Annotated in this window: 64 protein-coding genes, 4 tRNA genes, 1 rRNA gene and 1 other annotated feature (1 of these 70 running past the window's edge); of the genes, 68 read left to right on the top strand and 1 reads right to left on the bottom strand. The window is 33.1% G+C overall.

Annotated elements, in window-relative coordinates; all coding sequences use genetic code 11:
• The first annotated feature begins 7 nt into the window (after positions 1 to 7).
• The 12 genes from rrf to disA all read left to right on the top strand — a co-directional run bounded on the left by rrf (position 8) and on the right by disA (position 11,143).
• Positions 8 to 124, top strand: a 5S ribosomal RNA gene (rrf, locus tag ACJDU8_RS11610).
• A 7-nt stretch (positions 125 to 131) separates the two neighbouring features.
• A tRNA-Ile gene (locus tag ACJDU8_RS11605) sits at positions 132 to 208 on the top strand.
• A 3-nt stretch (positions 209 to 211) separates the two neighbouring features.
• A tRNA-Ala gene (locus tag ACJDU8_RS11600) sits at positions 212 to 287 on the top strand.
• Positions 288 to 578: 291 nt separating this feature from the next.
• The gene (gene fusA / locus ACJDU8_RS11595) at positions 579 to 2,669 is read left to right on the top strand and encodes an elongation factor G (RefSeq protein WP_406792314.1); all 2,091 of its coding nucleotides are present in this window, start codon (positions 579 to 581) and stop codon (positions 2,667 to 2,669) included.
• A 128-nt stretch (positions 2,670 to 2,797) separates the two neighbouring features.
• Positions 2,798 to 3,037, top strand: a complete 240-nt coding sequence (locus ACJDU8_RS11590) for a hypothetical protein (RefSeq protein WP_406792313.1) — start codon at positions 2,798 to 2,800, stop codon at positions 3,035 to 3,037.
• A 99-nt stretch (positions 3,038 to 3,136) separates the two neighbouring features.
• The gene (locus tag ACJDU8_RS11585) at positions 3,137 to 3,772 is read left to right on the top strand and encodes a histidine phosphatase family protein (RefSeq protein ID WP_406792312.1); all 636 of its coding nucleotides are present in this window, start codon (positions 3,137 to 3,139) and stop codon (positions 3,770 to 3,772) included.
• Between the two features lie 159 nt (positions 3,773 to 3,931).
• On the top strand, positions 3,932 to 4,423 hold the full coding sequence (locus tag ACJDU8_RS11580) for a CtsR family transcriptional regulator (RefSeq protein WP_406792311.1): 492 nt from the start codon (positions 3,932 to 3,934) through the stop codon (positions 4,421 to 4,423).
• Positions 4,424 to 4,479: 56 nt separating this feature from the next.
• A complete protein-coding gene (locus ACJDU8_RS11575) occupies positions 4,480 to 5,028 on the top strand; it encodes a UvrB/UvrC motif-containing protein (RefSeq protein WP_406792310.1) in 549 nt (182 codons plus the stop codon).
• Between the two features lie 2 nt (positions 5,029 to 5,030).
• Positions 5,031 to 6,068, top strand: a complete 1,038-nt coding sequence (locus ACJDU8_RS11570) for a protein arginine kinase (RefSeq protein WP_406792309.1) — start codon at positions 5,031 to 5,033, stop codon at positions 6,066 to 6,068.
• A 22-nt stretch (positions 6,069 to 6,090) separates the two neighbouring features.
• On the top strand, positions 6,091 to 8,544 hold the full coding sequence (locus tag ACJDU8_RS11565) for an ATP-dependent Clp protease ATP-binding subunit (RefSeq protein WP_406792308.1): 2,454 nt from the start codon (positions 6,091 to 6,093) through the stop codon (positions 8,542 to 8,544).
• Between the two features lie 164 nt (positions 8,545 to 8,708).
• Positions 8,709 to 10,064: a DNA repair protein RadA gene (radA, locus tag ACJDU8_RS11560; protein WP_406792307.1), complete on the top strand. Its 1,356-nt coding sequence runs from the start codon at positions 8,709 to 8,711 to the stop codon at positions 10,062 to 10,064.
• 14 nt (positions 10,065 to 10,078) lie between these two features.
• Positions 10,079 to 11,143 (top strand): DNA integrity scanning diadenylate cyclase DisA, encoded by a 1,065-nt coding sequence (disA, locus tag ACJDU8_RS11555; RefSeq protein WP_406792306.1) that lies wholly within the window; start codon positions 10,079 to 10,081, stop codon positions 11,141 to 11,143.
• Between the two features lie 36 nt (positions 11,144 to 11,179).
• On the opposite strand, the gene ACJDU8_RS11550 is transcribed toward disA, so the two are convergent.
• Positions 11,180 to 11,581 carry a DUF1573 domain-containing protein gene (locus ACJDU8_RS11550; protein ID WP_406792305.1) on the bottom strand — a complete coding sequence of 134 codons (402 nt, stop codon included), beginning with the start codon at positions 11,579 to 11,581 and terminating at the stop codon, positions 11,180 to 11,182.
• Positions 11,582 to 12,188: 607 nt separating this feature from the next.
• On the opposite strand from ACJDU8_RS11550, the gene ACJDU8_RS11545 reads away from it, so the two are divergent.
• The 56 genes from ACJDU8_RS11545 to ACJDU8_RS11270 form a co-directional block, all read left to right on the top strand.
• Positions 12,189 to 13,301 (top strand): PIN/TRAM domain-containing protein, encoded by a 1,113-nt coding sequence (locus ACJDU8_RS11545; RefSeq protein ID WP_406792304.1) that lies wholly within the window; start codon positions 12,189 to 12,191, stop codon positions 13,299 to 13,301.
• A gap of 3 nt (positions 13,302 to 13,304) precedes the next feature.
• Entirely contained in the window at positions 13,305 to 14,000 is a 696-nt protein-coding gene (gene ispD / locus ACJDU8_RS11540; protein WP_406792303.1) for a 2-C-methyl-D-erythritol 4-phosphate cytidylyltransferase, read from the top strand.
• Positions 14,001 to 14,204: 204 nt separating this feature from the next.
• On the top strand, positions 14,205 to 15,602 hold the full coding sequence (gene cysS / locus ACJDU8_RS11535; protein WP_406792302.1) for a cysteine--tRNA ligase: 1,398 nt from the start codon (positions 14,205 to 14,207) through the stop codon (positions 15,600 to 15,602).
• Between the two features lie 29 nt (positions 15,603 to 15,631).
• The gene (locus tag ACJDU8_RS11530) at positions 15,632 to 16,066 is read left to right on the top strand and encodes a Mini-ribonuclease 3 (protein ID WP_406792301.1); all 435 of its coding nucleotides are present in this window, start codon (positions 15,632 to 15,634) and stop codon (positions 16,064 to 16,066) included.
• A 194-nt stretch (positions 16,067 to 16,260) separates the two neighbouring features.
• The gene (gene rlmB / locus ACJDU8_RS11525; protein WP_406792318.1) at positions 16,261 to 17,040 is read left to right on the top strand and encodes a 23S rRNA (guanosine(2251)-2'-O)-methyltransferase RlmB; all 780 of its coding nucleotides are present in this window, start codon (positions 16,261 to 16,263) and stop codon (positions 17,038 to 17,040) included.
• Entirely contained in the window at positions 17,037 to 17,549 is a 513-nt protein-coding gene (locus tag ACJDU8_RS11520; protein ID WP_406792300.1) for an NYN domain-containing protein, read from the top strand. The genes rlmB and ACJDU8_RS11520 overlap by 4 nt, the downstream gene beginning before the upstream one ends.
• Positions 17,550 to 17,633: 84 nt before the next feature.
• Entirely contained in the window at positions 17,634 to 18,266 is a 633-nt protein-coding gene (sigH, locus tag ACJDU8_RS11515; RefSeq protein ID WP_406792317.1) for an RNA polymerase sporulation sigma factor SigH, read from the top strand.
• Between the two features lie 87 nt (positions 18,267 to 18,353).
• Positions 18,354 to 18,428: transfer RNA gene (locus ACJDU8_RS11510), tRNA-Gly, on the top strand.
• Positions 18,429 to 18,437: 9 nt separating this feature from the next.
• Positions 18,438 to 18,513: transfer RNA gene (locus ACJDU8_RS11505), tRNA-Thr, on the top strand.
• 87 nt (positions 18,514 to 18,600) lie between these two features.
• Positions 18,601 to 19,794 carry an elongation factor Tu gene (tuf, locus tag ACJDU8_RS11500; RefSeq protein ID WP_406792286.1) on the top strand — a complete coding sequence of 398 codons (1,194 nt, stop codon included), beginning with the start codon at positions 18,601 to 18,603 and terminating at the stop codon, positions 19,792 to 19,794.
• Between the two features lie 191 nt (positions 19,795 to 19,985).
• Positions 19,986 to 20,135: a 50S ribosomal protein L33 gene (rpmG, locus tag ACJDU8_RS11495; protein WP_406792299.1), complete on the top strand. Its 150-nt coding sequence runs from the start codon at positions 19,986 to 19,988 to the stop codon at positions 20,133 to 20,135.
• Between the two features lie 45 nt (positions 20,136 to 20,180).
• Positions 20,181 to 20,411, top strand: a complete 231-nt coding sequence (gene secE / locus ACJDU8_RS11490) for a preprotein translocase subunit SecE (RefSeq protein ID WP_406792298.1) — start codon at positions 20,181 to 20,183, stop codon at positions 20,409 to 20,411.
• A 44-nt stretch (positions 20,412 to 20,455) separates the two neighbouring features.
• Positions 20,456 to 20,977: a transcription termination/antitermination protein NusG gene (gene nusG, locus ACJDU8_RS11485; RefSeq protein ID WP_406792297.1), complete on the top strand. Its 522-nt coding sequence runs from the start codon at positions 20,456 to 20,458 to the stop codon at positions 20,975 to 20,977.
• A 75-nt stretch (positions 20,978 to 21,052) separates the two neighbouring features.
• Entirely contained in the window at positions 21,053 to 21,478 is a 426-nt protein-coding gene (gene rplK / locus ACJDU8_RS11480) for a 50S ribosomal protein L11 (protein WP_406792296.1), read from the top strand.
• A gap of 54 nt (positions 21,479 to 21,532) precedes the next feature.
• Positions 21,533 to 22,222 (top strand): 50S ribosomal protein L1, encoded by a 690-nt coding sequence (gene rplA / locus ACJDU8_RS11475; protein WP_406792295.1) that lies wholly within the window; start codon positions 21,533 to 21,535, stop codon positions 22,220 to 22,222.
• A 38-nt stretch (positions 22,223 to 22,260) separates the two neighbouring features.
• Positions 22,261 to 22,389: a sequence feature (ribosomal protein L10 leader region), on the top strand.
• A gap of 50 nt (positions 22,390 to 22,439) precedes the next feature.
• On the top strand, positions 22,440 to 22,940 hold the full coding sequence (gene rplJ / locus ACJDU8_RS11470) for a 50S ribosomal protein L10 (RefSeq protein WP_406792294.1): 501 nt from the start codon (positions 22,440 to 22,442) through the stop codon (positions 22,938 to 22,940).
• A 29-nt stretch (positions 22,941 to 22,969) separates the two neighbouring features.
• A complete protein-coding gene (rplL, locus tag ACJDU8_RS11465) occupies positions 22,970 to 23,341 on the top strand; it encodes a 50S ribosomal protein L7/L12 (protein WP_406792293.1) in 372 nt (123 codons plus the stop codon).
• 292 nt (positions 23,342 to 23,633) lie between these two features.
• Entirely contained in the window at positions 23,634 to 27,338 is a 3,705-nt protein-coding gene (gene rpoB / locus ACJDU8_RS11460) for a DNA-directed RNA polymerase subunit beta (RefSeq protein ID WP_406792292.1), read from the top strand.
• A 17-nt stretch (positions 27,339 to 27,355) separates the two neighbouring features.
• On the top strand, positions 27,356 to 30,892 hold the full coding sequence (rpoC, locus tag ACJDU8_RS11455; RefSeq protein WP_406792291.1) for a DNA-directed RNA polymerase subunit beta': 3,537 nt from the start codon (positions 27,356 to 27,358) through the stop codon (positions 30,890 to 30,892).
• Between the two features lie 115 nt (positions 30,893 to 31,007).
• The gene (locus tag ACJDU8_RS11450; protein WP_406792290.1) at positions 31,008 to 31,247 is read left to right on the top strand and encodes a ribosomal L7Ae/L30e/S12e/Gadd45 family protein; all 240 of its coding nucleotides are present in this window, start codon (positions 31,008 to 31,010) and stop codon (positions 31,245 to 31,247) included.
• 88 nt (positions 31,248 to 31,335) lie between these two features.
• Positions 31,336 to 31,713, top strand: a complete 378-nt coding sequence (gene rpsL / locus ACJDU8_RS11445) for a 30S ribosomal protein S12 (protein ID WP_406792289.1) — start codon at positions 31,336 to 31,338, stop codon at positions 31,711 to 31,713.
• Between the two features lie 143 nt (positions 31,714 to 31,856).
• Entirely contained in the window at positions 31,857 to 32,327 is a 471-nt protein-coding gene (rpsG, locus tag ACJDU8_RS11440) for a 30S ribosomal protein S7 (RefSeq protein WP_406792288.1), read from the top strand.
• Positions 32,328 to 32,405: 78 nt separating this feature from the next.
• Positions 32,406 to 34,475 (top strand): elongation factor G, encoded by a 2,070-nt coding sequence (gene fusA, locus ACJDU8_RS11435; protein ID WP_406792287.1) that lies wholly within the window; start codon positions 32,406 to 32,408, stop codon positions 34,473 to 34,475.
• A gap of 38 nt (positions 34,476 to 34,513) precedes the next feature.
• Positions 34,514 to 35,707 (top strand): elongation factor Tu, encoded by a 1,194-nt coding sequence (gene tuf / locus ACJDU8_RS11430; RefSeq protein ID WP_406792286.1) that lies wholly within the window; start codon positions 34,514 to 34,516, stop codon positions 35,705 to 35,707.
• 455 nt (positions 35,708 to 36,162) lie between these two features.
• The gene (gene rpsJ, locus ACJDU8_RS11425; RefSeq protein WP_406792285.1) at positions 36,163 to 36,471 is read left to right on the top strand and encodes a 30S ribosomal protein S10; all 309 of its coding nucleotides are present in this window, start codon (positions 36,163 to 36,165) and stop codon (positions 36,469 to 36,471) included.
• A gap of 79 nt (positions 36,472 to 36,550) precedes the next feature.
• A complete protein-coding gene (gene rplC / locus ACJDU8_RS11420) occupies positions 36,551 to 37,180 on the top strand; it encodes a 50S ribosomal protein L3 (protein ID WP_406792284.1) in 630 nt (209 codons plus the stop codon).
• A gap of 24 nt (positions 37,181 to 37,204) precedes the next feature.
• Complete coding sequence (rplD, locus tag ACJDU8_RS11415; RefSeq protein ID WP_406792283.1) at positions 37,205 to 37,825, top strand: 50S ribosomal protein L4; 621 nt, start codon at positions 37,205 to 37,207, stop codon at positions 37,823 to 37,825.
• Positions 37,825 to 38,121 (top strand): 50S ribosomal protein L23, encoded by a 297-nt coding sequence (gene rplW, locus ACJDU8_RS11410; protein WP_011988805.1) that lies wholly within the window; start codon positions 37,825 to 37,827, stop codon positions 38,119 to 38,121. Before rplD ends, rplW begins: the two co-directional genes overlap by 1 nt.
• Positions 38,122 to 38,179: 58 nt before the next feature.
• The gene (gene rplB, locus ACJDU8_RS11405; RefSeq protein ID WP_406792282.1) at positions 38,180 to 39,013 is read left to right on the top strand and encodes a 50S ribosomal protein L2; all 834 of its coding nucleotides are present in this window, start codon (positions 38,180 to 38,182) and stop codon (positions 39,011 to 39,013) included.
• A gap of 127 nt (positions 39,014 to 39,140) precedes the next feature.
• Positions 39,141 to 39,428: a 30S ribosomal protein S19 gene (gene rpsS, locus ACJDU8_RS11400; RefSeq protein ID WP_406792281.1), complete on the top strand. Its 288-nt coding sequence runs from the start codon at positions 39,141 to 39,143 to the stop codon at positions 39,426 to 39,428.
• A gap of 23 nt (positions 39,429 to 39,451) precedes the next feature.
• Positions 39,452 to 39,787 carry a 50S ribosomal protein L22 gene (gene rplV, locus ACJDU8_RS11395; RefSeq protein ID WP_406792280.1) on the top strand — a complete coding sequence of 112 codons (336 nt, stop codon included), beginning with the start codon at positions 39,452 to 39,454 and terminating at the stop codon, positions 39,785 to 39,787.
• A 15-nt stretch (positions 39,788 to 39,802) separates the two neighbouring features.
• Positions 39,803 to 40,474 carry a 30S ribosomal protein S3 gene (rpsC, locus tag ACJDU8_RS11390; RefSeq protein WP_406792279.1) on the top strand — a complete coding sequence of 224 codons (672 nt, stop codon included), beginning with the start codon at positions 39,803 to 39,805 and terminating at the stop codon, positions 40,472 to 40,474.
• 17 nt (positions 40,475 to 40,491) lie between these two features.
• Positions 40,492 to 40,935 (top strand): 50S ribosomal protein L16, encoded by a 444-nt coding sequence (gene rplP / locus ACJDU8_RS11385; protein ID WP_406792278.1) that lies wholly within the window; start codon positions 40,492 to 40,494, stop codon positions 40,933 to 40,935.
• Positions 40,925 to 41,140, top strand: a complete 216-nt coding sequence (gene rpmC, locus ACJDU8_RS11380) for a 50S ribosomal protein L29 (RefSeq protein ID WP_406792277.1) — start codon at positions 40,925 to 40,927, stop codon at positions 41,138 to 41,140. Before rplP ends, rpmC begins: the two co-directional genes overlap by 11 nt.
• Before the next feature lie 19 nt (positions 41,141 to 41,159).
• Positions 41,160 to 41,414: a 30S ribosomal protein S17 gene (rpsQ, locus tag ACJDU8_RS11375; protein WP_406792276.1), complete on the top strand. Its 255-nt coding sequence runs from the start codon at positions 41,160 to 41,162 to the stop codon at positions 41,412 to 41,414.
• Between the two features lie 25 nt (positions 41,415 to 41,439).
• Positions 41,440 to 41,808, top strand: coding sequence for a 50S ribosomal protein L14 (gene rplN, locus ACJDU8_RS11370; protein ID WP_406792275.1), 369 nt, complete (start codon positions 41,440 to 41,442; stop codon positions 41,806 to 41,808).
• Between the two features lie 18 nt (positions 41,809 to 41,826).
• Complete coding sequence (gene rplX / locus ACJDU8_RS11365) at positions 41,827 to 42,144, top strand: 50S ribosomal protein L24 (RefSeq protein WP_406792274.1); 318 nt, start codon at positions 41,827 to 41,829, stop codon at positions 42,142 to 42,144.
• Positions 42,145 to 42,167: 23 nt separating this feature from the next.
• Entirely contained in the window at positions 42,168 to 42,713 is a 546-nt protein-coding gene (gene rplE / locus ACJDU8_RS11360) for a 50S ribosomal protein L5 (RefSeq protein ID WP_406792273.1), read from the top strand.
• 12 nt (positions 42,714 to 42,725) lie between these two features.
• Positions 42,726 to 42,911: a type Z 30S ribosomal protein S14 gene (locus ACJDU8_RS11355; RefSeq protein ID WP_406792272.1), complete on the top strand. Its 186-nt coding sequence runs from the start codon at positions 42,726 to 42,728 to the stop codon at positions 42,909 to 42,911.
• Between the two features lie 30 nt (positions 42,912 to 42,941).
• Positions 42,942 to 43,340, top strand: a complete 399-nt coding sequence (rpsH, locus tag ACJDU8_RS11350; RefSeq protein WP_406792271.1) for a 30S ribosomal protein S8 — start codon at positions 42,942 to 42,944, stop codon at positions 43,338 to 43,340.
• A gap of 76 nt (positions 43,341 to 43,416) precedes the next feature.
• On the top strand, positions 43,417 to 43,959 hold the full coding sequence (gene rplF / locus ACJDU8_RS11345) for a 50S ribosomal protein L6 (protein ID WP_406792270.1): 543 nt from the start codon (positions 43,417 to 43,419) through the stop codon (positions 43,957 to 43,959).
• 18 nt (positions 43,960 to 43,977) lie between these two features.
• Positions 43,978 to 44,337, top strand: a complete 360-nt coding sequence (gene rplR / locus ACJDU8_RS11340; protein WP_406792269.1) for a 50S ribosomal protein L18 — start codon at positions 43,978 to 43,980, stop codon at positions 44,335 to 44,337.
• 16 nt (positions 44,338 to 44,353) lie between these two features.
• Complete coding sequence (gene rpsE, locus ACJDU8_RS11335) at positions 44,354 to 44,851, top strand: 30S ribosomal protein S5 (RefSeq protein ID WP_406792268.1); 498 nt, start codon at positions 44,354 to 44,356, stop codon at positions 44,849 to 44,851.
• A 12-nt stretch (positions 44,852 to 44,863) separates the two neighbouring features.
• Positions 44,864 to 45,043 carry a 50S ribosomal protein L30 gene (rpmD, locus tag ACJDU8_RS11330; RefSeq protein WP_406792267.1) on the top strand — a complete coding sequence of 60 codons (180 nt, stop codon included), beginning with the start codon at positions 44,864 to 44,866 and terminating at the stop codon, positions 45,041 to 45,043.
• Positions 45,044 to 45,059: 16 nt separating this feature from the next.
• A complete protein-coding gene (gene rplO, locus ACJDU8_RS11325) occupies positions 45,060 to 45,500 on the top strand; it encodes a 50S ribosomal protein L15 (RefSeq protein WP_406792266.1) in 441 nt (146 codons plus the stop codon).
• 1 nt (position 45,501) lies between these two features.
• Positions 45,502 to 46,782 carry a preprotein translocase subunit SecY gene (secY, locus tag ACJDU8_RS11320; protein WP_406792265.1) on the top strand — a complete coding sequence of 427 codons (1,281 nt, stop codon included), beginning with the start codon at positions 45,502 to 45,504 and terminating at the stop codon, positions 46,780 to 46,782.
• 25 nt (positions 46,783 to 46,807) lie between these two features.
• On the top strand, positions 46,808 to 47,461 hold the full coding sequence (locus ACJDU8_RS11315; RefSeq protein WP_406792264.1) for an adenylate kinase: 654 nt from the start codon (positions 46,808 to 46,810) through the stop codon (positions 47,459 to 47,461).
• Positions 47,458 to 48,207 (top strand): type I methionyl aminopeptidase, encoded by a 750-nt coding sequence (map, locus tag ACJDU8_RS11310; RefSeq protein WP_406792263.1) that lies wholly within the window; start codon positions 47,458 to 47,460, stop codon positions 48,205 to 48,207. Before ACJDU8_RS11315 ends, map begins: the two co-directional genes overlap by 4 nt.
• Before the next feature lie 102 nt (positions 48,208 to 48,309).
• Positions 48,310 to 48,528 (top strand): translation initiation factor IF-1, encoded by a 219-nt coding sequence (gene infA / locus ACJDU8_RS11305; protein ID WP_406792262.1) that lies wholly within the window; start codon positions 48,310 to 48,312, stop codon positions 48,526 to 48,528.
• Positions 48,529 to 48,545: 17 nt separating this feature from the next.
• Positions 48,546 to 48,659, top strand: a complete 114-nt coding sequence (gene rpmJ, locus ACJDU8_RS11300; RefSeq protein ID WP_025434559.1) for a 50S ribosomal protein L36 — start codon at positions 48,546 to 48,548, stop codon at positions 48,657 to 48,659.
• A gap of 211 nt (positions 48,660 to 48,870) precedes the next feature.
• Positions 48,871 to 49,242 carry a 30S ribosomal protein S13 gene (gene rpsM / locus ACJDU8_RS11295; protein WP_406792261.1) on the top strand — a complete coding sequence of 124 codons (372 nt, stop codon included), beginning with the start codon at positions 48,871 to 48,873 and terminating at the stop codon, positions 49,240 to 49,242.
• Between the two features lie 18 nt (positions 49,243 to 49,260).
• Positions 49,261 to 49,659: a 30S ribosomal protein S11 gene (gene rpsK / locus ACJDU8_RS11290; protein WP_406792260.1), complete on the top strand. Its 399-nt coding sequence runs from the start codon at positions 49,261 to 49,263 to the stop codon at positions 49,657 to 49,659.
• 22 nt (positions 49,660 to 49,681) lie between these two features.
• Entirely contained in the window at positions 49,682 to 50,302 is a 621-nt protein-coding gene (gene rpsD / locus ACJDU8_RS11285) for a 30S ribosomal protein S4 (protein ID WP_406792259.1), read from the top strand.
• A gap of 69 nt (positions 50,303 to 50,371) precedes the next feature.
• Positions 50,372 to 51,319, top strand: a complete 948-nt coding sequence (locus ACJDU8_RS11280; RefSeq protein WP_406792258.1) for a DNA-directed RNA polymerase subunit alpha — start codon at positions 50,372 to 50,374, stop codon at positions 51,317 to 51,319.
• A gap of 47 nt (positions 51,320 to 51,366) precedes the next feature.
• Entirely contained in the window at positions 51,367 to 51,708 is a 342-nt protein-coding gene (gene rplQ, locus ACJDU8_RS11275; protein WP_406792257.1) for a 50S ribosomal protein L17, read from the top strand.
• 308 nt (positions 51,709 to 52,016) lie between these two features.
• A protein-coding gene (locus tag ACJDU8_RS11270) for an energy-coupling factor transporter ATPase (RefSeq protein WP_406792256.1) crosses the window boundary here: on the top strand, positions 52,017 to 52,507 show its 5' portion. Its footprint extends 355 nt past the window's final position; only the first 491 of its 846 coding nucleotides appear in the window; it begins with the start codon at positions 52,017 to 52,019; its stop codon lies off the right edge, out of view.

Here is a 52,507-nt window from a genome sequence, read left to right as displayed (position 1 = left end):
ACGAAAATCTGGTGGCTATGACGTGGAGGAAACACCCCTTACCATTTCGAACAGGAAGGTTAAGCTCCACAGTGCTGATGGTACTGCAGGGGAGGCTCTGTGGGAGAGTAAGTCGTCGCCAGGTAAGATAAGGATCTTTAGCTCAGTTGGTTAGAGCAACCGGCTCATAACCGGTTGGTCCGGGGTTCGAGTCCCTGAAGGTCCACCATATGGGGGTATAGCTCAGCTGGGAGAGCATCTGCCTTGCACGCAGAGGGTCAAGAGTTCGAATCTCTTTATCTCCACCAAAAAAACGAGTAACAATTTTGTTACTCGTTTTTTAGTATTTAGATTTGCTATAATATGGTCATGTATCTTTATTTATATATTAAAAGTATAATATACAAATTTTGAATAGATTTTATCATTGAATAAAATTGAATATATGTTTAAAATAGAATCATAATAAAAATTATTGTGAAAATTTATTTAATTTTTAAAAGGGATTTTTAATTATTAGGTAGAATATGATATAAGTAGAATATAATTAATGAAGTAAAATATATAAATTAAATGTAAAGTAGAAGGAGGAATTGCCTATGAAAACATATTTAACAAAAAATTTGAGGAACATAGGAATTATTGGACATAGTGGTTCTGGAAAAACCACATTGACAGAAGCGATACTTTACCATACAAAAACTATAGACAGATTAGGAAAAATTGAAGATGGAAATACAATTAGTGATTATGATACTGAAGAAAAGAAAAGAAAAATATCTGTATCTACCTCAATAGCTTCGTGTAAATGGAAGGATGTAAAGATAAATTTAGTTGATATGCCAGGATATTTTGATTTTGTGGGAGAAATTTTTCAAGGATTAAGAGCAATTGATTTAGCTATGATTATGGTATCTGGTGTATCAGGAGCTCAAGTAGGAACTGAGAAATCTTGGGATTATGTAAATAAAGGAGAGCTTCCAAGAGCATTCTATATAAATAAGTTAGATAGAGAAAATTCGGATTTTGATAAAGTGTTAGCAGATTTAAAAGAAAAATTTGGCTTATCTGTAGTGCCAATTCAATATCCTATAGGTAAAGAAAATGATTTTAAGGGTATTGTAAACGTTATTTCAAGAAAAGCTAAAATGTTCGATGAAAAGAGTAAAACAATGAAGGAAGTAGACATTCCTGAGGATATTTTAGAAAAAATTGATGAATGCAAAAATATGATAATGGAAGCTGTGGCAGAAACGGATGAAAAGCTCTTAGATAAATATTTTAATGATGGAATTTTAAGTGATGAAGATATTTATACAGGACTAATAAATGGTTGTTCTAAAGGAGATGTTGTTCCTGTAATGTGTGGTTCTGCTCTTAATGTAATAGGGGTAGAAACTTTATTAGAAAATATAGTACAGTGCTTTCCATCTCCTGAAGATATGGGGGCTATTTCTGGCAAAGATTTAAAAGATAATTCTGAAGTCATGATTAAAATAGATGAGACAGCTCCTTTTTCAGCATTTGTATTTAAAACTATAGCGGATCCTTTTGTAGGAAAATTATCTTTATTTAGAGTTATGACTGGAAAGTTAAAATCTGATATGACTGTTTATAATACTAAAAAAGATAAAAATGAAAAAATAGGTTCTATGTATTTTTTAAGAGGAAAGCAGCAAACTGCTGTTTCTGAAATAATAGCAGGGGATTTAGGAGCTGTGGCTAAATTGCAATTTACAAGTACAGGAGATACTCTATGTGAACCTTCCTCTCCTATTATGTTTGAAGATATTAAATTTCCTCCAGAAGTAATATCAAAAGCAGTTTTGCCAAAATCAAAAAATGATGAAGATAAAATATTAAGTGGATTGAATAAATTATTGGAAGAAGATCCGACCTTTAAAATAACTAGGGATGTAGAAAATGCAGAAGTAGTAATTTTCGGCATGGGAGAAACACATACGGATATAGTATCTTGTAAATTAAAATCTAAATTTGGTGTAGAAGTTATTTTGCAAGATCCAAAGATACCTTATAGGGAAACTATAAAGAAAGCTTCTGATGTCCAGGGTAAACATAAGAAACAGTCAGGGGGTCATGGGCAATATGGAGATGTGAAAATTAAATTTGAGCCTAGGGTTGATGGAGAAGATGACTTGGAATTTGTAGATAAGGTAGTGGGAGGAGTAGTACCAAGACAATATATACCTGCTGTTGAAAAAGGGCTAAGAGAGTGCATAAGTCAAGGAGTTTTAGCTGGCTATCCGGTAATAAGATTAAGAGCTACCCTTCATGACGGATCTTTCCACCCTGTAGATTCTTCGGAAATGGCATTTAAAACAGCCGCTTCTCTAGCCTATAAAAAAGGACTTCTAGAAGCTGAACCTGTTTTGTTGGAGCCAATTGTACACCTGGAGGTGTCTGTTCCTGAGTATTATATGGGGGATATAATAGGCGATATAAACAAAAAAAGGGGAAGAGTTCTTGGAATGAATGCTTCTGGAGATCGTCAGATAATAATAGCAGAAGTACCTCAGGCAGAAATGTTTAGATATGCTACAGATTTAAGATCTATGACTCAAGCTAGAGGAGACTTTACCATGAGATTTGAAAGATACGAAGAAGTTCCACCTTCTCAAGCTAATAAAATAATAGAAGGCAGCAAAAAGGTAAAGGTTAAAGACGAATAAATTTAAGCCCTGGTAGAATAAAATTCTACTGGGGCTTTTAAAATTAAATAATACGAATATTTTAATTGCCTAAATTAAATAATAACTTTATTAGTTATTTTAATGTATTTAAGTTAAGGAGAGATTTTATGTCCCAATACAAGATGAATATAGTAGGCAAAATTAACTTGGCTGATTATAGCAGCATACAAGATTATATGTCAATAGTAAATAAAAATGATAATTTAACTATAATTATGGATAAAAATGATGATGAGAATGTAAAAATTATATGTAACATGTTAGAAAATAAAAATTTTGTAATTAATTCAAGTGAGCTTCATAATGGAGATAAATACTATATAAAAGCATTTAAAAATGTGGATTAAAATATAATTTTTTAGTACATTATATGATATAATAAAAAATTATAAGAGTTTATATAAAAAATTAATATATATTTACTAAATTAAAAGGAGATAAGTAGTATGGTTAAATTATATTTAGTAAGACATGGGGAAACTATATGGAATATAGAGAGAAAAATGCAGGGCGGCATGAAAGATTCACCTCTTACTGAGAAAGGCATTGAACAAGCTAATTTATTAAAAAATAGAGTGCAGGATATAAATTTTGATATAATATATTCAAGCCCATTGGAAAGGGCAGTAAAAACTTCTAGAATAGTAGCGGCACAGAGAAATATACCTATAATAAAAGATGACAGACTCATGGAAATAGATATAGGAGAGTGGGGAGGATTAACTAAAGAACAAGCTCGAGAAAAAAACCCGGAGCAGCTTGATAATTTTTGGACAAACCCTAAGATATATGTTCCTGATACAGGAGAAAGTTTTGCACAGGTAAAAACTAGAGTTGTATCTCTAATCAAGGAAATTATTAGTAGATATGAAGGTAAAAGTATCCTGATTGTAACTCATACTGTAGTATTAAGAATTATGATGGCATATTTTGAGAATAGGCCTTTAGATGAATTGTGGGAAGGTTCTTATATTCATCAGGCAAGTTTAAGTGAGGTTGAAATAGAGAGTGGATGCTATAATATTTTGTTATATGGAGATACATCACATCTAGGAGAGATAAAAAGTGTAAATACAATATGAAATTTATAGTATATCTTAGAAATATGAAGAAAAATATATTTAAATTTAGTATTTCATTTAAAAATACTAAATTTAAATATATATAAAGGTTGATTTAATGTATAGATAATAATACTATTAAATAAAGTCAAAGAAAGTCAAAGTCAAGAAGGTGATAGATTGGCAAGATTATCAGATATTATAGAAGAGTTTATAAAAGATATGTTCAATAATAATAATAATAATAATAATGCCCAGCTTCAAATTGGGAGAAATGAATTGGCAAATTATTTTAGCTGTGCTCCATCACAGATAAATTATGTACTAACTACTAGATTTACTATAGATAAAGGTTACTATATAGAGAGTAAGAGGGGAGGCGGGGGATATATAATTATAAAAAAGGTAGAAGTTAATTGTAATAAAAATTTACTTGAAATTATAATTGAAAAGATAGGGTATAGCATAACTTATAATGCTGCTATGCAAATTATAGATGGGCTTTTCGAAGAAGAAATTATAACGGAAAGAGAGGCTATAATATTAAAGGTAATTATAAATGATAGAACGCTAAATACTTTAATGGAAAATAAAAATAAATTGAGAGCTGATATATTAAAATCCTTGATGCTTGTTATATTTAATGCACCTGAATTTGTTATTAATAGGTAAATATGTGATATAATAATTATTGTAAATATTATATTTGCATGTATGGGAGTGATAATATGCTTTGTGATATATGTAAGAAAAATGATGCTACAGTTCATGTAACAAAGATAATAAATGGATATAAACAAGATATTAATTTGTGTGAAAAATGTGCAAAAGAAAAAGGGGAATTAAATTTTGTACCACAAATAGAGTTTGTTTCTTCATTTGGATTTCAGAACATATTAAGTGGAATTATGGATTACATGAGTAACGCTAATAATGAACAATATAAGAGTTTTGATATATGTTGTAAAAATTGTAACACTTCCTATAGTGAATTTAAAAAAATAGGACTTGTAGGATGTAGTGAATGTTATAAAAATTTTAGTAATATTTTAGAACCAATAATTAAGAGAGTTCAGGCAAATTCAGATCATACAGGTAAAGTTCCTAAGAAGACTGGAAAAAATATTATAGAGAGAAAAAATCTTTTAAAATTAAAGGAAGAGCTTCAAAAAGCAATATCTTTAGAAGAATATGAAAAAGCTGCAACTATAAGGGATAGAATAAAACAGCTTAAGAAACAAATTTACCTAAATGAAGATAGCAAAAAGGAGGAGTAGTTATGAATAATTGGATGACTACTTGTGATGATGATAATTGTGGTTTAGTCATAAGTAGTAGAATAAGATTAGCCAGAAATTTAGCTAAGATTCCTTTTTCACATAAACTAACTGTACAAAAAAGCAAAGAGGTAATTGAACTTGTAGAAAATGCTTTTTATACATCTTCAGATACTAAAGAAAAATTTACAACTAATTATCTATGGGAAAAAAGTGACAATGACAAAAATATTTATTTAGAAAAACATCTCATAAGTAAAAACTTGATAGATAACTCATCTAAGTCAGCTTTTATATTAGATGATCAGGAAACTATAAGTATTATGATAAATGAAGAGGATCATGTTAGAATTCAGTGTATAACAGGAGGATTAAATTTAGAAGAAGTATATGATTTAAGTGAGAAAATAGATGATTTATTAGAAGAAAATTTGCAGTATGCATTTGATGAAAAGCTAGGATATCTAACGGCGTGTCCTACAAATGTAGGAACAGGACTTAGAGCTTCTGTCATGCTTCATTTGCCGGCACTTTCTTTAAATAACCAGTTGAATGGACTGTTAAATGCATTAGCTCAAGTTGGCATGACTATTAGGGGGTTATATGGTGAGGGGTCAAAAGCTATAGGAAATATATATCAGATTTCCAATCAAGTAACTTTAGGACGCAATGAAGAAGAGATATTAAGTAATTTAAAGGCTTTAGTTCTTCAAATAATAAGTCAAGAGAGAATTTCTAGAGAAAATTTTATGAAAAAATATAAATACGAACTAGAAGATAAAATTTATAGGGCACTAGGTGTGTTAAAATCAGCAGTACTTTTAAATTCAACTGAATGTTTAAAACTTTTATCAGATGTAAGATTAGGAGTAGAGATGGGGATAATTAAAAATGTAGATAAAATAACTTTAAATAAACTTTTAGTAGAAGTACAGCCAGCTACAATACAGAAAGAATATAAGGAATGTTTATCAAACAAGGATAGAGATTTTAATAGAGCTAAATTTGTTAGAGAAAAATTAGCTGTAAATACAGCTTAATAAAAGGAGAGTGAAATACACTATGATGTTTGGAAGATTTACTGAAAGGGCACAAAAGGTATTAATTTATGCTCAAGAAGAAGCACAAGCACTTCAACATGGTTATGTGGGTACAGAGCACATACTTCTGGGAATATTAAAAGAAGATGGAATAGCTAAGAATTTTTTAAATAATATGAATATTACTATTGAAACAGTGAGAAGTTTTATAGAAGAATATGAGGGTAGAGGAGAGATTGATCTATATAATAAGGAAATACCTCTTACGCCAAGAACAAAGAGGCTTTTAGAGTTAAGTTTATTCGAAGCTAGAAATTTGAATCATAATTATATTAGTCCAGAGCATATTCTACTTGCGTTGATTAGAGAAGCAGAGGGTGTGGCATTTACTATTTTGAATAATTTGGGAGCTGATTTTAATAAATTAAGAAAACAGCTTGTAGATTCTCTTTCTGGAGAGCAATCAATCAATTCAAATAATTCTAAAAAAGAAAATGGAGAGCCTACTCCAACTCTAGATCAGTTTGGAAGAGATTTGACTGATATGGCAAGGGAAGGAAAATTAGATCCAGTTATAGGCAGAGATAAAGAAACTCAGAGGGTTTTAGAAATATTAAGTAGAAGAACTAAGAATAATCCTTGCCTCATAGGAGATCCGGGAGTTGGTAAAACTGCTATAGCAGAAGGCTTGGCAGAGAAAATAGTAGTGGCTAATATACCTGAACTTTTAAAGGGAAAAAGAGTAGTTACGTTAGATCTTTCTTCAATGATAGCAGGATCAAAATATAGAGGAGAGTTCGAAGAAAGACTTAAAAAAGTTATGGAGGAAATAAGAAAATCGGGGAACGTAATATTGTTTATAGATGAAATCCATACAATAATAGGAGCTGGAGCTGCAGAAGGAGCTATAGATGCATCTAATATATTAAAGCCAGCTTTGGCTAGAGGTGAAATACAATGTATAGGAGCTACTACGGTAGATGAATATAGAAAATATATTGAAAAGGATGCTGCACTTGAAAGAAGATTTCAGCCTATATTAGTAGGGGAACCTACAAAAGAGGAAGCAGTTTTAATATTAAAAGGATTAAGGGATAAATATGAAGCTCACCATAGAGTAAAGATAACAGATGAAGCTATTGATGCTGCAGTAAATTTATCCGATAGATATATTACAGATAGATATTTACCAGATAAAGCTATTGATCTTATTGATGAGGCAGCTGCTAAAGTAAGGATACAAAATTTAATTGCTCCACCAGATTTGAAAAATTTAGAAGGGGAATTAGAGAAGGCAACTAAAGAAAAAGAGGATTCTATTAGAGTACAAGATTTTGAAAAAGCAGCTAAATTGAGAGATATAGAGAAGGAATTAAAAGATAAATTACAAGGATTAAAGACTAATTGGAGAACTAAAAAAGAGGTGTCCACATTAATAGTAGGAGAAGAAAGAATTGCATCAGTAGTGTCACAGTGGACTAATATACCAGTAGAAAAATTAACTGAAAAAGAGTTACAAAGGTTATTAAAATTAGAAGATATTCTCCATAGGAGGGTAATAGGTCAGGATGAAGCAGTTAAATCTATAGCAAGGGCAGTGAGAAGGGCTAGGGTTGGACTTAAAGATCCTAAGAGACCTATAGGTTCCTTTATATTTTTAGGGCCTACTGGTGTTGGAAAGACTGAATTATCTAAAGCTCTGGCTGAAGCTATGTTCGGTGATGAAAATAATATTATAAGAATTGATATGTCTGAATATATGGAAAAACACACTGTATCTAAACTTATAGGTTCCCCACCAGGATATGTAGGATATGATGAGGGAGGACAGCTCACTGAGAAGGTAAGAAGAACTCCTTACTCAGTAGTACTATTTGATGAAATAGAGAAGGCGCATCCTGAAGTATTTAATATATTATTACAAATACTTGAGGATGGAAGGCTAACAGATGGAAAAGGAAAAACTATAAATTTTAAAAATACTATAATTATAATGACATCTAATGTAGGAGCATCTACCATTAAAAAACAAAAATCTATGGGATTTACCATTGTGAATGATAGTGAAAAACAAGATGAATATGAGAAAATGAAGGATAATATAATGGAAGAACTGAAGACTTCTTTTAGGCCTGAATTTTTAAATAGGATTGACGATATTATAGTGTTCCACCAATTACAGGAAGATGATTTGAAACAAATAGTAAAACTTATGCTGAATGATGTTTCTATGAGGCTTAAAGAGCAAGAAATAGAGATTAATTTTGATAAAAAGGCACAAGAGTTATTAGCTAAAGAAGGTTTCGATGTAACTTATGGTGCAAGGCCGCTTAGGAGAGCCATTACTAAGACAGTGGAGGACAGACTTTCTGAAGAAATGTTAAAAGGCAATGTTAAAAAAGGAGATAAAGTAGAAGTAATTGTTCAAGGAAAAGAATTGGCTTTTAATAAAGTAAATCAAAAGTTAATTCAATAATAGAAAATTTTTTGAATATAAATAAGCTTTATACTCTATAATATAGAGAGCATAAAGCTTATTTTTTATTAAAAGTTAAATAGTTCCTAAAAAATTATATAATTCTTAACAAAATTATATAATTATATTGTATAATAATATCTTATACAGGAGGAAACAATTACATGGTGAAAAAGAAAACTATTTTTACATGTCAACAATGTGGATATGAATCTCCAAAATGGCTAGGGAAATGTCCTAGTTGTAATAGTTGGAATAGTATGGTAGAAGAGGTTAAATCAACTCATGGATCGTACTTTTCAAATGTAGAATTTGAAAGTGTACCCAAAAGTATTAATGATATAAAGTCTGGTGAATATAAAAGATTGGATACTGGTATAATGGAATTAAATAGAGTTCTTGGAGGAGGAATTGTTAAAGGCTCTATTACACTTATATCAGGAGCTCCTGGCATTGGAAAATCCACACTACTTTTACAAACTGCCAGTAATATTGCAGGCAAGTACGGAAAAGTATTGTATGTTTCAGGAGAAGAGTCAGAGGAGCAAATAAAAATGAGAGGTGATAGACTTAATTCTTTATCTGATAATCTCTATGTGGTTTCAGAAACTAATTTAGACAAAATAGAGAGTTATATAGAAAAGAATAATCCCATATTTGTAGTTATAGATTCTATACAAACGTTATTCAGGGAATTTATCAGTTCTGCACCAGGTAGTGTGTCTCAAGTTAGAGAAACATCTAATCATATTATGCGTATAGGAAAGTCAAATAATATATCTTTTTTTATAGTGGCGCATATTACAAAACAAGGAGAATTAGCTGGGCCTAGGGTTTTAGAACATATAGTTGATACAGTATTATCTTTTGAAGGAGAGAGAACGGAGGAGTTCAGAATACTTAGAACTGTAAAAAATCGATTTGGTACTACCAGTGAAATTGGTGTGTTTGAGATGATAGAAAATGGGCTTAGAGAAATATCAAATCCCTCTGCAGCATTTTTAGAAGATAGAGAATTTCAAAAAGAAGGCTCTATAGTTATTGGGATAATGGAGGGTAAGAGACCTATATTAGTTGAAATACAGGCTTTAGTTAGTGAAACTAGAGCAGTTATTCCAAGGAGAACAGCAGTAGGTGTGGATATAGCTAGATTAAATTTAATCTTAGCAGTGCTGGAAAAAAAGCTTAAGATTCCATTTTATAATTGTGATGTTTATGCTAATGTAGTAGGAGGACTTAAAATAGAGGGCACATTCGGAGATTTAGGACTAGGACTTGCTCTTATATCAAGTGCTAAATCTAAAGGAATAAAACTAGAGAATCTATTGGTAGTAGGTGAAATTGGTCTTACAGGAGAGATTAGAGCGGTATCTTTTTGTGATAGAATTGTAAATGAAGCGGAAAAGATGGGATTTAGAAATATATTAATACCAGGTAGAAATAAGGAAAAGATAAATGATAGGGAAATAAATATTATAGGGGTATCCTCTTTGAAGGAAGCATTAAACAAAGTTTTTTAATTAGGGTGATAATTTTGAGATTAGAAAAGGAAAAAGAACTTAAAGGTATATTAAAACTTTTGGCACCAGGAACTCAACTTAGAGAGGGGCTTAGAAACATATTAAGAGCTAAAACTGGTGGGCTTATAGTACTAGGAGACAGTGAACAAATACTAAAGGTGGTAGATGGAGGATTTACTATTAACGCAGAGTATAGTCCCTCTTATATATATGAGCTTGCAAAGATGGACGGTGCTATAATACTCAGTAGTGATTTGAAAAAAATACTATATGCCAATACCCAGCTTATTCCGGATTCCAGTATACCAACTTTCGAAACAGGAACAAGACACAGGACAGCAGATAGGGTAGCTAAACAGACAGGAGTTATAGTTATTGCAATTTCTCAGAGAAGAAATGTTATAACTGTATATAGAGGACATATTAAATATGTTTTGAGAGATAGTAGTGTTATGCTGGGGAGGGCTAATCAGGCACTTCAGACTTTGGAGAAATACGTAGCTGTATTAGATAGGGTTGTTAGTAATCTTAATATTCTTGAGTTTCAGGATATAGTTACATTGTTTGATGTAATGACTGCTATTCAAAGGACTGAAATGGTAATGAGAATAGTATCTGAAATTGAAATATACATATGTGAACTAGGAAACGAAGGAAGACTAATTTCCATGCAGCTAAATGAACTTATTAAAAGTGTTGAACGGGATGGTATACTGATGATAAGAGATTATTGTCAAATTGATATGGATTATGATGAAATATATAAACAAATTCAGGAAATAGCTTCTGATGAGCTATTAAATCTTGATTTTATTTCTAGAGCCATGGGATATACAGCAGTTCCATTAGTTGATACCCTTATATCTCCAAGGGGATATAGAATGTTGAGCAAGATTCCTAGAATACCGACTAATGTAATAGATAATCTAGTTAAAAATTTTAAGGAACTTAAAGGCATTATGGAAGCTTCTTATGAAGAACTGGATAGAGTTGAGGGAATAGGAGAAGCTAGGGCTAGAGCTATAAAGAATGGGTTAAGAAGGCTTAGAGAGCAAATTATGATAGATAATAAATTTTAGCACAAAATAATATTCAACATTATTTTGTGCTAAAATTTATCTAAAGGAGTATTTTCCCAGAGTGTTTATCTTATCATATTCCTTTAGGAGTATATCATATAAATTTAAGTCAAGTATATTACATAAGGAAGTAAGGTAAAATATATTGTTACCTATTTCATTTTGTATGACATCTCTACAGTTATCACATAAAGAGCCCTTTGTATGTGTGTTTAAACAAGTTTTTAAGAATTCAATATTTAAAGCATTATCTCCGGATACATGCTGTTTTTTAGCACAAACTTCTATACATCCGCAGTTGGTAATGGATTTTGCAATAGCTCTATTTATTCGGGCGTTTGATTCTTGAAGTTTAGTAATTATATCTAAAATACTCTTATGTCTTAATAGTGATTCATTTACGGCATTTTGGAAATCATCAAATATTATGTCTTTCATCCAGTTCAACTCCTTATATAGATTTAGCATATTACCTACAATTTTATTAATTGTAATGTTAGATGATTTTTTTAGTAAAATAGATCTATTTCTAAATTCTATAATACCATATTTTTCTAACGATGGATACGCATTTCAATCATATATTTTCTTTTATAATTTATATAACATTAATTTACACAAAAATATATTCATGAACCTACAAGAATGGTTACTTTATCCAAGCGGTACCATTGCTAATATTCCCATCTTTTTCAAAGTGGGGGATAAACACTGGGGCTGCATGGATAAGTGATTTTAAGGTTTAGATGTAGAAAAGCATTTCTCGTAAGCAAACTCCACCTGAATCTTAGAATCATTTGATATATATAATAAACTAATAATAATATTATTAATAGGGGGATTGCCATGTAAAATAATGGGGATAATTTACTTATAATTTGTATTTTTGGTATAATTATATAAAGGTGTTGATTAAATAATTTATTTAAGTAAATAATTTATTAAATAAGCTTAGTTTTATTGAAAAAATTATTTACTTAATATATTATATATTAAAGCAAATAAAATGAAAAAAATGTAATTAACGTACAAGGAGGTGTATTTATTGTTAAAAAAAATACTTAGAGGACTTTTTACAATAATAGGCTTGATATTAGGATATTTAGCGGGGGATGTTGTAATAAATTCTGATTATTTTACTAAAATATTTTATGTGAGTGATAGCCCTGTAAAAAAGATCTTATTTTTAATTTTGTTAACTTTGTTTTTTGGAATTATATTATTTTTAATATCACCTTGGATTAATTCGATTATTATGAAGATTATGGATTATGTTGAAAAAAGTGTTCAGAAACTTCCGGCAACGGAAATATTATTAGGAGTTGTAGGAGCATTAATTGGGCTGCTCATATCTGCAGTGTTTCTTAATTTGTTGGCGAAAGTACCAGTTGTAGGGGCTATGTTGGCTGTAATAATAGCTATACTTATGGCTGCATTAGGTGCTAACATAGCTATACGAAAGAGAGAGGAATTGATGTCCTTGCTGTCTAATGTAGGATATCGAAAGTCTCAAGGAACTGGTAAAGAAAAAAAGGTTAAGGATGAATGTGAACAAAAAGTATACCCTAAGGTTTTAGATACTTCGGTAATAATAGATGGAAGAATATTTGATATATGTCAAACAGGATTTGTGGAGGGGCCATTGGTAATTCCGGATTTTGTATTAGCAGAACTGAGGCATATAGCAGATTCTTCAGATGGACTAAAAAGAACCCGTGGAAGAAGAGGGTTAGATGTGTTGAATAAAATACAAAAGGAATTAAGTATTGATGTACAAATATATGAGAAAGATTTCCCCAATATGACTGAGGTGGATAGTAAGCTTTTGAAGCTTTCACAGATTTTAAGCGGTAAGGTAGTAACAAATGACTATAATCTGAATAAAGTCGCAGAATTTCAGGGGGTACCAGTACTTAATATAAATGAACTTGCTAATGCGGTAAAGCCAGTGGTACTTCCAGGAGAAGAAATGAATGTGCAGATAATTAAAGATGGAAAAGAATCAGGACAGGGTATAGCCTATTTAGATGATGGTACTATGATAGTTATAGAGGGAGGAAAAAAATTTATCGGGGAAACAAAAGATGTAGTGGTAACTTCTGTGCTACAAACTGCAGCAGGGAGAATGATATTCGCAAAGCAAAAAGAGGAGTTATAATTTATGGGAAACAACTATGCTATTATTGTAGCAGCTGGTAAGGGAAAAAGAATGAAAAGGCCAATCAATAAGCAGTTTATACTTGTTCAAGGTAAGCCAATTTTGTATTATTCTATTCATATATTTTCCCAAAACTCTCTAATAGATGGGATTGTAGTGGTATGTGCTAAAGATGAAATTGAATATTGCAGAGAGGAAATAGTTGAAAAGTATAGTTTTGATAAGGTTATTGGGATAGTTAGTGGAGGAAAAGAACGACAAGATTCAGTATTTAATGGCTTAAAGGTCTTGAAAAACTGTGACGTGGTTTTAATTCATGATGGGGCAAGGCCTTTTGTTACGAATAAAATCATTGAAGATGGAATAATGTATTCTAACATGTATGGGGCATGTGCCTGTGGAATTACACCTAAAGATACTATAAAGGTTAAAAATAAAGAAGGATTTTCTCATACTACATTAGAAAGAGAGAACTTGTTTGTGGTTCAAACTCCTCAATGTTTCAAATATGATTTAATTTATGACTGTCATAAAAAATTCATGGATGAGAATTCTCAGGCTACTGATGATACTACAGTAGTGGAGCATTATGGTAATAAAGTTTATTTATATGAAGGAAGTTATGACAACATAAAAATAACTACACCTGAGGATTTAGCTATAGCGGAAAATATAGTGAAAATACATAAAGTGCAATAAAACCTGCAGTTGTAATAAACGTCATAGGATAAACTGCGGGTTTATGTTTATGTTGAAGAATAATGGACAGCATATGAATAGGGCTTAAATAAGTTGCAATAATGTGATAAAATATTTAAGGAATTAAAATTAAGTATTTTAGTATATTGATTATAGGATTTATATGGATAGCATAAAGATAAGATTAGGGAGGTATAGAATTCAGTGAGAATTTTCAATACAATGACCAGAAAAAAAGAAGAATTTATTCCTCTGACCCCAGGGGAAGTAAAAATGTACGTATGTGGTCCTACAGTATATAATTTTTTCCATATAGGTAATGCTAGAACTTTTGTGGTGTTTGATACTGTAAGGCGATATTTCGAATATAGAGGTTATAATGTAAAATTTGTACAAAATTTTACTGATATTGATGATAAAATGATAAAAAGAGCAAATGATGAGGATATAACTGTACAGCAGCTTGGAGATAAATTTATAAATGAATATTATAAAGATGCAGATGCTTTAAATATAAGAAGAGCTACAGTAAATCCTAGAGCCACATTCTATATAACAAAGATAATTGAATTTATACAGGATTTAATAGATAAGGGTTATGCGTACGAAGCAGATGGAAGTGTGTATTTTAGTACAAAACAATTCAACAAGTATGGAAAACTCTCAGGACAAAATATTGAACAACTTCAAACGGGAGTTAGAATAGATGTAGATGAAAAAAAGAAGAACCCTATGGATTTTGCAGTTTGGAAGCATGAAAAGCCAGGAGAACCTTCATGGCAAAGTCCTTGGGGAATGGGAAGACCGGGATGGCATATAGAGTGTTCTTGTATGGCTTATAATATATTAGGTGAAACTATAGATATACATGCAGGTGGTTCTGATTTAAAATTTCCCCATCATGAAAATGAAATAGCTCAAAGTGAAGGTAGAACTGGAAAAATATTTTCTAAATATTGGATGCATTCTGCTTTTGTAAATGTAAATAATCAGAAGATGTCCAAATCTTTAAATAATTTTTTTACTACAAGAGAAATTTTAGATAAATATGAATCGGATGTTGTAAGATTATTTATGTTATCCGGTCATTATAGAACTCCTATAAACTTTAGTATTGAACTTTTAGATTCTACCCAATCAGCACTAGATAGAATTTACAATTCAATTACAAATTTAGAAGAACTTTTGGATAAAGCTAAGGATGATAGCATGTTACGGGATGAAGAAGAATATAAAAATCAATTAGATAAATATAAACAACGATATATAGAAAAAATGGATGATGATTTTAATACTGCAGATGCTATATCAGTAATTTTTGATTTGATAAGAGACATAAATACTAATATACATGAAAATTCATCCAGAACAATAATTAATTATTCACTTGATTTAATAAGAGAGTTAGGTTCTCCACTTGGAATACTCCAAAAATCTAAAAAAGGAAGTATAGAAACAGAAATTCAGCTTTTAATAGAAAAAAGGCAAAAAGCTAGGCGTGAGAAAAATTGGGCATTAGCTGATAAAATAAGAGATGATTTAAAAGACAACGGAATAATTTTGGAAGATACTCCAGGAGGGGTAAGGTGGAAAAGAATATAGTTTTTATATATCTTAATAGGAGAAACTAAATGGAAAATGATTTGAATGATTTGCTGGAGATAAAATTTGATAAGGTGAGTGTTAGACAATTAAATCCCCTTACTCTTGCTTTTGTAGGAGATGCCGTATATGAATTATTTGTAAGAACTTATTTAGTAAATGAACATGAAGATATGTCAGTGCACAATCTCCATGTGAGAGCTATAAAATTTGTAAAAGCACATTCTCAAAGTGAAATTATAAAAAGGTTAGAGAAACAACTATCTGATGAGGAATTGTACTTTTTTAAAAGAGGAAGAAATGCTAAATCTGGAACAGTGCCTAAAAATGCAGATATGCAAGAATATAGGTTTGCAACAGGATTTGAAACTTTAGTGGGATTCTTATATTTAACTGGTGAAATGGATAGACTAAAATATTTGTTTAAGTTTATAATTACCTTGAAGAATAAAGGGGAATTTTAGATTAAAAGTTGAAAAGGTTAGTACTAGAGTTTTCCTTTACAAATAGTTTGTGATTATAAGGGAAAATTATACTTATGGGAAAATAAAAACTATAAAAATACATTAAAATAAAAAATAACAATTAAATTTAAAATACAAAGGGTAGAAGTATGAAAAATAAACATGATGGTTTAAATTATAAAGATAGTAATAAGATGGAAAGCGTTAAAAACCAACCTAAAGTTAGAGAAGACTTAATTGAGGGAAGAAATGCAGTTATTGAAGCTTTAAAATCTAATAATGTAACTATAGAGCAAATTTTTATAACAGATGGGAATATATCAGGTTCTATAAACAAAATACTTGCAATTGCTAAAGAAAAAGGTGTGGTTATAAAGAAAATAGATAAAAGGAAGCTGGATAAAATTTCTGAAACAGGAGCACATCAGGGAGTAATTGCACAGGTGACTCCTTATAGATACTGCCAAGTAGAGGATATATTAGATTATGCTCTAAAGAGAGGAGAAAATCCTTTTATAATTATATTAGATGAAATAGAAGATCCTCATAATTTTGGAGCCATAATAAGAACTGCTGAGGTATGCGGAGCACATGGAATTATAATACCGAAAAGAAGAAATGTGGGTATTACGCCTTCAGTATATAAATCCTCTGCAGGAGCAGTAGAATATATAAGAATATGTAAAGTTACAAATTTGAATACTGTAATAGAAAAATTAAAAAAAGAAAATATATGGGTATATGGGGCCGACGTTAGCGGAGAAAGCTATTGCTTTGACGTTGATTTTAATAGTTCTATAGCTTTAATTATAGGAAGTGAGGGGAGAGGAATATCAAAATTAACCAGAGAAAAGTGTGATGGATTAGTAAAAATACCCATGATAGGGAATATATCCTCTTTAAATGCTTCCGTGGCAGCAGGTATTTTAATGTACGAAATACTGAAACAAAAAATGAAATGTGATAAAAATTGAGAATTATTTTTGTAGATGGATATAATGTAATAAATAGTTGGCCTGAATTGAATGATATAAAGAATTATAGTTTTGAAGCTGCAAGACAACAACTTATAGAAAGTTTAAGCAATTATGCAGCTTATAAAGGATATAATGTTTGTATAGTATTTGATGCTCATATGGTAGCAGGAAGCCTAGAAAAAAAAGAAAAAGTAAGTGAAAATGTCATGACAGTATTCACTAAGGAAAATGAAACTGCAGACTCCTTTATAGAAAAAACAGTTAATAAAATAGGACGTAGAAGTGAAGTGTTTGTAGTGACTTCTGATTCATTAGAACAGCAGATAACATTTCAGAGGGGTGCTGCAAGAATGTCATCTATTGAGTTTTACCATGAAGTTAAAAATGTAGAATTAAAAATAAAAAGTAAAATTCAAAAAAAATATTCTGAAAAAAAGCATACATTAGAAGACAGAATAGCAAAGGATATGCTGGAAAAACTTGAAAAAATTCGCAAAAGTCGCTAAAATCTATTGACTGTAAATTTAATTTTAATGTATAATTAAAATATGTTTTTTTATATTTATTTTGGAGGGGATATCTTGGTGGATATGGGTTATAATAGTAAGAAAATTTCCTCCTTTGAAGAAAAATTGGATGAGGAAGTAGTTATTCAAGCAAAAATGGGAGATGTAAGGGCCCAAGAATATTTGATAAATAAATATGAGAATTTTGTTAAATCTAAAGCAAAATCATATTTTTTGATCGGAGCAGATAAAGAAGATATTTATCAAGAAGGGATGATAGGACTTTATAAGGCAATAAGAGATTTTAAGACAGATAAATTGTCGTCTTTTAAAGCTTTTGCTGAACTTTGTGTAACGCGTCAAATAATAACAGCCATAAAGACTGCTACTAGACAAAAGCACATTCCATTAAATACATATGTTTCTTTAAACAAACCTATATATGATGAAGAATCAGATAGAACCTTATTGGATGTTTTATCAGAGGCTAAAGTGGCAGATCCAGAAGAACTAATAATTAGCAGGGAAGAACTAAATCATATACATACTGAAATAGGTGAAGTATTGTCCAGTTTGGAAATGGAAGTTCTTATGTCTTATTTGGATGGAAAATCCTATCAAGAAATTGCTTGTGATCTGGATAGGCATGCAAAGTCTATAGACAATGCATTGCAAAGAGTCAAGAGAAAGTTAGAAAAATGCTTAATTAATAAATAGAAAATACATATTGACAAAAAAATATACTTGTATTAAAATTGATAATCGGTATGTAGTTTTATTGGTGTTAAAAGCAGAGATTCACAGGCGGGAGTAGTTCAGTGGTAGAACACCAGCTTCCCAAGCTGGCTGTCGCGGGTTCGAGTCCCGTCTTCCGCTCCAGTTGAAATTGCCCATGTAGCTCAGTAGGCAGAGCGTCACCTTGGTAAGGTGGAGGTCACCAGTTCAATCCTGGTCATGGGCTCCAATATAGATAATAATTTATGAAATTCTTACAACACACCAGGATGAGTTTACTTAAATAAAATGTGTAACAAACAAGGAGGAAGAAGTAATGTCAAAAGAAAAGTTTGAGAGAACAAAACCGCATGTAAACATAGGAACAATAGGACACGTAGACCACGGTAAAACCACATTGACAGCGGCAATAACAATGGTGCTGGCAAAGGAAGGTAAAGCATCAGCTACAAAATACGATGAAATAGATAAGGCACCGGAAGAAAAAGAAAGAGGTATAACAATAAATACAGCACATGTAGAATACCAGACAGATAACAGACACTATGCACATGTGGACTGTCCAGGACATGCTGACTATGTAAAGAACATGATAACAGGTGCGGCACAGATGGATGGTGCGATACTAGTAGTAAGTGCAGCAGATGGTCCAATGCCACAGACAAGAGAGCATATACTACTGGCAAGCAGGGTAGGAGTACAGTATATAGTAGTATTTTTAAATAAGTCAGATCAGGTAGATGACCCTGAATTAATAGAGTTGGTAGAAATGGAAGTAAGGGAATTATTAAGCGAATATGGATTCCCAGGAGACGATGTTCCAATAATAGTAGGAAGTGCGTTAAAGGTAATTGAAAATCCAGATGATGCTGAGGCAACTAAATGTATACATGAATTGATGGAAGCAGTAGACAGCTATATACCAACACCAGAGAGACCAATAGATAAATCATTCTTAATGCCAATAGAAGATGTATTTACAATTACAGGAAGAGGTACAGTAGCTACAGGAAGAGTAGAAAGTGGAGTACTTAAAATAGGGGACGAATTAGAAATAGTAGGGTTAAAGGAAGAGAAGAAGAAGACAGTATGTACAGGTGTAGAAATGTTTAGAAAGCTTCTAGATCAGGCTATGGCAGGAGATAATATAGGAGCATTATTAAGAGGCGTACAGAGAGATGAAGTAGAAAGAGGTCAGGTACTTGCAAAGCCAGGTTCAGTGAAGCCACATAAAAAATTTGTAGGCCAAGTGTATGTATTAAAGAAAGAAGAAGGCGGAAGACATACACCATTTTTCAATGGATATAGACCACAATTTTATTTTAGAACAACAGATGTAACAGGTTCAATATCATTACCAGAAGGAGTAGAGATGGTAATGCCTGGGGATCATATAGATATGAATGTAGAATTAATAACACCAGTAGCTATGCATGAAGGATTAAGGTTTGCAATAAGAGAAGGCGGAAGAACAGTTGGTTCAGGTGTTGTTACCACTATATCTGAGTAATTATGTTAAGGACTGGGTTTCTAGACCTAGTCCTTTTAGGAATATAGAGTCTTATTTTTCATAAATTTAATAGCATTGACATAAAAACTAAGTTGTGATAAATTGTTTAGGTGATGTATTAATTTAAAAATAAGTTCTTAATTGAGTATAGAGTATATATTACCTTTATATACTTGGGAGGTGTTAAAGCAATGAGAGTAAAAGTGATATTAGCATGCACAGAGTGTAAACATAGAAATTACAATACAATGAAAAACAAAAAAAATGATCCTAATAGATTAGAAATAAGGAAATATTGTCCGTTTTGCAATAAGCATACAGTTCATAAACAAACTAAATAGTGCAATTTAGTCTCATACACTAAAAAAATTGAGGATGTGAATGAAATGTCTGCACGTGATAATGCCAAAAAAATTGATAGGCAAGTTACGCCTGAAGGGGGATTCTTTAATTTCTTTAAGGGCTTAGTAGTAGAATTTAAAAGGATAACTTGGGCCTCTAAAGAAAATGTAAAGAAAGCAACAACAGCGGTTATTGCATTTTGTGCTATTTATGTGGTGATTGTTGCGATAATAGATTTTGGATTAAATTCTTTAGTTAAAACTATTTTAAAATAAGAATAAGGAGGTAAGGGCTGAGAGAAAATCTTGTCCCTAAAGTTATGGCAGATAAAGCTAAGTGGTATGTAGTTCATACATATTCTGGTTATGAAAATAAAGTTAAGATGAATCTTGAAAAAACTATAGAAAATAGAGAATTACATGACTCCATAGACGATGTTCAAGTACCTATGGAAGAACAAGTTGAAATCAAAGATGGAAAGAAAAAAGTAACATTGAAGAAGATATTTCCAGGGTATGTTTTAGTACACATGGTAATGACTGATGATTCTTGGTATGTAGTTAGAAATACTAGGGGAGTTACAGGTTTTGTTGGGCCTGGCTCTAAGCCTGTTCCTCTTACCGATGAAGAAGTAAAAGATATGGGCATTAATGAAAAGCCTATAAATGTAGATATATTGGTAGGAGAAAATGTGAAGGTAAGGTCTGGACCACTAGAAAACTTCTTGGCTGTTATTCAAGAGATAAATGCTGAAAAAAGAAAAATTAAGGCTTTAGTTAATATGTTTGGCAGGGAAACTCCTGTTGAACTTGATTTTAATCAAATAGAAAAAATAGAATAACTTATAAAGACAAAGTCTTTAAAATAGGTGGGAGGACATGTTGTTGTATGACCACATTATAGGAGGTGTATATTTATGGCTAAAAAGGTAGTAGGAATGATAAAACTTCAACTTCCAGCAGGAAAAGCAACTCCAGCGCCACCAGTTGGTCCTGCACTTGGGCAACATGGTGTAAATATCATGGGTTTCTGTAAGGAATTTAATGCTAAAACTGTTAAACAAGAAGGATTAATAATTCCAGTAGTAATTACTGTGTATCAGGATAGATCATTTAGTTTTGTACTAAAAACTCCACCGGCAGCAGTATTGCTTAAAAAGGCAGCGGGAATAGAAAGTGGTTCTGGTGTGCCAAATAAAACTAAGGTTGCTAAAGTAACTAATGAACAAGTTAGACAAATTGCTGAAACTAAAATGGTAGATTTGAATGCTTCATCTGTTGAAACTGCTATGAAGATGATAGCAGGAACTGCTAGAAGTATGGGAATAACAGTAGAGGGTTAGTTGAAATATAGTGGAAGGTAAAATACCGTTATTACCACAAAGGAGGAATTTAAGTTGGGAAAAAAATATGAAGAAAGTGCTAAGCTTGTTGACAGAAAAATACTTTATACACCATTGGAAGCTATGGAACTTGTATTAAAGACCGCGAAAGCTAATTTTGATGAAACTATAGAATTATCAGTAAAACTTGGAGTAGATCCAAGGCATGCAGACCAACAGGTTAGAGGAGCTGTAGTTCTTCCACACGGAACTGGTAAAAAAGTTAGAGTTTTGGTATTAGCTAAAGGAGATAAGATTAAAGAGGCAGAAAATGCTGGAGCTGATTATGTGGGTGCAGAAGAATATGTAGAAAAAATTCAGAAGGAAAATTGGTTTGATTTTGATGTAGTGGTAGCAACTCCAGATATGATGGGGGTTGTTGGAAGGTTAGGTAGAATATTGGGACCTAAGGGATTAATGCCAAATCCAAAATCAGGTACAGTTACTTTTGATGTTGCAAAGGCAATTCAAGAAATTAAAGCTGGTAAAGTTGAATATAGAGTTGATAAGACATCTATAGTTCATGTGCCAATAGGAAGAAAGTCTTTTGATGTACAAAAACTTTTAGATAATTTTCGTGTACTAATGGAAGCTGTAGTAAAGGCAAAACCATCAGCAGCCAAAGGACAATATTTAAAATCAGTGGCAATATCAAGTACTATGGGTCCTGGCATAAAGATAAATTCAGTTAAAGTTCTTGAATAATATTGACATAAATAGTTAGTTTATGTATAATGTTAAAAGTTAAATAAGTATATTTTCCTTAGACAATAGGTGCAGAATGCATAACGGTAAATCCAACCTATCCAGGATTCCAATAAATAGTAAACGTGGTCTCTCTGTGTCTATGGGGAGGCTTTTAGTTTTTATATGTATTTTTTCAAGCTTATTGTAGTTTAGACTGTTAGGAGGTGGAGATACAGTGGGAAAAAACTTAGAGTTAAAACAAGCTAAAGTTAACGAAATTAAAGAAAAGATGGAAAAAGCCCAGAGTATAATATTTGCTAAATATCAAGGATTAACTGTGGAAGAAGATACTAATCTTAGAAAAGAACTAAGGGAATCAGGTGTAGAATATAAAGTTTATAAAAATACATTATCTATAAGAGCTGCAAAAGAACTAGGATTTGATAATTTGGAAGATGTTTTTGCAGGACCAATCTCAATGGCTTTTGGATATGATGAACCGACTGCACCGGCAAGGATTCTTAATGATTTTGCAAAAAATCATAAGATGTTAGAATTAAAAGGCGGGGTTGTGCAAGGAGAAATATTTGACGTAGATAAGGTTAAGCAACTTGCAACCATACCATCAAAAGAGATTCTTATTGCGAAATTGCTTGGAAGTTTCAAAGCTCCGTTATCGAATTTTGTATACTTATTAAGTGCAATTGAAGAGAAACAAAAATCACAAGAAGCTTAATTTTAGAAAAATTTTGGAGGTGTTTATTAATGAGTAAAGAGGAAATCATTCAGGCTATAAAAGGAATGAGTGTTTTAGAATTAAATGAATTAGTAAAAGCATGTGAGGAAGAATTTGGTGTAAGTGCCGCAGCTCCAGTAGCAGTAGCTGGCGCAGCAGTAGCTGGTGGCGCAGATGCAGCAGAAGAAAAGACAGAATTTGATGTAGTGCTTAAAACTGCAGGTTCAGAAAAAATAAAGGTTATAAAAGCAGTTAGAGAAGTAACAGGATTAGGATTAAAGGAAGCTAAGGCTTTAGTTGATGGAGCGCCTAAGCCATTAAAAGAAGCTGTAAGTAAAGAAGATGCAGAAGCTATAAAGGCTAAATTTGAAGAAATTGGTGCTGAGATAGAATTAAAGTAAAAATTAATAAAATATTATAAAAGAGGTGCTTTAATTTAAAGTACCTCTTTAATAGTTGTAATAAATTTGAAAATTTTATTATTGACAATACTTTCATACTATGATAAAATAATAAATCGCATTGATTAGTTATAAATTTAATTTGCAATGCTTTAAAATTTAACAATATTTGAATTAATTGCAATAAATAGGTTATAATACTTTGATGGCAGTAATAAATCCATAAACATACATATATAACAATGTTGAATGTTTTTGGTTATTTTTAGTTTATGCGAGGGGTGAAAAATCAATGGTACATCCTGTCCGGGTTGGTAAAAGAACACGAATGAGTTTTTCCAGGCTTAAAGAAATAGGTCATATGCCTAATTTGATTGAAGTTCAGTTGGATTCCTATAATTGGTTTTTAAAAGAAGGGCTTCAAGAGGTATTTGAGGACATTAATCCTATTCAAGATTATACAGCAAATCTTAATTTAGAGTTTGTGGGATATAAGCTAGATGTGGATAATATTAAGTATTCTGTAGAAGAATGTAAAGAAAGAGATGCTACTTATGCGGCACCTTTAAAAGTAAAGGTAAGGTTACTTAACAAAGAAACTGGTGAAGTTAAAGAGCAAGAAGTTTTTATGGGGGATTTCCCTCTTATGACGGAGCAAGGAACTTTTATAATCAATGGGGCTGAAAGAGTTATAGTTAGCCAGCTTGTGAGATCACCAGGTGTATATTACGATGTGTCAGTTGATAAAACTGGTAAGAATCTTTTTTCTTCAACTGTAATACCTAATAGAGGAGCCTGGCTAGAGTATGAAACAGACTCTAATAATATAATATATGTAAGAATAGATAAGACAAGGAAATTGCCTATAACTATTCTTGTCAGGGCTATGGGTTATGGTACAGATGCAGAAATCACTAATTTTTTTGGAGAGGATGAAAGGCTAAAGGCTACAATTGAAAAAGATAATACAAAGACTCACGAAGAAGCCTTACTTGAAATATACAAAAGATTGAGACCCGGGGAGCCGCCCACAGTAGATAGTGCACGTTCACTTATTGAATCCTTATTTTTTGACCCTAAAAGATATGATCTTTCTAGGGTAGGAAGATATAAGTTTAATAAAAAGCTATCTTTGCATCTTAGGATTGTAAATCAAATATCAGCTCAAGATATAGTAAACCCGGAGACGGGGGAAATACTTATCCAAAAAGGTGAAAGGATAGATAGGGAAAAAGCCGTACAAATTCAGCAGTGTGGGGTGAATTCAGTAGATATTGAAATTGAAGATAGCACACTGAGGGTTATAGGTAATAATTTTGTGAACATAAATAATTTTGTTAATTTTAATATAGATGACTTAAATATAAAGGAAAGTGTATATTACCCCGCTTTAAAACAAATTTTAGATAATTACAGCAGTGAAGAAAGCATTAAAGAGCAGATAAAGAAGAATATTTACAATTTAATTCCAAAACATATAATTAGGGATGATATATATGCTACTGTTAGTTATGAGTTGGGGCTAGCTTATGGAGTTGGGCATACTGACGATATAGATCATCTTGGAAATAGAAGGCTTAGATCCGTAGGAGAGTTATTGCAAAATCAGTTTAGAATAGGCCTCTCTAGAATGGAAAGGGTAGTTAAAGAAAGAATGACTATACAAGATCAAGAAGTAATAACACCTCAGGCTTTAATAAATATAAGGCCAGTGGCTGCATCTATAAAGGAATTTTTTGGGAGTTCCCAGCTTTCTCAATTTATGGATCAGACTAATCCTTTATCAGAACTTACTCATAAGAGGAGATTATCGGCGCTGGGACCAGGTGGACTTTCCAGGGAAAGAGCCGGGTTTGAAGTTAGAGATGTTCATCATTCACATTACGGAAGAATGTGTCCTATAGAAACACCAGAAGGGCCTAATATTGGTTTGATTAATTCTTTGGCAACTTATGCTAAAGTCAATGAGTATGGCTTTATAGAAACACCATATAGAAAAGTAAATAAAAAAGATAAAATAGTTACTAATGATATTGTATATATGACAGCAGATGAGGAAGATGAGTACTTAATAGGCAGAGCAAATGAACCTATTGATGAAGATGGCAGATTTGTAGATAGTAAAATTACAGTTAGAGATAAAGAAGATGTTATTGTAGTACCTGCAGAAGATGTTGATTACATGGATTTATCTCCAAGGCAGTTAGTTTCAGTTGCTACAGCTATGATACCATTTCTTGAAAATGATGATGCCAGTCGTGCCCTTATGGGATCGAATATGCAGAGGCAGGCAGTTCCGCTTTTAAAACCACAGGCTCCTATTGTAGGAACAGGTATTGAATATAAAGCGGCAGTAGATTCAGGAGTGCTTCCAAAAGCCAGAAACGAAGGAATAGTATCTTATGTATGTGCTAATGAAATAAGAGTTAAAAGGGATTCTGATGGAGGAACTGATATTTATAGACTCCTCAAATTTCAGAGATCTAACCAAGGAACATGTATAAATCAAAGGCCTATAGTCAAAAAAGGAGAAATAGTTAAAAAAGGAACAGTTCTTGCAGATGGACCGTCTACTGATCTGGGAGAAATAGCACTTGGCAAAAATATCAGAATGGGTTTTACAACCTGGGAAGGATATAATTATGAGGATGCCATGCTTATATCGGAGGAGCTTGTAAAAAAAGATGTGTTTACATCAATTCACATAGAAGAATATGAATCAGAAGCTAGGGATACAAAACTAGGTCCGGAAGAAATTACAAGAGATATACCTAATGTGGGAGAAGATGCTTTAAAGGATATAGATGAAAGTGGAATTATAAAGATAGGAGCTGAGGTTCGGGCAGGTGACATATTAGTAGGTAAAGTAACACCTAAAGGGGAAACTGAACTTACGGCGGAAGAGAGGTTGCTAAGGGCTATATTTGGGGAAAAAGCTAGAGAGGTTAGAGATACTTCTCTTAGAGTACCTCATGGAGAGGCAGGTATAATTGTAGACGTAAAAGTATTTACAAGAAAGAATGGAGATGAGCTTTCTCCAGGAGTTAATAAACTTGTTAGATGTTATATAGCTCAAAAGAGAAAAATATCTGTAGGTGATAAAATGGCAGGAAGACATGGTAATAAAGGTGTTATATCCAGAGTATTACCAGAAGAAGATATGCCTTTTTTGCCAGATGGTAGGCCTCTTGAAATATGCCTAAATCCACTTGGAGTACCTTCTCGTATGAATATAGGTCAAGTGCTTGAAGTCCATTTAGGCTGGGCTGCCAGTAAATTAGGTTGGCATATAGCAACTCCTGTATTTGATGGAGCTACAGAAGAAGATATTACAGAATGCCTGAAAAAAGCAGGATATAGAGAAGATGGAAAAACTATATTGTATGATGGTAGAACGGGGGAGCCCTTTAATAGACCAGTAACGGTAGGCTATATGTATATCTTAAAATTGGCTCATCTAGTTGATGATAAAATTCATGCACGATCTACAGGGCCATATTCACTAGTAACCCAACAACCATTGGGTGGTAAAGCGCAATTTGGAGGCCAAAGATTCGGTGAAATGGAAGTTTGGGCATTGGAAGCATATGGGGCTGCTCATACCCTCCAGGAGATATTGACAGTAAAATCGGATGATGTGGTTGGAAGAGTTAAAACTTATGAGGCAATTGTTAAAGGCGAAAATATACCTGAACCAGGTGTACCAGAGTCATTTAAAGTACTTATAAAAGAACTTCAAGCTTTATGTTTAGATGTGAAGGTATTAAACGATAATAACCAGGAAATTAAGTTGAAAGAATCTGTAGATGAAGAAATAGAAAATTTAGATGTTAACATAGAAGGAAATGAAGATTTCATTTTGCCATCACAAGATAATGATTATGAGGAAGCAGAAGATAGTGAAGAGGATGATGAATTGGATCTGGATTATGATGATTTAACTTTAGATGATTTGAAAGATGATTTGAAAATAGATGATTTTAATGATGAACATTAGGAAGGGAGGATGTACCCTTGTTTGAATTAAATAACTTTGATGCACTTCAAATAGGCTTAGCTTCACCAGAAAAAATAAGAGAGTGGTCGAGAGGTGAGGTGAAAAAACCTGAAACAATAAACTATAGAACATTAAAGCCAGAAAGAGATGGGTTGTTCTGTGAAAGGATTTTTGGACCTCAAAAAGATTGGGAATGTCATTGTGGTAAGTATAAAAGAATTAGATACAAAGGTATAGTTTGTGATAGGTGTGGTGTAGAAGTAACTAAAGCAAAAGTAAGGCGTGAGAGAATGGGGCATATTGAATTAGCAGCTCCGGTATCTCACATATGGTACTTTAAGGGAATACCATCCCGTATGGGACTTATCTTAGATATGTCTCCAAGGGCCTTGGAAAAGGTGCTGTATTTTGCATCCTATGTTGTTTTAGATCCAAAAGAAACTCAACTACTAAAGAAACAGTTATTAACTGAGAAAGAGTATAGGGAAGCTGTAGATAAATATGGTGAAGAAAACTTTGTAGCTAGTATGGGGGCAGAATCCGTTAAAAAGCTTTTAGAGGAAATAGATCTTCAACAGCTATCTTTAGTGTTAAAAGAAGACTTAAAAAACAGTACAGGACAAAAGAAAGTAAGAATAATAAGAAGATTAGAAGTTGTTGAGTCCTTTAGAAAATCTGGAAATAGACCTGAATGGATGGTTATAGATGTAATTCCTGTTATACCACCGGACTTAAGACCTATGGTTCAATTAGACGGAGGAAGATTTGCCACTTCCGATTTAAATGACTTATACAGAAGGGTTATAAATAGAAATAACAGACTTAAAAAATTACTGGATTTAGGAGCACCGGATATAATAGTAAGAAATGAGAAGAGGATGCTCCAGGAAGCAGTAGATGCCCTTATAGATAATGGAAGAAGAGGAAGACCGGTGACGGGCCCTGGAAATAGGCCATTAAAATCTCTATCAGATATGCTAAAAGGTAAGCAGGGTAGGTTTAGGCAAAATTTACTTGGAAAACGTGTTGATTATTCAGGCCGTTCTGTTATAGTAGTTGGACCTGAACTTAAAATGTATCAATGTGGTTTGCCTAAGGAGATGGCGCTTGAACTTTTTAAACCATTTGTAATGAAGAAATTGGTTGAAAGAGGATTAGCTCATAATATTAAAAGTGCCAAAAGAATGGTAGAGCGAGTTCAGGCTCAGGTTTGGGATGTATTAGAAGAAGTAATATCTGATCATCCAGTACTTTTAAATCGAGCACCTACACTTCATAGATTGGGGATACAGGCATTTCAACCGATACTTGTAGAAGGAAGAGCCATAAAACTGCATCCTTTATCCTGTACAGCTTATAATGCTGATTTTGACGGAGATCAGATGGCGGTTCATGTTCCTTTATCTGTCGAAGCTCAATCAGAAGCCAGGTTTTTAATGCTGGCTGCTCATAATATATTAAAGCCTTCAGATGGCAAACCGGTAGTTGTACCTACACAGGATATGGTATTAGGTTCATATTACCTAACTGTAGAAAGAGAAGGGGCTAAAGGAGAAGGAAGATTTTTTTCCTCATCAGATGAGGTAATAATGGCATATGAGTTAAAACAAATTGATATAAATGCTAAAATAAAGGTGAAAATAACAAAGCTTGAAGAGGAAGAATATGTAAGTGGTATAATTGATGCTACTGCAGGGAAAATAATATTTAATGAGTGTGTACCACAGGATTTAGGATTTGTAGATAGAAATAAACCTGAGAATGCGTTTAAACTAGAAATTGATTTTCTTGTGGCAAAGAAAAACTTAGGTAAAATAATAAATAAATGTTATATGAAACATGGTGCCACTAAAACATCTATAATGTTAGATAAAATAAAGGCAAGGGGATATCATTATTCCACCATAAGTGGAATAACAGTCTCTACTTCAGATATGGTGGTACCTGAGGCTAAAAAAAGACTTCTCAGTGAATCAGATGCAGCAGTGGATAAGATAGAAAAGATGTATAGAAGAGGATTTATATCAGAAGATGAAAGATATCAAAGGGTTATAGAAAGATGGACTAAAACTACAGAAGATGTAGCGGATGAGCTTATGAATAATTTGGATAAATTTAATCCTATATTTATGATGGCTGACTCAGGAGCTAGAGGCTCTAAAAGTCAGATCAAACAGCTTGCAGGCATGAGGGGACTTATGGCAAATCCATCAGGAAAAATAATAGAACTTCCTATAAGAGCGTCTTTTAGAGAAGGGTTAGACGTATTAGAATATTTTATATCAACTCACGGAGCAAGAAAAGGAAATGCAGATACGGCCTTAAAAACTGCGGATTCTGGATACCTTACAAGAAGGCTTGTTGATGTAAGTCAAGATGTTATAGTGAGAGAAGAAGATTGTGGAACTCATGAAGGATATGATGTTTCAGAAATAAAAGAAGGAAATGAAGTAATAGAAAGTTTGTCAGAAAGACTTACGGGAAGATATTCAGCAGAGGATATTATAAATCCTAACACCAAAGAATTAATAGTATCAAAAAATACTTATATGGACTCAAAAATAGCAGATAGGATAGAAGCTTCAGGAATAAAAAAAGTGAAAATAAGATCTGTTTTTACTTGTAAATCGAGGCATGGAGTATGTTCACGATGTTATGGAATGAATATGGCTACTGCACAGAAAATTGATATAGGAGAATCTGTAGGTATAATAGCAGCACAGAGTATAGGAGAACCTGGTACACAGCTTACCATGAGAACTTTCCATACTGGTGGAGTTGCAGGCTCAGATATAACTCAAGGTCTTCCAAGGGTTGAAGAATTATTTGAAGCTAGAAAACCAAAAGGTCTTGCTATAGTAAGTGAAGTTTCAGGTACTGTAAAAATGGAAGAAACTAAAAAGAAAAGAAGTGTTTCTGTAATTACAGATAGTGGAGAAGAAGTAACTTATGATATACCATTTGGATCAAGAATTAAAGTATCGAATGGAGAGGCAATAAGTGCAGGTGATGAGGTAACGGAAGGTTCTGTAAATCCTCATGATATTTTGAGGATAAAGGGTGTTCAGGGAGTTAAAAATTATCTTTTGTCTGAAGTACAAAAGGTTTATAGACTGCAGGGCGTTGATATAAACGATAAACACCTTGAAGTAGTAATAAGACAAATGACAAGAAAAATTAAAATAGAAGAATCAGGAGATACAGAATTATTGCCAGGGACCATGATTGATATATTTGATTTTGAAGAGGAAAATTCCAGAGTAGAGACTGATGGAGGAAATACAGCTCAAGGTAGAGTGGCCCTTTTAGGGATAACTAAAGCCGCACTGGCTACAGAGTCATTTCTTTCTGCAGCATCTTTCCAGGAGACTACAAGAGTTCTTACAGATGCAGCTATAAAAGGAAAGGTAGATCCTTTGCTGGGATTAAAAGAAAATGTAATTATTGGTAAGCTTATACCTGCAGGGACAGGTATGACCAGGTATAGATCAGTAAAAATTAATACAGAGAATGAAATATCAGAGAAGCAATCAGAAAATCAATTAGAAGCTTAGCGTATAATTTATTGACATAGTAATACTAAAATGATAAAATACATCTGTATGTTTTTTTGAGGAGACAAAGCATTGCATACTTTGTCTCCATAACATTATAGGAGGGAATGGAATAATGATTTATAGACTTACAGGAAATAAAGTTGTGGGTTTAAAGCAGACAGTTAAAGCTATAAAAAATAATAATGCAAAAACTGTTTATATAGCTAAGGACGCCGATGATAAAATAATACAGTCCGTAAAAGCATTAATTGATGAGGATTCCCCAGAAGTAGTTTATGTAGATACTATGAAAGAATTAGGCAAATTATGTGGTATAGATGTAGGGGCTGCTACAGCTGCTATATTAAAATAATAGTTTTTTTGTAAGTTAAATTGCGTTTAACAATAAATTAATATAAATTTTAAACTATTATAATATATTTTTATAAGGAGGTGTGAACATGCCAACAATAAGTCAGTTAATAAGAAAAGGCAGGAAGACAGTGAGTTCAAAATCAACAGCACCAGCATTAAAAGAATGTCCTCAAAAAAGAGGGGTTTGTACAGTGGTAAAAACTACTACCCCTAAAAAACCAAATTCAGCTTTAAGAAAAATTGCTAGAGTTAGGTTAACAAATGGGTATGAAGTTAGTGCATACATTCCAGGTATAGGACATAACTTACAGGAACATAGTGTTGTTCTAATAAGAGGAGGAAGAGTTAAAGATCTTCCAGGTGTTAGGTACCATATAGTAAGAGGAGCATTAGATTCAGCAGGAGTTGCTGATAGACTACAGGGAAGATCAAAATACGGTGCTAAAAGACCTAAGCAGAAATAGTTTAGTCTAGGTTGGTTGATAAAGCGGTGCTATGTCTTCAGCGTTTATATATATTTATTTTGCAGAAGTACAAAGCACTTTGCGGCTTTTTAAAAGTCGAGTACCGATGAACTTAAATTAATTTTATTAAGGAGGGAAGTAAAGTGGCAAGAAAAGGACATATAGGAAAAAGAGACGTACTACCAGATCCAGTATACAACAGTAAGGTTGTTACTAAGCTAATAAATAACATAATGAAAGATGGTAAAAAAGGGGTGGCTCAGAAGATTTGTTATGGAGCCTTTGACATAATTAAGAATAAAACAAATAAGGAACCAATAGAAGTCTTTGAGGAAGCAATGAATAATATAATGCCTCTTTTAGAAGTAAAAGCTAGGAGAATTGGTGGTGCAACATATCAAGTCCCAATAGAGGTTAGACCAGAGAGAAGACAGACATTAGGAATAAGATGGCTCCTTGTAGCATCAAGAAAACGAGGAGAAAAATATATGAGAGAAAGGCTTGCTTCAGAATTAATGGATGCAGCAAATAATACAGGTACGGCTGTTAAGAAAAGAGAAGACACTCATAAGATGGCTGAAGCTAATAAAGCCTTTGCACATTATAGATATTAATATTCGAAACTGTTTTGGTAATTTTACTGAAGCAGTTTTATCAAATTTTAAATTTACACTTGCGAGGAGGAAATTTAAGTGGGAAGAGAATATCCGCTAGAAAAGTTCCGTAACATAGGAATAATGGCACACATTGATGCAGGAAAAACTACTACTACGGAACGTATACTTTTCTATACAGGAAGAACTCATAAAATAGGAGAAGTACATGAGGGGCAGGCTACTATGGACTGGATGGCTCAGGAGCAGGAAAGAGGAATAACAATAACTTCAGCTGCCACTTTTTGTAAATGGAAAGGATATGCTATAAATATAATTGATACACCAGGACACGTGGATTTTACTGTAGAAGTTGAGAGATCCCTAAGAGTTCTTGATGGAGCTGTCACTGTTTTAGATGCTAAAAGTGGAGTAGAACCGCAAACAGAAACTGTATGGAGGCAAGCAGATAATTATGGAGTTCCAAGGTTAGTTTATGTAAATAAAATGGACTCAACCGGAGCAGACTTTTATATGTGTGTAGATGCTTTAAGGAATAGACTTCATTGCAATGCTATACCTATACAGATTCCAATAGGAACAGAAAGTGAATTTAAAGGGATAGTAAACCTCATAAAAAATGAAGCTATAATATATGAGGATGATCTAGGAACTGTTATGGATGAGGTTGAAATACCTGATGATTTAAAAGATAAGGCTGCCCAATATAGAACCGAATTAATTGAAGCAGTGGCTGAATTAGATGAAGATATGATGATGAAATATTTAGATGGAGAAGAGTTAACAGAAGAGGAGATAGTATCTGCAATTAGAAAAGGTGTTATTTCAAATCATATAGTACCAGTTTTATGTGGATCATCTTATAAAAATAAAGGTGTACAGCCAATGATAGATGCGGTAGTTGATTTTATGCCTTCACCACTTGATATACCACCTGTAAAAGGAATAGATCCTGAAAAAGGTGAAGAAATTGATATGCCAGCAGATGACAATTCACCATTATCTGCGCTAGCATTTAAAATTGCAACAGATCCATTTGTAGGTAAACTAGCATTTACAAGAATTTATTCAGGAATTATGAAAAGCGGTACTTATGTATATAATTCAACAAAAGGAAAAAAGGAAAGAATCGCAAGGCTTGTAAAAATGCACTCAAACCGTAGAGAAGAAGTTGATGAACTTCGTGCAGGAGATTTGGGAGCTATAGTAGGCTTGAAAGATACTACAACAGGTAATACACTTTGTAATGAAGAAAATCCAATAGTACTTGAAAGTATGGAATTTCCTGAACCAGTTATACATGTTGCAATAGAACCTAAAACAAAGGCTGGCCAAGAAAAGATGGGTATTGCACTTTCAAAACTTGCAGAAGAGGATCCAACATTTAAGACCTATACGGATCAGGAAACAGGACAGACAATTATAGCAGGAATGGGAGAACTTCATTTAGAAATAATTGTAGATAGACTTCAAAGAGAATTCAAAGTAGAGTGTAATGTTGGTAAACCACAAGTTGCTTATAAAGAAACTGTTAGAAAAACTGTTAAAGCAGAAGGTAAATTTGTTAGACAGTCTGGTGGACATGGCCAATATGGTCACTGTTGGATAGAAATGTCACCTTCCCAAGAGGGATATTCATTTGAAAATGCTATTGTGGGAGGAACTATTCCAAAGGAATATATTTCTCCAATTGATGAGGGTGTACGACAAGCTTCTGAAACGGGAGTAGTAGCAGGATATCCTACTATAAACTTTAAAGTTAAATTATATGATGGTTCTTATCATGATGTAGACTCTTCAGAGATGGCATTTAAAATTGCAGCATCTATGGCATTTAAAAGTGCTATGTCAAAAGCAGATCCAGTTCTGCTTGAACCGATGATGAAAGTTGAAGTTACAGTACCAGAAGAATATATGGGAGATGTAATAGGAGATATAAATTCTAGGAGAGGAAGAATAGAAGGAATGGACCCAAGGGCGGGAGCTCAAGTTATAAGATCCTTTGTTCCACTTTCTGAAATGTTTGGATATGCTACTGTACTCAGATCAAGAACACAAGGCAGAGGAGTTTATTCTATGACCTTTGATCATTATGAAGAGGTTCCAAAGAGTATTCAAGAAAAAATTACAGGTGAAAAAAATAAGTAGTTTTATAATATACTAGTTTATTTAAGGAGGAAGAAGTAATGTCAAAAGAAAAGTTTGAGAGAACAAAACCGCATGTAAACATAGGAACAATAGGACACGTAGACCACGGTAAAACCACATTGACAGCGGCAATAACAATGGTGCTGGCAAAGGAAGGTAAAGCATCAGCTACAAAATACGATGAAATAGATAAGGCACCGGAAGAAAAAGAAAGAGGTATAACAATAAATACAGCACATGTAGAATACCAGACAGATAACAGACACTATGCACATGTGGACTGTCCAGGACATGCTGACTATGTAAAGAACATGATAACAGGTGCGGCACAGATGGATGGTGCGATACTAGTAGTAAGTGCAGCAGATGGTCCAATGCCACAGACAAGAGAGCATATACTACTGGCAAGCAGGGTAGGAGTACAGTATATAGTAGTATTTTTAAATAAGTCAGATCAGGTAGATGACCCTGAATTAATAGAGTTGGTAGAAATGGAAGTAAGGGAATTATTAAGCGAATATGGATTCCCAGGAGACGATGTTCCAATAATAGTAGGAAGTGCGTTAAAGGTAATTGAAAATCCAGATGATGCTGAGGCAACTAAATGTATACATGAATTGATGGAAGCAGTAGACAGCTATATACCAACACCAGAGAGACCAATAGATAAATCATTCTTAATGCCAATAGAAGATGTATTTACAATTACAGGAAGAGGTACAGTAGCTACAGGAAGAGTAGAAAGTGGAGTACTTAAAATAGGGGACGAATTAGAAATAGTAGGGTTAAAGGAAGAGAAGAAGAAGACAGTATGTACAGGTGTAGAAATGTTTAGAAAGCTTCTAGATCAGGCTATGGCAGGAGATAATATAGGAGCATTATTAAGAGGCGTACAGAGAGATGAAGTAGAAAGAGGTCAGGTACTTGCAAAGCCAGGTTCAGTGAAGCCACATAAAAAATTTGTAGGCCAAGTGTATGTATTAAAGAAAGAAGAAGGCGGAAGACATACACCATTTTTCAATGGATATAGACCACAATTTTATTTTAGAACAACAGATGTAACAGGTTCAATATCATTACCAGAAGGAGTAGAGATGGTAATGCCTGGGGATCATATAGATATGAATGTAGAATTAATAACACCAGTAGCTATGCATGAAGGATTAAGGTTTGCAATAAGAGAAGGCGGAAGAACAGTTGGTTCAGGTGTTGTTACCACTATATCTGAGTAGTCAGCAATGTGGTATTGATAATTTAGTAATAAGAATGCAGTGAAAAGGAAAGAGAATTCTCTTTCCTTAATTTAACACATGGGGTTAAATTAATTCTACTAGATGTTTAAAACTTTTATAGCGTTAAATTTTAATTAATTTTAATAAATAAGTGAGTAAATGAGAACCTTAGGAGGGCGTAAGGTTACTAGCTTAAAAGTGCAAATTTTTACTTGTCAGAAATAAGAATTTAGTGTATAATTAAGAAGTTGTGATGTTATAACAGCGATGATGCAAGAGGTTGCCGGGCTTCCGGGTAATTCTTGACTGAGTATGCCAAGGTCTTGAACTAGGCGACGGTGATTTTATAGAGTGTTCTTTGTATCAAAATATATGAAACGCCTGGAACAGTTTATAGAATATATCCGCTGTTGTACGTAAGAAGTATAGCGTGCATGAAAAGGAGGGAAATAACAATGGCAAAACAAAAAATAAGAATAAGGTTAAAAGCTTTTGACCATACCATACTGGATCAATCATCTGAAAAAATAGTAGAAACTGCTAAGTCTACGGGGGCAAAGGTAGCAGGACCGGTACCACTACCTACAGAAAAAGATATAGTCACAATTCTAAGAGCCCCACATAAATATAAAGATTCAAGAGAACAATTTGAAATAAGGACTCATAAAAGGCTTATAGATATAATAAGTCCATCACCAAAAACTGTTGATGCCTTAATGAGGCTCGATTTACCAGCAGGTGTTGATATTGAGATAAAATTATAATTGTAATAAATTATTATTACTAACTATTATGATCGTTTAGTTTAAATGATCCGCTAATATGTTTAGGAGGTGTATGTAAATGAAAAAGGTTATATTGGGTAAAAAATTAGGTATGACCCAAATATTTGATGAGAATGGTAAGGTAATTCCTGTTACAGTAATTGAAGCAGGTCCTTGTGTAGTTGTACAAAAGAAAACTGCAGAAAAAGATGGATATGAATCTATACAAATTGGTTTTAGTGATATAAGAGAAAAACTTGTCAACAAACCATTGAAAGGTCATTTTGCAAAGGCAGGAGTTTCATTAAAAAGATTCTTAAAGGAATTTAAAGTTAATAATATAAACGAATATGAAGTAGGCCAGGAAATAAAAGCAGATGTTTTTGCAGAAGGCGACAAAATTGATGTATCTGGAGTTTCAAAAGGTAAGGGATTTCAAGGGGTAATAAAAAGATGGAATGCCCAAAGAGGACCTATGTCTCATGGTTCCAAATTTCATAGGGCTGTTGGTTCAATGGGAGCTTCCTCGGATCCATCTAGAACCTTTAAAAATAAAAAAATGCCAGGTCATATGGGGAATAAGAATACTACTGTTTTAAATCTGCAGGTGGCAAAAGTTATTGCTGAAAAGAATATCATCCTGATAAAGGGTGGTGTACCAGGACCTAACAAAAGCTTTTTGTCAATAAGAAATACAGTTAAAGCTTAATTTTATTAGAAAGGAGGATGCAGAATGCCTATAGTAGGATTATTTAATAAAGAAGGTCAAAAAATTGGAGATTTTGAGTTATCAGATAAAGTGTTTGGTGTTGAAGTGAATCAGTATGTTACGCATCAAGTAGTTGTGGCATTACTTGCTAATAAGAGGCAGGGAACGCAATCGGCGAAAACTAGAGCTGAAGTTTCTGGAGGTGGAATTAAACCTTGGAGACAAAAAGGAACTGGTAGAGCAAGACAGGGTTCTATAAGGGCACCACAATGGATTCATGGTGGTGTAGTTTTTGCGGTAAAACCTAGAAGTTATAGAGTCTCAGTTCCAAAGTCAGCGAGAAGGTTAGCTATGAAGTCTGCTCTATCAAGTAAAGTTGAAGAAAATCAGATAGTAGTGTTAGAAAATTTAGAAATAGATGTTCCAAAAACAAAAGACATAGTGAAAATGTTAAGTACTTTTGAGGCCAAGAAAACATTGATTGTTACTGCTGAATCAAATCAAAATGTATATAAGTCAGCAAGAAATATACAAGGAGTATCAGTTATTCCAGTTAATAACTTAAATGTATATGACTTGTTGAAATATGAAAAACTTATAATAACTAAAGATGCTGTATCAAAAATTGAGGAGGTGTATGCATAATGAAATATACTAATTATGATATCATAAGAAGGCCTGTTATAACGGAGAAAAGTATGGGCGCTATGAATGAGAAAAAATACACCTTTATTGTTGATATACGTGCTAATAAATCAATGATAAAAAGGGCCATTGAAGATGTATTTGGAGTAACTGTGGAAACTGTAAATACATCAAGGTATAAAGGAAAGAAAAAAAGAGTGGGTGTGCATATAGGAAAAAGACCAGATTACAAAAAAGCAATTGTTAAACTCACAGAAGAAAGTAAAACAATAGAATTCTTTGAAGGAATACAATAATAGATAAAGCAGTTATTGGAGAAATCCAGATAAGCGAAAAAAGGAGGGAATACCGGTTATGGCAGTTAAGGGATTTAAACCTACCACACCTTCGAGAAGGCATATGACTGTAAATACATTTGAGGAAATAACTACAGATGTGCCAGAAAGATCACTTCTTGTTGCATTAAAAAAGAGTGGTGGTAGAAATGCTCACGGTAAAATAACAGTTCGTCATATAGGTGGTGGAGCAAAACGAAAATATAGATTAATAGATTTTAAAAGAACTAAAGATGGTATACCAGCAAAAGTATCCTCTATAGAATATGATCCTAATAGGTCGGCATTTATAGCTCTTGTGACTTATTTAGATGGTGAAAAAAGATATATAATAGCTCCAGTTGGGTTGAAAGTTGGAGATGTAATAGTATCAGGAGCAGATTCAGATATAAAGGTAGGAAATTGTCTTCCAATTGTTAACATACCTGTAGGTACAACAATTCACAATATAGAATTGCAAGCAGGAAAAGGAGCACAGCTTGTAAGATCAGCAGGAACTTCAGCTCAGCTTATGGCTAAAGAGGGAAAATATGCAACATTGAGACTTCCAAGTGGTGAAGTAAGATATGTAAGAATAGAGTGCAGAGCAACAATAGGTACAGTTTCAAATTTAACTCATGAAATAATTAACATAGGTAAAGCAGGTAGAAAGAGACATATGGGAATAAGACCAACAGTTAGGGGTTCCGTAATGAATCCTAATGACCATCCACATGGTGGTGGAGAAGGAAAATCACCGGTAGGTCATCCAGGGCCACTTACTCCATGGGGCAAACCTGCATTAGGATTAAAAACTAGAAAAAACAAGAAATATTCTGATAAACTCATAATTAAGAGAAAAAATGGCAGGTAACTTGAAGAGAATATATATTCTCTTCGTTGATTTAAGTAAAAACTTAAATTTATAAGTTAGACAAAGATTTGTTATATTGATTTAGAAAAATTTTATTTGGATAAATTGTATGAAGGGAGGCTAAAAAGTGAGCAGATCAGTAAAAAAAGGACCTTATGTCCAAGAATCACTTTTAAACAAAATAAATGAGTTAAATAAAAAAGGCGAAAAAAAAGTTATAAAAACTTGGTCACGAAGTTCCACTATATTTCCTCAAATGATAGGTCATACTATAGCAGTGCATGATGGGAGAAAACATGTTCCTGTATATATAGCGGAAGATATGGTAGGTCATAAATTGGGAGAATTCGCTTTAACTAGAACATATAGGGGACACGTTGATAGAAGTGAAAAAACAACTCGTGTTTCTAGATAATTGGAAAGGAGGTAGTAGGCAAAATGGAAGCTAAGGCTATAGCTAAATATGTAAGAATGTCCTCAATGAAAGTAGGAGTTGTGCTTAATTTGGTTAGAGGTAAAAATGTAAATGAGGCTTTTGCCATATTAAAATATACTCCAAGAGATGCAGCTGTAGTAGTTAATAAACTTTTGAAATCAGCAGTTGCTAATGCAGAAAATAATTTAGATTTAAATAGAGATACTTTATATATTTCAGAAGCATATGCTTGTGAGGGTCCAACATTAAAAAGATTTCAGCCACATGCTCAAGGAAGAGCTTTTAGAATTAAGAAAAGAAGTAGTCATATAACTTTGGTAGTTAAGGAAAGAGAGTAAGAAGGAGGGAAACAGATGGGACAAAAAGTACATCCGCACGGCTTAAGAGTTGGCATAATTAAAGAATGGGATGCTAAGTGGTATGCAGATAAGAAAAATTTTGCAGATAATCTAGTTGAAGATAATAAGATTAGAAAATTTGTAAAGAAAAAAGGTGCCATAGCTGGAATTTCAAAAATTCAAATTGAAAGAGCAGCTAAAAGAATTAAATTAAATATATTTACAGCTAAGCCTGGTATGATAATAGGAAAAGGCGGCCAAGGAATTGATGCCCTAAAAGCAGAGTTGAAAAAAATAGTTCCACAAAAAGTTATACTTATAAATATAGTTGAGGTAAAAGTAGCGGAGGCTGATGCCCAACTTATGGCAGAGAATATAGCACTGCAGCTTGAAAAAAGAATTTCTTTTAGAAGAGCTATGAAGCAAACAATACAAAGGGCAATGAGGTCCGGTGTTAAAGGGGTTAAAACAACATGTTCAGGAAGACTTGGTGGTGCTGAAATAGCAAGAGCTGAATCCTACCATGAAGGAACAATTCCATTACAGACTTTAAGAGCTGATATAGATTATGGATTTGCAGAAGCAGATACCACATACGGTAAAATAGGAGTAAAGGTATGGGTATATAAAGGAGAAGTGCTTCCTGCTAAAAAACCTGTTGAAACCAAGGAAGAAGCTAAAGCATAGGGAAGGAGGAATAGCATATGTTAATGCCTAAAAAAGTTAAGCATCGTAAGGTACAGCGAGGTAGAATGAAAGGCAAGGCTACAAGAGGTAATTTCATAGCATATGGAGATTACGCTATACAAGCCACGGAATGTGCATGGATAACAAACAATCAAATAGAGGCAGCGAGAATAGCTATAAATAGATATATTAAAAGAGGAGGAAAGCTCTGGATAAAGATTTTTCCTGATAAACCAGTTACAGAAAAACCGGCAGAAACACGTATGGGTTCCGGTAAAGGTTCACCAGAATATTGGGTAGCGGTTGTTAAACCAGGTAGAATATTATTCGAGTTATCAGGTGTTCCAGAAGAAACAGCTAGGGAAGCAATGAGACTTGCATCACACAAATTGCCTATAAAGACTAAATTCGTGACGAGAAGAGATTTTGAAGAAGTGGGTGGTGAAAGCGATGAAGGCTAGAGAATTACAAGAACTAAGACAAAGTAGTAGCCCTCAAGACTTGCAGGCAAAGGTACAGGATCTTAAATCCGAATTATTTAATTTAAGATTCCAATTGGCTACAGGTCAATTGGAGAATCCTATGAGAATAAGGGAAGTTAAAAAATCTATAGCCCAAATTAAAACCATCCTTAGAGAAGAAGAACTAAGGGCGTTTGAACAATAGATTGAAAGGAGGTTTATTCGTGGAAAGAGGATATAGAAAAACGAGAATAGGAAGAGTTACTTCCGATAAAATGGATAAAACTATAGTAGTTGCAGTTGAAAATAGAGTTCGTCATCCATTATATGGTAAAATAGTAAAAAGAACTACTAAATTTAAGGCTCATGATGAAAATAATGAGGCAAGAAATAATGATAGAGTATTAATAATGGAAACTAGACCTTTATCAAAAGATAAAAGATGGAGGCTTGTAGAAATAGTAGAAAAAGCTAAATAGCATAGCTGAAAGGAGGGTGTTTTCAATGATTCAGCAACAGACGTTATTGAAGGTTGCGGATAATTCCGGTGCTAAAGTGATCATGTGTATAAGAGTTTTAGGTGGATCCACAAGAAAATGGGGAAACATTGGTGATATAATAGTTGCTAGCGTTAAAAGTGCAACACCAGGCGGTGTTGTTAAAAAAGGAGAAGTTGTTAAGGCTGTTATCGTTAGATCGGCAAGAGGTTTAAGGAGAGCAGATGGTTCATATATAAAATTTGATGAGAATGCTGCAGTTATAATAAAAGAAGATAAACAACCGAGAGGAACTCGTATCTTTGGGCCGGTTGCAAGAGAGCTAAGAGATAAAGATTTTACAAAAATATTATCATTAGCACCTGAAGTTTTATAAAGTAAGGAGGTGGCTACGATGGCAAAAGTACATGTTAGAAAAAAAGATACGGTAATGGTTATATCAGGAAAAGATAAGGGAAAAACAGGAGAAGTTTTAACTGTAATACCTAAATCAGCTAAGGTTATTGTTAACGGTATTAATATAGTTTCAAAACATCAAAAGCCAAATAGGCAGAATATGGAGGGCGGCATAGTTCGTAAAGAAGCCCCTATATATAGTTCAAAAGTAATGTTATATTGTGATAAATGTAAGAATGTGACTAGGATAAGTCATAAGATATTAGATGATGGAACAAAAGTTAGAGTATGTAAAAAGTGCGGAGAAACATTATAAATCTTTGAAAGGAGGCCCAAAGTATGAGTTTAAGGTTACAGGAAAAATATCAAAAAGAAGTAGTTCCAGCGTTGATGGAAAAATTTGGGTATGAAAATATAATGCAAGCACCAAAACTTGATAAAATAGTTATAAATATGGGTGTGGGAGAAGCTAAAGACAACCCAAAAGTTTTAGAGTCAGCTGTTAGTGATCTAACTATAATTACAGGACAAAAACCAGTTTTGACCAGAGCAAAAAAATCCATAGCGAATTTTAAATTAAGAGAAAATATGGCAATAGGATGTAAGGTTACTTTGAGAAAACAATACATGTATGAGTTTGTAGATAAGTTAATGAATGTTGCCTTGCCAAGAGTTAGAGATTTTTCAGGAGTATCAGATAAGTCCTTTGATGGTAGAGGAAACTATTCATTAGGAATTAAAGAACAATTAATATTTCCTGAGATAGAATATGATAAAATAGATAAAGTTAGAGGTATGGATATTGTTTTTGTTACCACTGCCAATACTGATGAAGAAGCAAAAGAATTATTGAGATTATTCGGAATGCCATTTGCTCAAAAATAAGGAGGGAGAAATGTGGCGCGTAAAGCTTTAATAGAAAAATGGAAGAAAGAGCCTAAATATGCAACTAAAGCTTATACAAGATGTAGAATATGCGGAAGACCTCATGCTGTATTAAAAAAATATGGTATATGTCGTATATGTTTTAGAGAATTAGCATATAAGGGTGAAATACCAGGCTGTAGAAAAGCGAGTTGGTAATTTAGTTATTGATGAAAGGAGGCACAATCAATGGTAATGACTGATCCTATAGCAGATTTGCTTACACGTATAAGAAATGCCAATGTTGTTAGACATGAAATAGTAGAAGTACCCTCTTCAACTATTAAAAAGGCAGTATTGAACATAATGCTTCAGGAAGGGTATGTAAAAAATTTAGAGGAATATGCAGATGGTTCTGTTAATATGATAAGACTTTCAATGAAATATGGTAAAAATAAAGAAAGAGTTATAACTGGACTTAAGAGAATATCTAAACCTGGCTTAAGGGTTTATTGTAGAAAAGAAGAAATTCCTAAAGTTTTAAATGGGTTGGGAGTTGCGATAATATCTACTTCTAAAGGAATTGTTACAGATAGAGAAGCAAGAAAGTTAGGAGTAGGTGGAGAAGTACTTTGCTACATATGGTAGTATTGGGTATAATATAGAATATATGAAAAATATAGATGATATTTATTGCTAAACAAGGAGTACAGGAGGTGTAATTATGTCAAGAATAGGAAAACTTCCAATAGCTATTCCAAGTGGTGTGGATTTTGCAGTAACACCAGAGAATGTTGTTACTGTAAAAGGAGCTAAAGGCCAACTTGTGAAAGCTATGACAAAAGATATTAATATTACTGTTGAAAACAATTCAGTAGTGGTTACAAGAAATAATGATCAAAAGCAATCAAGATCTCTTCATGGATTAACCAGAGCTTTAATAAATAATATGGTTGTTGGTGTGACTGAGGGATATTCAAAAACATTAGAATTGATAGGAGTCGGATACAGGGCTCAATTACAGGGGAAAAAATTAGTTTTAAGTTTAGGATTTTCACATCCTGTTGAAATAGAAGCAGTTGAAGGAGTAACTTTTGAAACACCATCTGCTACAAAAATTGTAGTAAAAGGTATTGACAAAGAATTAGTGGGAAATGTGGCAGCAGACATAAGATCATGGAGAGAACCTGAACCTTATAAGGGAAAAGGAATTAAATATGATAATGAAGTTATAAGACGTAAAGAGGGTAAAACTGGTAAGAAGTAGTAGAAAGGAGTGAGTTTCATGTTCAAAAAATATGATAGAAAAAAACTAAGAAAAAAACGTCATCTAAGAGTTCGTAAGAAAATTTTTGGAACAAGTGAAGTTCCAAGGCTTTCGGTATATAGAAGTGAAAAAAATATATATGCCCAAATAATAGATGATGTAAGAAGAACAACTCTAGTTTCTGCTTCAAGTGTGGATAAAAATTTTGAAGGTATTGGAAGTAATAAAGAAGCAGCAAAAGTTGTTGGTAAAGTGATAGCTAGTAAGGCTATTGAAAAGGGAATTAAAGAAGTAGTTTTTGATAGAGGCGGATATATATATCATGGAAGAGTACAGAATCTTGCGGAAGGAGCAAGAGAAGGTGGATTACAATTCTAAATAAGGAGGGAAATAAATGAGAATCGATCCTAGCACTTTAAATCTTAAAGAAAAAGTTGTATTTATAAACAGAGTCGCTAAGGTTGTTAAAGGTGGTAGAAATTTTAGATTCAGTGCCCTAGTTGTAGTGGGAGATGAAAATGGCCATGTAGGTGTAGGAACTGGAAAGTCTATAGAAATACCTGAGGCAATTAGAAAAGGAATAGAAGATGCAAAAAAGAATTTAATCGAAGTTCCAATAGTTGGCACTACAGTACCACATAATATAACTGGTCAGTTTGGAACAGGAAAAGTGTTTATAATGACAGCCAGTGAAGGAACAGGAATTATAGCAGGTGGTCCTTCAAGAGCAGTACTTGAACTTTCAGGATTAAAGGATGTTAGAGCAAAATCTGTTGGTTCTAATAATCCAAGAAATATGGTAAATGCTATCATTGATGGTTTATCAAAACTAAAGACAGCAGAACATATAGCTAGTCTTAGAGGTAAAACTGTCGAAGAGATTTTAGGTTAGGAGGGAATGTCTTTGGCTAAACTTAAAATAACTTTGAAAAAAAGTTTAATAGGGAGAAGAAAAGATCATATTGCCACTGTTAATGCTCTTGGATTGAGAAAGATAGGAAAAATTGTAGAGCAGGAGGATACCCCTCAAATAAAAGGCATGATTAAAAAAGTTAGTTATCTTTTAGAAGTAGAAGAAGCATAGTAAGGGAGGTGCAAAAATGAAACTTCATGAGTTAAGACCAGCAGAAGGATCTAGAAAGTCACGCAAAAGGGTTGGTAGAGGTACTGGTTCAGGACTTGGAAGAAATGCTGGAAAAGGTGAAAAAGGACAGAAAGCTAGAGCTGGCGGCGGGGTAAGAATAGGCTTTGAAGGCGGACAAATGCCACTTTATAGAAGAGTTCCTAAAAGAGGATTCACTAATATATTTTCAAAAGATTATTCTGAATTAAATGTTGAGAGATTAAATGTATTTGAAGATGGAGCGGAAATTACAGCAGAACTACTCTTAGAAAAAAGAATGATAAGTAAATCTAAGGACGGTTTAAAAATACTTGGAAATGGCGAGTTACAAAAGAAGCTTACAGTAAAAGCAGTTAAGTTTACAAAGACTGCAGTGCAAAAAATAGAAGCGGCTGGAGGAAAAGTAGAGGTGATATAATATGCTATCAACCTTGCGTGATGCTTGGAAAATTCCAGAATTAAAAAAGAGAATACTATTTACGCTATTTATGGTAATAATTTTTAGGGTAGGAAATTTTATTCCTGTTCCAGGGGTTGACACTTCAAAGTTAACTGATCTAACTAATAATGGCTCACTATTTGGATTTTATGATCTCCTATCAGGAGGTGCATTTAGTAGATTTAGTATATTCGCTATGGGAGTTATTCCATTCATTAATTCTTCTATCATAATGCAATTACTTACAGTTGCGGTGCCTCGTTTAGAGCAGTTATCTAAAGAGGGAGAAGAAGGAAGAAAGAAAATACAAGAATATACTAGATATGCTTCAATACCCCTTGGGATAGTTCAAGGATTTAGTATATATGCTATAATAAGTAGAGCAGGTGCCCTTATAGATCCAGGAAACAAACTGAGTATATTTATGATAATATTTACGGTAACTACAGCATCGACTTTTCTTATGTGGCTTGGAGACAAAATTACAGAACACGGTATAGGAAATGGAATTTCTCTTGTAATATTTGTGAATATTATTTCTAGATTTCCATCTGCAATATCTGGAATGTTAAAACTTCAACAAGTTGAAATAGTTAATTTTGTAGAGACAATAGGATTTGTGGCAGTGATAATTTTATTATTTGTGGCAGTGGTAATTATGAGTTTGTCGGAAAGAAGAATTCCTATACAGTATGCAGGTAAAACTAATGCAGGAAGAATGTATAAAGGACAATCAACACATATTCCTATTAATGTAAATGGTGCAGCTGTTATTGGAATTATATTTGCTATATCAGTTATGCAGTTTCCAACAACAATAGGTCAATTTTGGCCTAACTCTGGTTTTACTCAATTTGTAACAGCAAGTCCATTTAGTCCATTTAAGCAAAGTAATTGGCTATATCCTGTACTTTATTTTCTGCTGACAATTTTTTTCACTTGGTTTTATACTGAAGTAACCCTTAAACCAGAAGAAATGGCTGAAAATATGAATAAGTCTTCTGGATTTATACCAGGAATAAGGCCAGGAGAACCTACGGCTATATATATAGAACGAATTTTAGCTAGAGTGGCGGTTTTAGGAGGGGCTTTTGCTGGAATAATAGCAATATCTCCTATATTAGCAGAAACTTATACTAATTTTAAAGGTATATATTTTGGTGGAACGGGTTTGCTTATTATAGTAAATGTTGCTATTGAAACTGTAAGACAGATAGAGTCGCAATTATTGGTGCGTCATTATCATGGATTTTTGAATTAAAAAGTATTTTGGAGATGTGGTACAGATGAAAATAATTTTATTGGGTCCTCCAGGGGCTGGGAAAGGCACTCAAGCTAAATTTATTAGTGAGGAGTATTTTATACCCCATATATCTACAGGAGATATTTTTAGAAAAAATATTTCTGAGAAGACTCCCCTTGGAATGGAAGCTAAAAAGTATTTAGATGAAGGTAAGTTAGTACCTGACGAAGTTACTATAAACATAGTTAAAGATAGGTTAAGTATGGATGATTGTAAAAGTGGATTTTTGCTGGATGGATTTCCAAGAACTGTATATCAAGCTGAAGCTTTAGATGCATTTTTAAATAGTAATGATAAAAAAATAGATGTGACTTTGCTTATAGATGTTCCTAAAGAACTGATTTTTGAGAGAATGACAGGCAGGAGGGTTTGTCCGTCTTGCGGCGCAAGTTATCACGTAAATTTTAATCCTCCTAAGCTGAAAGGTAAATGTGACTTATGTCATAATGATATTGTACAAAGAAAAGATGATACAGAAGCTACTGTTAAGGATAGATTAGATATATATGATAAACAAACTGAACCTTTAATTGATTATTATAAAAAACAAGGTGTAATTTCGACAGTAAATGGTGACGGGGAAATAAATCAGGTCTTTGAAAAGGTGAAAAGCATCTTAGGAGCTGTTTATCAATGATAATAATTAAAACAGATAGAGAAATCGAACTTATGAGACGTGCAGGTAAACTTGTAAGTGAAACATTGTCAGAAATTGAAAGTGCAATAAAGCCTGGAATATCTACTGAGGAATTGGATAGAATTGCAGAAAAGTATATAACAAAACATAATGCAAAGCCATCTTTTAAAGGATATTATGGTTTTCCAGCTTCTATATGTACTTCTGTTAATGAAGAAGTAGTTCATGGAATTCCATCCAAGAATAAAGTTTTGCGAGAGGGTGATATAATCAGCGTCGATTGTGGAGCAATACTAGATGGATATCATGGAGATGCTGCAAGAACCTTTGCAGTTGGCAAAGTTTCCATTGAAGCAGAAAAGTTAATTGAAGTAACAAAAGAAAGCTTTTTTAAAGGTATTGAAAAAGCGGTATCAGGAAATAGATTAACTGATATATCTGCTGCTGTTCAGGACTATGTAGAAAGGTTTGGTTTTTCTGTAGTTAGAGATTATGTGGGTCATGGTATTGGTAGTAATATGCATGAAGATCCTGAGATACCCAATTATGGAAAAGCAGGAAGAGGTCCTAAACTCGTGAAAGGTATGGTATTGGCTATAGAGCCTATGGTGAATATAGGTAAATATAACGTGACCGTACAATCCAATAATTGGACTGTTGTTACTGTGGACGGAAGTTTATCGGCCCATTACGAAAATACCATTGCTATTTTGGAAGATGGTCCAGAAATATTGACTTTAATTTAGAATGTTGACTTTAATTAAAGTGTTAATATGATGTTGGTTAGTATTAAATTTAGGTTAATTAAGTTTTTATAGCCAACAATAATGAGGAGGTTTGATTACCTTATGTCAAAAGACGACGTTATTGAAATGCAAGGTACGATTTTAGAAGCTTTACCTAATGCAATGTTTCAAGTAGAATTAGAAAGCGGACATAAAATATTAGCACATATATCTGGCAAATTAAGAATGAATTTTATAAGGATATTACCAGGTGATAAAGTTACGGTAGAACTTTCTCCTTATGATTTAACTCGTGGGAGAATAACCTGGAGAGCAAAGTAATTTAAGGAGGGTTAGCCATGAAAGTGAGGCCGTCAGTTAAGCCTATATGTGAGAAATGTAAAATTATAAAGAGAAAAGGGAGAGTAATGGTTATCTGTGAAAACCCTAAGCACAAACAAAAACAAGGATAAGATAATATAAATTCAGGTAAACATTGGTGAGTGTGTTATAAATAAAATTATATATAAAGCTAATAGTTTATAATTTGATTTACCAAGTGATTATGTTTTAAAGTGCGGCTGCAACAGGATAGTTAATTATTCTGTTGGCTTTAAAACTTTATATAATAAACTTAACATAACTTAATGCTACAGATTATATACTCAGGAGGTGTAAATTTTAATGGCAAGAATAGCAGGTATTGACCTACCAAAAGAAAAAAGAGTCGAGATAGGTCTAACTTATATATATGGCATAGGATTACCAACTTCTCAGAAAATCTTGGAGGAAACAGGAGTCAATCCAGATACCCGAGTTAAAGATTTAACAGAAGAAGAAGTTAATTCATTAAGAAATTATATAAAGAATCTAAAAATTGAGGGTGACTTAAAAAGAGAAGTAGCCCTTAATATAAAGAGATTAATAGAAATAGGTTCATATAGAGGTATAAGACATAGGAAGGGCCTTCCAGTTAGAGGACAAAAAACGAAAACTAATGCGAGAACCAGAAAAGGGCCTAAAAAGCTTGTAGGAGCTAAGAAAAAAGCTAAATAAATTTAAGGAGGGAAAAAGATGGCAGCTGGGAGAGCTAAAAGAACAACTAGAAGAAAAAAGGAAAGAAAAAATGTTGAGCATGGCTGTGCACATATCAGATCAACTTTTAATAATTCAATAGTTACAATTACAGATGCTGCTGGAAATACTTTATCTTGGGCTAGTGCAGGAGGCTTAGGATTTAGAGGTTCTAGGAAAAGCACTCCATTTGCCGCACAGATGGCAGCAGAAACATCAGCTAAAGCGGCTATGGAACATGGATTAAGAAGTATTGAGGTATATGTTAAAGGACCAGGAGCTGGCAGGGAAGCAGCAATAAGATCACTTCAGGCAGCAGGACTTGAGGTTACTTTGATCAAAGATGTTACTCCAATACCACATAATGGATGCAGGCCACCAAAAAGAAGAAGAGTTTAGTTAATAGGAGGTGTAAAATTTAATGGCAAAATATACTGGAGCTGTATGCAGACTCTGCAGAAGAGAAGGTTTAAAATTATTCCTTAAAGGGGATAGATGTTATACAGATAAATGTGCGTTCTCAAGAAGGGGTTATGCACCAGGACAACATGGACAGGGAAGAAAGAAATTATCTAACTATGGTTTGCAGTTAAGAGAAAAACAAAAATCTAAGAGAATATACGGTTTGTTAGAAAAACAATTTAGGAAGTATTATGATAAAGCTGACAGGAAAAAGGGTATAACAGGTGAAAACTTGTTAGTTTTACTGGAAACAAGGCTTGATAATGTAGTTTATAAGTTAGGCTATGGTCAGTCAAGAACAGAAGCTAGACAGTTAGTAACTCATGGACACTTCCAGGTTAACGGTAGAAAAGTAGATATTGCTTCTTTTAAAGTATCAGTTAATGATACTATAACTGTAAAAGCTAGTAGTAAAGCATCAGAAAAATTTAAGACTTTTGCAGAGAATCCAAAAACTTTACCAGCTTGGCTAGAAGGTAATATTGAAAATTTTGAAGGAAGAATTGTTAGGGAACCGGCTAGAGAAGAAATAGATGTTCCTGTTAATGAAACATTAATTGTAGAGTTATACAGTAAGTAATTAATTAATTATGGAATCAGTTGCCCTCAGAAGATACATTATTAGATAAATAGAAGGAGGGTTATATTCATGTTAGAAATAGAAAAGCCCAAAATAGAATGTGTTGAAACTAGTGAGGATGGTAACTATGGGAAGTTTGTAGTAGAGCCATTAGAGAGAGGTTATGGTATCACTCTTGGTAATGCACTTAGAAGGATTCTCCTTTCTTCCCTTCCAGGAGTTGCAGCCAGTCATGTTAAAATAGATGGCGTACTTCATGAATTTTCAACTGTTCGTGGAGTAAAAGAAGATGTGGCAGAGTTAATTCTAAATATAAAAGAACTAGCCTTGAAAATGAATGGTGATGGCATTAAAACTATATATATAGACGCACAAGGTCCTGGAGAGGTTGTTGCAGGGGATATAAAGACAGATGGTGATGTTGAAATAGTTAATAGGGATTTACATATAGCTACCTTAGATGAGAATAGTAAACTATATATGGAAATAACTGTTAATGGCGGCAGAGGATATGTTTCTCAAAGAAGAAATAAATTTGAAGATATGCCTATAGGTACAATTCCTGTAGATTCTATATATACTCCTATTAAGAGAATAAATTTTGATGTAGAAAATACAAGAGTTGGTCAAATAACTGATTATGATAAGTTATCTTTAGAAGTTTGGACTAATGGCACTATATTACCAGATGAGGCTGTAAGTTTATCAGCTAAGATTCTTATAGAACATTTTAAATTATTTATGACTCTTACGGATCATGCAAATAATGTTGAAATAATGGTAGAGAAAGAAGAAGATAAAAAAGAGAAAGTTCTTGAAATGGCTATAGAAGAACTAGATCTTTCTGTAAGAAGCTACAATTGCTTAAAGAGAGCTGGGATAAACACAGTACAAGAGTTAACTGAGAGAACCATGGATGATATGATGAAAGTTAGAAATTTGGGTAAAAAATCTTTAGAAGAAGTTGAACAAAAACTTGATGCTTTAGGGTTATCGTTGAAACAAAGTGAAGATTAAAAGCTATTAAAATAAAGAACGGATTATATAGAAAAGGAGGGATATAAATGGCACAACATCGTAAGTTAGGACTTCCATCTGATCATAGAAAAGCAATGTTAAGAAATCTGGTTACTAGTTTTTTAAAGCACGGAAAAATACAAACAACGGGAACTAGGGCAAAAGAAGCTAGAAGTTTGGCAGAAAAGATGATTACTCTTGCCAAAAGAGGAGATCTTCATGCTAGAAGACAAGTGCTTTCTTTTGTAACTGAAGAGGAAGTTGTAAAGAATTTATTTACTGATATAGCTCCTAAATATGCAGAGAGAAATGGTGGTTATACTAGAATGTATAAGGTAGGACCAAGAAGAGGTGATGGAGCCGAGTTAGTTATACTGGAGTTAGTATAAAATTCAAGGGGTTAAGTAAAGCTAGCTTAATCCCTGTTTTTCTATGAAAGTTTAAGCTGAAGATGTCCTATGACCATCCTTAAGACCCTTATTCATTTAATCAAGTGATTCTAAGATTCAGCTGGAGTTTGCTTATGAGAAATGATTTCATCCACTTGAATCTTAGAGAAACTTATAAAGGCGCATGGTAGTGCGTATCTCTCACTTTAAACAAGGTGGGAGTAATAGCTAATTACCACGTTGGGATAAAAACTTTAAGTGAAACCAAGAATTTGATTGTATTCTATCAAATTAGAGAGGTGTTTTCCATGGGAAAAAATATGATATTATGTAAAGATGTAAGTTATAAGTATGAAGATAGTGATAAGGAAAATTCAAAATTAGCTGTAGATCATGTTACTTTTCAAGTGGAAAAGGGAGAATTTCTTGTTATTCTTGGAAGAAATGGATCAGGAAAATCTACCATAGCTAAGCACATAAATGCTCTCTTAATTCCAACTGATGGAAAAGTCTATGTAGAAGATTTTGATACATGTGATGAAAAAAACACATGGAATATAAGGAATAAGGCAGGAATGGTTTTTCAAAATCCAGATAATCAAATAGTTGCTACTATTGTAGAAGAAGATGTTGCTTTTGGACCGGAAAATTTAGGAATAATTCCTGAAGAAATAAGATTGAGAGTTGATGAATGCCTAAAGAAAGTAAATATGTATGAATATAAAAGATATGCACCTCATCTGCTTTCAGGTGGCCAAAAGCAAAGAGTTGCTATAGCAGGAGTGCTTGCTATGCGGCC

The sequence above is a fragment of the Candidatus Clostridium eludens genome (genome assembly GCF_045310515.1).
In the GTDB taxonomy this organism is placed as follows: domain Bacteria; phylum Bacillota; class Clostridia; order Clostridiales; family Clostridiaceae; genus Clostridium_B; species Clostridium_B eludens.
The sequence above is the reverse complement of the archived record's forward strand: the minus strand, read 5'-3'. Positions and strand labels throughout refer to the sequence as shown.

Excerpts from the sequence above, each read along its gene's own strand:
- fusA (WP_406792314.1), top strand. The coding sequence starts at position 579 with ATGAAAACATATTTAACAAAAAATTTGAGGAACATAGGAATTATTGGA.
- ACJDU8_RS11590 (WP_406792313.1), top strand. The coding sequence starts at position 2,798 with ATGTCCCAATACAAGATGAATATAGTAGGCAAAATTAACTTGGCTGAT.
- ACJDU8_RS11585 (WP_406792312.1), top strand. The coding sequence starts at position 3,137 with ATGGTTAAATTATATTTAGTAAGACATGGGGAAACTATATGGAATATA.
- ACJDU8_RS11575 (WP_406792310.1), top strand. The coding sequence starts at position 4,480 with ATGCTTTGTGATATATGTAAGAAAAATGATGCTACAGTTCATGTAACA.
- ACJDU8_RS11570 (WP_406792309.1), top strand. The coding sequence starts at position 5,031 with ATGAATAATTGGATGACTACTTGTGATGATGATAATTGTGGTTTAGTC.
- ACJDU8_RS11565 (WP_406792308.1), top strand. The coding sequence starts at position 6,091 with ATGATGTTTGGAAGATTTACTGAAAGGGCACAAAAGGTATTAATTTAT.
- radA (WP_406792307.1), top strand. The coding sequence starts at position 8,709 with ATGGTGAAAAAGAAAACTATTTTTACATGTCAACAATGTGGATATGAA.
- ACJDU8_RS11550 (WP_406792305.1), bottom strand. The coding sequence starts at position 11,581 with ATGAAAGACATAATATTTGATGATTTCCAAAATGCCGTAAATGAATCA.
- ispD (WP_406792303.1), top strand. The coding sequence starts at position 13,305 with ATGGGAAACAACTATGCTATTATTGTAGCAGCTGGTAAGGGAAAAAGA.
- ACJDU8_RS11530 (WP_406792301.1), top strand. The coding sequence starts at position 15,632 with ATGGAAAATGATTTGAATGATTTGCTGGAGATAAAATTTGATAAGGTG.
- rlmB (WP_406792318.1), top strand. The coding sequence starts at position 16,261 with ATGGAAAGCGTTAAAAACCAACCTAAAGTTAGAGAAGACTTAATTGAG.
- sigH (WP_406792317.1), top strand. The coding sequence starts at position 17,634 with ATGGGTTATAATAGTAAGAAAATTTCCTCCTTTGAAGAAAAATTGGAT.
- tuf (WP_406792286.1), top strand. The coding sequence starts at position 18,601 with ATGTCAAAAGAAAAGTTTGAGAGAACAAAACCGCATGTAAACATAGGA.
- rpmG (WP_406792299.1), top strand. The coding sequence starts at position 19,986 with ATGAGAGTAAAAGTGATATTAGCATGCACAGAGTGTAAACATAGAAAT.
- secE (WP_406792298.1), top strand. The coding sequence starts at position 20,181 with ATGTCTGCACGTGATAATGCCAAAAAAATTGATAGGCAAGTTACGCCT.
- nusG (WP_406792297.1), top strand. The coding sequence starts at position 20,456 with ATGGCAGATAAAGCTAAGTGGTATGTAGTTCATACATATTCTGGTTAT.
- rplK (WP_406792296.1), top strand. The coding sequence starts at position 21,053 with ATGGCTAAAAAGGTAGTAGGAATGATAAAACTTCAACTTCCAGCAGGA.
- rplL (WP_406792293.1), top strand. The coding sequence starts at position 22,970 with ATGAGTAAAGAGGAAATCATTCAGGCTATAAAAGGAATGAGTGTTTTA.
- rpoB (WP_406792292.1), top strand. The coding sequence starts at position 23,634 with ATGGTACATCCTGTCCGGGTTGGTAAAAGAACACGAATGAGTTTTTCC.
- ACJDU8_RS11450 (WP_406792290.1), top strand. The coding sequence starts at position 31,008 with ATGATTTATAGACTTACAGGAAATAAAGTTGTGGGTTTAAAGCAGACA.
- rpsL (WP_406792289.1), top strand. The coding sequence starts at position 31,336 with ATGCCAACAATAAGTCAGTTAATAAGAAAAGGCAGGAAGACAGTGAGT.
- tuf (WP_406792286.1), top strand. The coding sequence starts at position 34,514 with ATGTCAAAAGAAAAGTTTGAGAGAACAAAACCGCATGTAAACATAGGA.
- rpsJ (WP_406792285.1), top strand. The coding sequence starts at position 36,163 with ATGGCAAAACAAAAAATAAGAATAAGGTTAAAAGCTTTTGACCATACC.
- rplC (WP_406792284.1), top strand. The coding sequence starts at position 36,551 with ATGAAAAAGGTTATATTGGGTAAAAAATTAGGTATGACCCAAATATTT.
- rplD (WP_406792283.1), top strand. The coding sequence starts at position 37,205 with ATGCCTATAGTAGGATTATTTAATAAAGAAGGTCAAAAAATTGGAGAT.
- rplW (WP_011988805.1), top strand. The coding sequence starts at position 37,825 with ATGAAATATACTAATTATGATATCATAAGAAGGCCTGTTATAACGGAG.
- rplB (WP_406792282.1), top strand. The coding sequence starts at position 38,180 with ATGGCAGTTAAGGGATTTAAACCTACCACACCTTCGAGAAGGCATATG.
- rplV (WP_406792280.1), top strand. The coding sequence starts at position 39,452 with ATGGAAGCTAAGGCTATAGCTAAATATGTAAGAATGTCCTCAATGAAA.
- rpsC (WP_406792279.1), top strand. The coding sequence starts at position 39,803 with ATGGGACAAAAAGTACATCCGCACGGCTTAAGAGTTGGCATAATTAAA.
- rplP (WP_406792278.1), top strand. The coding sequence starts at position 40,492 with ATGTTAATGCCTAAAAAAGTTAAGCATCGTAAGGTACAGCGAGGTAGA.
- rpmC (WP_406792277.1), top strand. The coding sequence starts at position 40,925 with ATGAAGGCTAGAGAATTACAAGAACTAAGACAAAGTAGTAGCCCTCAA.
- rplN (WP_406792275.1), top strand. The coding sequence starts at position 41,440 with ATGATTCAGCAACAGACGTTATTGAAGGTTGCGGATAATTCCGGTGCT.
- rplX (WP_406792274.1), top strand. The coding sequence starts at position 41,827 with ATGGCAAAAGTACATGTTAGAAAAAAAGATACGGTAATGGTTATATCA.
- rplE (WP_406792273.1), top strand. The coding sequence starts at position 42,168 with ATGAGTTTAAGGTTACAGGAAAAATATCAAAAAGAAGTAGTTCCAGCG.
- rpsH (WP_406792271.1), top strand. The coding sequence starts at position 42,942 with ATGGTAATGACTGATCCTATAGCAGATTTGCTTACACGTATAAGAAAT.
- rplF (WP_406792270.1), top strand. The coding sequence starts at position 43,417 with ATGTCAAGAATAGGAAAACTTCCAATAGCTATTCCAAGTGGTGTGGAT.
- rplR (WP_406792269.1), top strand. The coding sequence starts at position 43,978 with ATGTTCAAAAAATATGATAGAAAAAAACTAAGAAAAAAACGTCATCTA.
- rpsE (WP_406792268.1), top strand. The coding sequence starts at position 44,354 with ATGAGAATCGATCCTAGCACTTTAAATCTTAAAGAAAAAGTTGTATTT.
- rplO (WP_406792266.1), top strand. The coding sequence starts at position 45,060 with ATGAAACTTCATGAGTTAAGACCAGCAGAAGGATCTAGAAAGTCACGC.
- secY (WP_406792265.1), top strand. The coding sequence starts at position 45,502 with ATGCTATCAACCTTGCGTGATGCTTGGAAAATTCCAGAATTAAAAAAG.
- ACJDU8_RS11315 (WP_406792264.1), top strand. The coding sequence starts at position 46,808 with ATGAAAATAATTTTATTGGGTCCTCCAGGGGCTGGGAAAGGCACTCAA.
- map (WP_406792263.1), top strand. The coding sequence starts at position 47,458 with ATGATAATAATTAAAACAGATAGAGAAATCGAACTTATGAGACGTGCA.
- infA (WP_406792262.1), top strand. The coding sequence starts at position 48,310 with ATGTCAAAAGACGACGTTATTGAAATGCAAGGTACGATTTTAGAAGCT.
- rpmJ (WP_025434559.1), top strand. The coding sequence starts at position 48,546 with ATGAAAGTGAGGCCGTCAGTTAAGCCTATATGTGAGAAATGTAAAATT.
- rpsM (WP_406792261.1), top strand. The coding sequence starts at position 48,871 with ATGGCAAGAATAGCAGGTATTGACCTACCAAAAGAAAAAAGAGTCGAG.
- rpsK (WP_406792260.1), top strand. The coding sequence starts at position 49,261 with ATGGCAGCTGGGAGAGCTAAAAGAACAACTAGAAGAAAAAAGGAAAGA.
- rpsD (WP_406792259.1), top strand. The coding sequence starts at position 49,682 with ATGGCAAAATATACTGGAGCTGTATGCAGACTCTGCAGAAGAGAAGGT.
- ACJDU8_RS11280 (WP_406792258.1), top strand. The coding sequence starts at position 50,372 with ATGTTAGAAATAGAAAAGCCCAAAATAGAATGTGTTGAAACTAGTGAG.
- rplQ (WP_406792257.1), top strand. The coding sequence starts at position 51,367 with ATGGCACAACATCGTAAGTTAGGACTTCCATCTGATCATAGAAAAGCA.